This window comes from Streptomyces sp. CoH27 (assembly GCF_020181035.1).
Classification (GTDB): domain Bacteria; phylum Actinomycetota; class Actinomycetes; order Streptomycetales; family Streptomycetaceae; genus Streptomyces; species Streptomyces camelliae.
In genome coordinates, this window is sequence record NZ_JAIQYY010000017.1 from 55562 (window position 1) to 111977 (window position 56416).

The window sequence follows — 56416 nt, forward strand, 5'->3', positions numbered from 1 at the left end:
AGGCCCTCGACCGCATCCTCGAAGCCATCCGATCACGATTGACAAACGATCCGGAGGAGGAACGGGTAGTGGCGGCGGAGGAACTCCGGCGCCTTGCCGGAGGGAGACTCGCAGCCTGCTTGCGGAACCCCGGCCGTAACCCATCCGGTGCCAGTTTGATCACACAGGTAGGCCCCCCGTAAGCGCCGCCGCGCCGCATGGATACCATGCAGAGGGCCGGTGGACCGTACCCGGCCGGGCCCGACCGACACCGAAGCCGGCGCGGCCCTAGTCCCCGCTCCCGGAGGGTTCTTCCGTGCCGGCTGGAACGCTGTACCGCGGCCGGGAAGGAATGTGGTCCTGGGTGGCTCACCGAGTCACCGGCGTCCTCATCTTCTTCTTCCTGTTCGTTCACGTGCTGGACACCGCTCTCGTGCGTGTCTCCCCCGAGGACTACGACAAGGTCGTAGCCACGTACAAGACGCCGATCGTCGCGCTGCTGGAGTACGGCCTCGTCGCCGCCATCCTCTTCCACGCGCTCAACGGCCTGCGCGTCATCGCCGTCGACTTCTGGTCGAAGGGCCCGCGCTACCAGAAGCAGATGTTCTGGACCGTGATGGGCGTGTGGATCGTCCTGATGGTCGGGGCCATCTACCCCGTCCTCGGTCACGCCGCTCGTGTTCTGTTCGGGAGCTGACGCCCATGTCCGCCACTGAAACCACCGCGTCCGGTATCGGCCCCGTCGAGGGCGGCGCCGTCTACACCGTCGACAACCCGGCCCCGCTGATCGAGGCCCCGCGCAAGCGCACGAAGAAGACCCCGAAGTCGACCCGGGGCAACTTCGAGCTGGCCGCCTGGCTGTTCATGCGCCTGTCCGGCATCGTGCTGGTCGTCCTGGTCCTCGGCCACCTGCTGATCCAGCTCGTGCTGGACGGCGGTGTCTCCAAGATCGGCTTCGCCTTCGTGGCCGGCCGCTGGGCGAGCCCCTTCTGGCAGGTCTGGGACCTCCTCATGCTCTGGCTCGCGATGCTGCACGGCGCCAACGGCCTGCGCACGGTCATCAACGACTACGCGGAGCGTGCCGCCTCCCGCATGTGGCTGAAGGCTCTGCTCTACACCGCCACGGTGTTCACCATCCTGCTGGGCACGCTGGTGATCTTCACCTTCGACCCGAACATCCGCTAGGCACGGGGCTGCGAGAATCATGAAGATCCACAAGTACGACACCGTCATCGTCGGCGCCGGTGGCGCGGGCATGCGCGCCGCCATCGAGGCGACGAAGCGCAGCCGCACCGCCGTGCTGACCAAGCTCTACCCCACCCGCTCCCACACGGGCGCCGCGCAGGGCGGTATGGCCGCCGCGCTCGCCAACGTGGAGGAGGACAACTGGGAGTGGCACACCTTCGACACGGTCAAGGGCGGTGACTACCTGGTCGACCAGGACGCCGCCGAGATCCTGGCGAAGGAGGCCATCGACGCCGTCCTCGACCTGGAGAAGATGGGCCTGCCGTTCAACCGCACCAAGGACGGCACGATCGACCAGCGCCGGTTCGGCGGTCACAGCCGTAACCACGGCGAGGCCCCGGTCCGCCGGTCCTGCTACGCCGCGGACCGCACCGGCCACATGATCCTCCAGACGCTGTACCAGAACTGCGTCAAGGAAGGCGTGGAGTTCTTCAACGAGTTCTACGTCCTGGACCAGCTGATCACCGAGGAGGACGGCGTCCGGAAGTCCGCCGGTGTGGTGGCCTACGAGCTGGCGACCGGTGAGATCCACATCTTCCAGGCGAAGGCCGTCATCTACGCCTCCGGCGGCACCGGCAAGTTCTTCAAGGTGACCTCCAACGCGCACACCCTCACCGGTGACGGCCAGGCGGCCGTCTACCGTCGGGGTCTGCCGCTGGAGGACATGGAGTTCTTCCAGTTCCACCCGACCGGCATCTGGCGCATGGGCATCCTGCTGACGGAGGGCGCCCGTGGTGAGGGCGGCATCCTCCGCAACAAGGACGGCGAGCGCTTCATGGAGAAGTACGCGCCGGTCATGAAGGACCTCGCGTCCCGTGACGTCGTCTCCCGCTCCATCTACACGGAGATCCGCGAGGGCCGCGGCTGCGGTCCCGAGGGCGACCACGTCTACCTGGACCTCACCCACCTCCCGCCGGAGCAGCTGGACGCCAAGCTGCCCGACATCACCGAGTTCGCGCGGACGTACCTGGGCATCGAGCCGTACACGGACCCGATCCCGATCCAGCCGACCGCGCACTACGCGATGGGCGGCATCCCGACGAACGTCGAGGGTGAGGTCCTGGCGGACAACACCACCGTCGTCCCGGGCCTGTACGCGGCCGGCGAGGTCGCCTGTGTGTCCGTGCACGGCGCCAACCGCCTCGGCACCAACTCGCTGCTGGACATCAACGTCTTCGGCCGCCGCGCGGGCATCGCCGCCGCCGAGTACGCCCACAAGGCGGACTTCGTCGAGCTGCCGGAGAACCCGGAGGCGTTCGTCGTCGAGCAGATCGAGCGGCTGCGCAACTCCACCGGCAACGAGCGGGTGGCCACGATCCGTCGCGAGCTGCAGGAGACCATGGACGCCAACGTCATGGTGTTCCGCACCGAGCAGACGATCAAGACGGCCGTCGAGAAGATCGCCGAGCTGCGCGAGCGCTACAAGAACGTGGCGATCCAGGACAAGGGCAAGCGGTTCAACACGGACCTGCTGGAGGCCATCGAGCTGGGCAACCTGCTCGACCTGGCCGAGGTCATGGCCGTCTCCGCCCTGGCCCGCAAGGAGTCCCGCGGCGGTCACTACCGCGAGGACTACCCCAACCGCGACGACGTCAACTTCATGCGCCACACCATGGCGTACCGCGAGGTGGGCGACGACGGCGCCGAGTCCATCCGTCTCGACTACAAGCCGGTCGTCCAGACCCGCTACCAGCCGATGGAGCGTAAGTACTGATGGCTACCCCTGTCATGGACAAGGTGGAGGCGAACTCCGCCGCGTCCCCGTACATCACGGTCACCTTCCGGGTCCGGCGCTTCAACCCGGAGGTCTCGGGCGAGGCGACCTGGGAAGACTTCCAGCTGGAGATCGACCCGAAGGAGCGTGTCCTCGACGGCCTCCACAAGATCAAGTGGGACGTCGACGGCACCCTCACCTTCCGCCGCTCGTGCGCGCACGGCATCTGCGGCTCGGACGCGATGCGGATCAACGGCAAGAACCGCCTTGCCTGCAAGACGCTGATCAAGGACATCAACCCCGAGAAGCCGATCACGATCGAGCCCATCAAGGGCCTGACGGTCCTGAAGGACCTGGTCGTGGACATGGAGCCGTTCTTCCAGGCGTACCGGGACGTCATGCCGTTCCTGGTCACCAAGGACACGAACGAGCCGACGCGTGAGCGTCTGCAGTCGGCGGAGGACCGCGAGCGCTTCGACGACACGACGAAGTGCATCCTCTGCGCCGCCTGCACCAGCTCCTGCCCGGTGTTCTGGAACGACGGCCAGTACTTCGGCCCGGCCGCGATCGTGAACGCCCACCGCTTCATCTTCGACAGCCGTGACGAGGCGGGCGAGCAGCGCCTGGAGATCCTGAACGACCGTGACGGCGTGTGGCGTTGCCGTACGACCTTCAACTGCACGGACGCCTGCCCGCGCGGTATCGAGGTCACCAAGGCGATCCAGGAAGTCAAGCGCGCCCTGATCACGCGCCGCTACTGATCCTTGCCGATCCTTCCGGCCCTGGTGCCGGCGAGGGCCCCGTTTCCCACCCGGAAGCGGGGCCCTCGGGCGTTTTGGCCGGGATTCCCCGTCGGCCGGTTCTAATCTGACGACATGTCAGACGATGAGTCGTACGAGCTGCTCGGCTTCGACAACGTGCTGCTGCCCGTCGGGGATCTCGGGGCGGCCATCGGGTTCTACGAGCGGGCCGGGTTCGGGGTGGGGTTCCGGTTCGACGAGGGCGGAATCGCCTTGCTGCGGGTCGGCAAGGAGACGCCGGGGATTCTGCTGCGAGTCGAGGAGGAGCTGGGGCACCGGACGCCGCCGTGGCCCTCGGCCCGGGTGTGGGTGGAGGTGACGGACGCGCGGGTGGCGGCGCGAAGGCTGGCCGCCGCCGGGATCACGCTGCTGGACGAGGCGTTCCCGACCGCCACCGGCTGGACCGTGGAGATCGCCGACCCGTGGGGGAACGTCGTCGGCTTCACCGACTACACCAAGCGGCCGGAGCTGGGACGCAGGGGCTGACCGTGGGCTTACCGGCACTGGCTAGGCTTCTCTACCGTGCCCGCAACGAACAGCAGCAAGTCCGAGCAGACCCGCGCGCTGATCCTGGAGACCGCGATGCGGTTGTTCCAGGAGCGCGGGTACGACAAGACCACCATGCGGGCCATCGCCGAGGAGGCCGGCGTCTCCGTCGGCAACGCCTACTACTACTTCGCGGGCAAGGAGCACCTGATCCAGGGCTTCTACGACCGGATCGCCGCCGAGCAGCAGGCGGCCGTCCGGGAGGTCCTGGACCGGGAGACCGACCTGGAGGCACGGCTCGCGGGGGTGCTGACCGTGTGGCTCGACATCGCGCGGCCGTACCACGAGTTCGCCGTGCAGTTCTTCAAGAACGCCGCCGATCCCGACAGCCCGCTCAGCCCCTTCTCGCCGGAGAGCGCGCCCGCGCGGGAGCAGGCGATCGCCATCCACCGGGAGGTGCTGGCCGGCTCGAAGTCCAAGGTTCCGGCCGAACTCCGCGACGTACTCCCGGAGTTGATGTGGCTCGCCCAGATGGGGCTGGTCCTGTACTGGGTCTTCGACCGGACCGAGGGGCGCGAGCGCAGTTACCGGCTCGCGCGGCGCGGGGCCCGGCTGACCTCCCGCGGTGTCACGCTCGCCCGGTTCCGGGTGCTGCGGCCCCTGGTCCTGGAGATCCATGAGCTGTTCACGGACTTCCTGCCGGGCATGACGAGGGCGCTGCCGGATCCGGGGCGTAAGGGCCGGGAGGGCGAGTGATCACTTTCGGGTGAACGCGCGGGAACAGGACACCCGGGGTGTCGCCTGCCTACGATGATGCTCTCGACACCAGCCCACGGGAGGCACCTGATGTCCGCAGCAGCCGTCGAGCGGCCCCATGGCGAGCGTCCGCTGATCGCGCAGGCCAACCGGCTCATGGAGCGCAACCCGGGCTACCGCGTCGAGATCATCGGAGGCCAGATTCTCGTGAGCCCAGCACCGGACGGCCCCCACTCCGAGGCCCTGATGCTCTTCGCAGCTCCTTTCCTGCAACTGGGTCTCGTGAGAGCACTGCCGGGAATCGGTCTCTGGCTGCCCACCGGTCCAGAGGACTACGTCATCCCCGATCTGTCCGTGGTCGACGACGACTACCGTGACCACCTGGTGGAGAACAGCTGCTACGACCCGGCCTGTTTCCGCCTGGTCATGGAGGTCACCTCCAGCAACTGGAGGACGGACCTACGTGACAAGGTCACCTGTTACGCCAAGGCCAAGGTCCCGGTCTACGTCATCGTCGACCGCCGCCACCAGCGCCTCCATCTCCTCACCGGCCCGGTGGCCGACCGCTACAAGACCCACGGCATCCACCTTCCCGGCGAACTCGTGACCCTTCCCGAATCCGTCGGCGGCAAGGTCACCCTGGATGTGGCCCAGCTCCTCCAAGCCGGCCACAGCTGAGGCCTCCTGCCCATCAGATCCAGTTCAGCCGCCACAACCGGAACACGCCCGTGCCGTCGTCCAGGTACTGGCCGCCGCCCACGTCCTCGGTGCTGACGACGAACTCCTTGCGCTGCCACAGCGGGATCAGCGGGACGTCCTGGGCGACGTCGGACTGGATGTCCTTGAAGTCGTTCACGGCCCGGCTGCGGTCGGCGTACTGCTGGCTGTCCTGGATGAGATGGTCGACGACCTTGTTGCTGTAGCCGGTGCTCATCGTGGAGCCGGTGCCGACGAGCGCGGCGCCGAAGGTGTCCGGGTCGGGATAGTCGGCCACCCAGCCGACCGCCCAGGCGTCCATCTTCCCGGCGGCCCAGCGCTTCTGGAAGTCGGTCCACTCATAGCCCTGGACGTCCACCTGGAACAGGCCACCCGACTCCAGCTGCTGCTTCAGGGCAGCGGCCTCCTCCTTGCCCGCGCCCCGGCCGACGCCGTAGCCGAGGGTGAAGCGCACCGGCAGGCTGACGCCGGCCTGGGTGAGCAGGGCGCGGGCCTTGGAGACGGACTGCGTCGAGTAGACGTCGAAGAACGATGTGGTGTGGCCGGTGATGCCGGTCGGGATCAGCGAGTACAGCGGGTCGACCGTGCCCTGGTAGACCGTCGCGGCCAGCTGCTCGCGGTTGACCAGCCAGGCCATCGCGCGGCGCACCCGTACGTCGTGCAGCGGGGAGCTGGCGCGGGTGTTGAGGTACAGGTTGCGGGTCTCGGAGCTGTCGGACTCGGTGACGCGCTTGTTGGGGTCGCTCGGGTTCAGCTGCGCGAGCACGTTCGGCGACAGGTTCCGGGTGGCGACGTCGACCTGCCCGTCCTTCCAGGCGCTGTCCAGCTTCGCGGAGTCGGTGTAGTAGCGCAGCTCGACCGGGCGGCCGGTGCCGGTGATGTCGCCCTTGTAGGTCCCGTTCGGCGCGAGGACGGCCTTCTGGTCCTTGGTGTACGACGTCAGCCTGTACGGCCCGGTGCCGTCGACGTCGGTGCCCTTGCGCAGGGAGTCGGCCGGGTACTTGTCCTTGTCGACGATCGACCCGGCACCGGTGGCGACCTTCAGCGGCCAGGTGGCGTCCGCGGAGGACAGGTGGAAGGTGACGGTGGTGGCGCTGTCGGCGGTCACCGAGGCGAGCGTGGAGAACAGCGACGACGGGCCGACATCGGAGTTGATCTTCTTCATCCGGTCGAAGGAGTACTTCACGTCCTCGGCCGTCATCGCGCGCCCGCTCGGGAAGGTGATGCCGGAGCGCAGGGTGCACTGGTACGTCTTCAGGTCCGCGCCCTGGAAGGCGCAGCTCTGCGCGGCGTCCGGGACCGGGGTGACCCCGCCCGGCTCGAACGTCAGCAGCGACTGGAAGACATTGCTGAACAGGGCCCAGGAACCTGCGTCGTACGCGCCCGCCGGGTCCAGGTCAGTGACGGCGTCCGTCGTACCGACCGTGATCGTCTTGTTCTTGTTCTGCTGCGTCGGCAGCAGTTGCCAGCCGCCGATTCCCACGACCGCGAGCACGAGCAGCGTCACGAGAATGCGCATGCGAACAGATCGCATGTGGTGTGCCCTCCCCAGGCCCCCTACAGGCCCTACCCCTGACCAGCACTATTTCGCCACTCCCCCAAGTGATGCGGCTCACCTAATCACACGTGTTTGAGCTGGGGGAAGGGCTTTCTGACCTGTTGGGGCAAGAACTTACCGAGGCGTTGTTTTCTCCGTGTTTCACGGCGTCTTCACAGGCGGGGAAAGGGGTGGGGAAGCGGTTTCGGCCAGGGTCGCGGCTGCTCGGCCGGGGACGCGGCTATGACGTGCGGCGCAGTGCGCGCAGGCCGCGCAACCCGATGACCCCGATGACCGTCCCCAATACGAAGGAGACGACAGCCAGCAGCAGGTGCACCCAGAAGTACGCGGTCGGATGACCGTGGTGGAAGGCGAGCCCGCTGCCGTCCTTGACGAGGTTCTTGACAAAAGTGATCCAGATGAACCAGCTCCACACCCCGAAGGCGAGCAGGAACCAGGAGATGCGGCGGCTGAGCGTCATACGTCCAGTATCGCCGTGCCGTGTCCGGTTCCGTGTCGGGGGTGGGGTCACAGACGGGACTTCGGGGCTGCGTCCAGGTACGTTTCCGACCGTGCCCGCACCGAAGAAGACCGGCCGGCGATCTCTGCTGGTCACCTCCGCCACACTGTTGTCCCTTTCCGTCACCGCGCCCGCCGCGCTCGCCGCCCCCACCCCCAGAACCAGCCCTACGGCCACACCCCCGGCCCGGATGTCCACCGTCGGCGGCGCACGGCTCGGACAGCCCGGCACCCAGGTGAACCTCGCCCCGGGCGTACCCGTGCTGCCCAAGGACCTCACGGCCCGCTCCTGGATCGTCACCGACGCCGAGTCGGGCGATGTCCTCGCCGCGCACAACGCGCACTGGCGGCTGCCGCCGGCGAGCACGCTGAAGATGCTGTTCGCGGACACCGTGCTGCCCCGCTTCCCCAGCGGCACCACGCACAAGGTGACGCCGTCGGACCTCGCGGGCATGGGCGACGGGTCGAGCGTGGTCGGGATAAAGGAGGGCAGCACCTACAGCGTCCACGACCTGTGGCTCGGGGTGTTCCTGCGCTCGGGCAACGACGCCGTGCACGTGCTGGCCTCGATGAACGGCGGGGTCGAGCAGACCGTCCGGGACATGCAGGACCACGCCGACGAACTCCAGGCCCTGGACACGCACGTGGTGACCCCCGACGGCTACGACGAGGCGGGGCAGGTCTCCTCCGCGTACGACCTGACGCTGTTCGCCCGCTCCGGGCTGCAGAAGAAGGACTTCCGGGACTACTGCTCGACAGTGCAGGCCAAGTTCGGCTCCGGTCAGATCCGCAACACCAACCGGCTGCTCGCCGGCGACTTTGACGTGCCCGTCTACCAGGGCATCGCGGGCGTGAAGAACGGCAACACCACGCACGCGGGCGCCACCTTCACCGGGGTCGCCGAGCGGGGCGGCCGGGTGCTGCTCGTCACGGTGATGAACCCGGAGAAGCACGAGCACAACGAGGTCTACAAGGAGACGGCGAAGCTGTTCGACTGGGGCTTCCAGGCGGCCGGCAAGGTGCAGCCGGTGGGCGAGCTGGTGCCGCCGAAGAGCGCCGAGCCGAGCCCCGCCCCGAGTGCGTCCGGGGCCGGGAAGTCCGCCGGGAGCGGCGGCACCGGTGCCAGGCCGGTGGCGGGCGCGAGCAGCGGTTCCCACTCCGGGATCGGCATCGCCGCGGCCATCGCGGGCGGGGTGCTGGTGCTGCTCGCGGGCGCGGCCTTCCTGGTCAACCGCCGCTGGCCGCTGCCGGATCTGATGCGCCGCCGGAACCGCCCGTGACCCCGGCCGGCTCGTCCGCTCCGCCCTCTCCGCCTTCCGCGCTCTCCGTCGCCGTCCAGGAGGCGCAGAACAGGACGAGTCTCGCGGTGAAGTTGATCCACAGCAGCAGGGCCACGGGGACGCCGAACGCGCCGTACATGCTCTTCGCGGCGACGCCCTGGATATAGCCGCTGAGCAGCAGCTTCAGCAGTTCGAAGCCGACCGCGCCGAGCAGGGCGGCCACCAGCAGGCGGCGGCGCGGCGGTTCGACGCCGGGCAGCAGGGTCAGGACGTAGAGCAGGACGAGGAAGTCGGCGAGCACGGCGACGGCGAACGCGGCGATCCGCAGCAGCACGCTCCCCCAGCCGTACCCGGCGAGGCCGAGATGGCGCGAGACCAGGCCGACGGCGGCCGAGGCCAGCGTGGACGCGGCGAACGTGGCGAGCAGGGCGCCGCCGAGGCCGACGAGGATGCCGGTGTCCTTGGCCTTGGCGAGGAAGGGGTTCCCCTCGCGGTCCGGCAGCTCCCACACGGTGCGCAGGCAGTCCCGCACCTGGCCGACCCAGTTGACGCCCGTGAGCAGCAGCAAGGCGCCCGCGATGAGGCCGACGGTGCCGGCGTTGTGCACCAGCGAGGTGATGTCGAGCTGGGCCGAGATGACACCCGGGAACTGCTCGGCGACCTTGTGCTCGACGCTCTTCTGCCGGGACGGGCTGAGCGTGGCGGCCGTGATCGCGGCGGCCACGGTCAGCAGCGGGAACAGCGCGATGAAGCTGGTGAACGTCATGGCGGCGGCCAGCCGCGACCACTTCACCCGGTCGAGGCGCTCGTAGCAGTGCCACGCGTGGGTCGTCGTCAGCCAGGTGACGACCGGCCCGATGCCGGGAAGTCTCTTCAGCCAGTCCATGATCCGTTCCTGCCCCTGCCCGCCCGCTCGTATGACATCCCACTAATCACCCGTTGTGTGCAGCGTGCGGAATGTTCAGTAACTAACCTCCCATAGCAGGACGATACGGTCACCGACATGCCTGCTGACACGGTGTCCGTCATCCGTCCGCGGACGTACGAGGAGGCCGCGGTCGCGGTCCGCGCGTGCGGGGCGCGCGGCGCCGTCGCCCGGGGCGGTCCGGGCCGGACTCACGGGGACGCGGCATGCAACGCGGGCGGTGCCGTTCTCGACATGACCGGCCTCGACCGCGTCCATGTCGTCGACGCGGCCGAGGGCATCGTGCTGTGCGACGCGGGTGTCCCACTGCTCCGGCTGGCCGAGGTCCTGCTCCCGCTCGGCTGGTCGGTGCCTCTTCTCCCCGCCGCCCGGCACGTGACCGTCGGCGGGGCGATCGGCGCCGACCTGCACGGCGCCGAGCACCGGGTCGCCGGCTCCTTCGGCCGCCAGGTGCTCGCCCTGGAACTGCTCACCGCCGACGGCCAGGTCCGCGCGGTCACCCCGGGCACCGAGCTGTTCGAGGCGACCGCCGGCGGGCTGGGCCTGACCGGGGTGATCCTGACGGCCACGGTCCGGCTGCTGCCGGCGGAGACGGCGTACCTGACCGTCGACACCGAACGCGCCGGCAGCCTGGACGAGGTGCTGGCCCGCCTGACCGTGACCGCCGGCCACGACGACCGCCGTTACGCGGCCGCCCGCATCGACCTGACGGCCCGGGGCGCGGCCACCGGACGCGGGATCCTCACCCGCGCCCGCCACACCCCGCCGGGCGCCCTCCGCGCCACGGGCACGCGCGCGTGGCGGGGACCGCTCTTCCCGCGCCCCCGCCGCCTCCCGCCCCTCGGCTCTCTCCTCCCCTCGCTCCTCCCCTCCGGCCTCCACTACCGCGCCACGCCCCGCGCGCGCACCCGCGAACTCCGGCCGTCAGCCGCGTACGTGACCCCGCAGGACGTCTTCCCGTACGGGCGTGGCGGCCGGGTGCGCTACCAGTTCGCCGTGGGCCACGGCCAGGAGGAGGCCCTGCACCGGATCGTGCGGCGCCTCGCGGGACGGCGGCCCCCGTCCTGCCACGCCGTCCTGCATCCCCTCGGGGAGGCCGGGCCCGGCTGGCTCTCCCTCACCGCGCCCGGCTGGTCGCTCTCCCTGGACCTCCCCCTCGCGCTGCCGGGGCTCCCCGGCTTCCTCGACGGGCTGGACGAGGAGGTCGCCGCGGCCGGCGGCCGGGTCGGCCTCGCCCGGGACGCCCGGCTCCGCCCCGACCTGCTCACCGCGATGTACCCGCGCGCGGCCGACTTCCGCGCCCTGCGCGCCCGGTTCGACCCGCGCGGGGTGTTCACCTCCGACCTGGCCCGCCGGCTCGCCCTCTGACACCTAGGAACTGACGTGAAGGACGCCTTCGGTCTCCCCCAGTCGCTGCTCGTCCTCGGCGGCACGTCCGAGGTCGCGCTGGCCACCGCGCGCCGGCTGATCGCCCGCCGCACCCGCACGGTGTGGCTGGCCGGCCGCCCCTCCCCCGCGCTGGACGAGGCCGCCGAGAGCCTGCGCGCGCTCGGCGCGGACGTACGCACCGTCGGCTTCGACGCCCTCGACCCCGACTCCCACGAGGCCGTTCTCGGCAAGGTGTTCGCGGAGGGCGACATCGACCTGGTGCTGCTCGCCTTCGGCATCCTCGGCGACCAGGCCCAGGACGAGCGCGCGCCGGTCCGCGCGGTGCGGGTCGCCCAGACCAACTACACCGGCGCGGTCTGCGCCGGCCTGGTCGCCGCCCGCGCCCTCCAGACGCAGGGTCACGGCTCCCTCGTGGTCCTGTCCTCCGTCTCCGGGGAACGGGCCCGCCGCGCCGACTTCATCTACGGCTCCAGCAAGGCCGGCCTCGACGCCTTCGCCCAGGGCCTCGGCGACGCCCTGTACGGCACCGGCGTCCACGTCATGGTCGTACGCCCCGGCTCCGTCCACAGCCCGGAGTCCCCGTTCGCCACGACCCCCGAGGCGATCGCCACGGCCATCGAACTGGGCCTGCGCCGCCGCAGCGAGACGGTATGGGTGCCGGGCCTGCTCAGAGTGGTGATGTCGGCGCTACGGCACACACCGAGGGGGCTGTTCAGGAGGCTGCCGGTCCGGTGAGCCGGTCAGCGGCTGACGATCGTCCCACGCTCGACGTCGGCACTGCCCGCCTGCGGAGGTACGACAGACCTCCCGAACGTGAACTCCCGCAGCGTGCGCCAGACCTCGTCCGGCCCCTGTTCGTAGAGGGCGAAGCCGGTGCACGGCCACTCGGCCTCGAAGCCGGACAGTTCCTCGAAGGCGCGGTCCATGGCGGCCTCGTCGATGCCGTGCGCGACCGTGACATGCGGGTGGTACGGGAACTGCAGCTCGCGCGCCACCGGCCCGGAGGCGTCCCGCACCCGCTGCTGGAGCAGGGCGCAGTCCTCGGCGCCCTGGACGACGCGGACGTAGACGACCGGCGACAGCGGGCGGAACGTGCCCGTGCCGGACAGCCGCATCGGGAACGGGCGGCCGGCCGCGGCGACTCCGGTCAGATGCGCCTCGACGGCCGGCAGCACGGCCGCGTCGACCTCGGTCGGCGGCAGCAGCGTGACGTGCGTGGGGATGCTGAACGCCGCGGCGTCGCCGAAGCCCGCGCGCCGCTCCTGGAGCAGGCTGCCGTGAGGCTCCGGGACCGCGATCGACACGCCGATCGTTACGGTCCCCACGTCGTCTCCTGTCGTCTTCTCGGCCGAGTCGTCCGGGCCGTCGGCTATCGACTGTACGGCCACGAATGTCCTGTGGGCAGGCGCAGAGGAAGTGATGTGCAGCGCTCCGCCCGGTGCGGCAGCCGGCTCAGTGCTTCGCCGGCAGGAAACCCACGCGGTCGTACGCCTGCGCGAGGGTCTCCGCGGCGACGGCGCGCGCCTTCTCCGCGCCCTTGGCCAGGATCGAGTCGAGCGTCTCGGAGTCGTCCAGGTACTGCTGGGTGCGCTCCTTGAACGGCGTCACGAACTCGACCATCACCTCGGCGAGGTCGGTCTTCAGGGCGCCGTACATCTTGCCCTCGTACTCCCGCTCCAGGTCGGCGATCGACGTGCCGGTGAGGGTGGAGTAGATGGTGAGCAGGTTGCTGACGCCCGGCTTGTTCTCGGCGTCGTAGCGGATGACGGTGTCGGTGTCGGTGACGGCGCTCTTGACCTTCTTGGCGGTGGCCTTCGGCTCGTCGAGGAGGTTGATGAGGCCCTTCGGCGTGGACGCCGACTTGCTCATCTTGATCGACGGGTCCTGGAGGTCGTAGATCTTCGCCGTCTCCTTGAGGATGTACGGCGACGGGATCACGAAGGTCTCGCCGAAGCGGCCGTTGAAACGCTCGGCCAGGTCGCGGGTCAGCTCGATGTGCTGGCGCTGGTCCTCGCCGACCGGCACCTCGTTGGCCTGGTAGAGGAGGATGTCGGCGACCTGGAGGACCGGGTACGTGAACAGGCCGACGGAGGCCCGGTCGGCGCCCTGCTTGGCGGACTTGTCCTTGAACTGGGTCATGCGGCTGGCCTCGCCGAAGCCGGTGAGGCAGTTCATGACCCAGGCGAGCTGGGCGTGCTCGGGGACGTGGCTCTGCACGAAGAGCGTGCAGCGGTCCGGGTCCAGGCCGGCGGCCAGCAGCTGGGCGGCGGCGAGCCGGGTGTTGGCGCGCAGCTCGGCCGGGTCCTGCGGGACCGTGATCGCGTGCAGGTCGACGACCATGTAGAACGCGTCGTGGGTCTCCTGCAGAGCCACCCACTGGCGGACGGCGCCGAGGTAGTTGCCGAGGTGGAACGAGCCGGCGGTGGGCTGGATTCCGGAGAGCACACGGGGTCGATCTGCAGAGGCCATGGTGCCCATTCTCGCAGGTGCCGGCGACCGCTCCGGAACGGATCGGAAACAGCCGCGCACCGATCCCGTCCCGGGGTGGGGCAAGGGAGGCGGGAACGCCGGTGCGGGGCGGAGGGGGACGCGGGGCGGACCCGGGCGCCGCGCTCCGGCGAGCCGGATTTCACCCGTCCGCGTGAGCTGCCGCGACCGGACCTCACGGCCCCCGAGCGGGTGTCGCAGGCCTGGTCGGACGGGCGTTGTCCAGCGGTGCGGGTCACCGTGCCGTGGGGGTCGGCGGGTGGCCGCGGACGCATCGGGCGCCCCGGCGGTGACGTGGCCATGGAGCGGCAGGACCAGCTGTTCGTCGCGGCCGACGGCACGGCCTGGGCGCGGTGGGATCCGGCACCGGAGGTGGTGGACGACGGCATCCGGTGGCATCGGGCACCGGCGGGCGGCGTGCCGGGAGGCGGAGCGGACGGGGCTGCCCGGGGCGGGGGTGGCAGGCGAGCCGGGCGCCCCGGAACGGGTGCCGGCCGACGTGTGGTGGGCGGTGGCCGGGCTGGTCACCGGGGCGGGCGGCGGGCTTCTGGTCGCGCCGGGGGGGCGGCGGGCTTCTGGTCGGCCGTGGGGCGGCACGGCGAGGTGCCGGGCCGCCCCAGGGCGACCAGCCGCGTCGGGAGCTGATCGGCCTGTGACCGGGGTCAGCCGAGGTCGACCTCGGGGTACAGCGGGAAGCCGGCCACCAGGTCGGTCGCCCGCTGAGCGATCTCCTGGGCGACCTTCTCGTCCAGGACGTGGGCGGCCTTGGAGGGGGCGCCCGACTTCGTCGTACCCGGCTCGGTGGTGGTGAGGACGCGGTCGATCAGGCCCGCCACCTCGTCCATCTCCGCCGTGCCCAGGCCACGGGTGGTCAGGGCGGGGGTGCCGATACGGATGCCGGAGGTGTACCAGGCGCCGTTCGGGTCGGCCGGGATGGCGTTGCGGTTCGTCACGATGCCCGAGTCGAGGAGGGCGGCCTCGGCCTGGCGGCCGGTGAGGCCGTAGGACGTCGCCACGTCGATCAGGTTCAGGTGGTTGTCCGTGCCGCCGGTGACGAGGGTCGCGCCGCGGCGCAGCAGGCCCTCGGCGAGCGCGCGGGAGTTGTCGACGATGCGCTGGGCGTAGTCCTGGAAGGCGGGCCGGCGGGCCTCGGCCAGGGCGACCGCCTTGGCGGCCATGACGTGCGGGAGCGGGCCGCCGAGGACCATCGGGCAGCCGCGGTCGACCTGGTCCCTCAGGGAGTCGTCGCACAGGACCATGCCGCCACGCGGGCCGCGCAGCGACTTGTGCGTGGTGGTCGTCACGATCTGGGCGTGCGGGACCGGGTCGAAGTCGCCGGTCAGCACCTTGCCCGCCACCAGACCCGCGAAGTGCGCCATGTCGACCATCAGGGTCGCGCCGACCTCGTCGGCGATCTCGCGCATGATCCGGAAGTTCACCAGCCGGGGGTACGCCGAGTAGCCCGCGACGATGATCAGCGGCTTGAACTCGCGGGCCTGGGCCCGCAGCGCCTCGTAGTCGATGAGGCCGGTGGCCGGGTCGGTGCCGTAGGAGCGCTGGTCGAACATCTTGCCGGAGATGTTCGGGCGGAAGCCGTGGGTGAGGTGGCCGCCGGCGTCCAGGGACATGCCGAGCATGCGCTGGTTGCCGAACGCCTGGCGCAGCTCGGCCCAGTCGGCCTCGGACAGGTCGTTGACCTGGCGGGCGCCGGTCTTCTCCAGGAAGGGCACCTCGACGCGGTCGGCGAGGACGGCCCAGAAGGCGACGAGGTTGGCGTCGATGCCGGAGTGCGGCTGGACGTAGGCGTGCCGGGCGCCGAAGAGCTCCTTCGCGTGCTCGGCGGCCAGGGACTCGACCGTGTCGACGTTGCGGCAGCCGGCGTAGAAGCGGCGGCCGACCGTGCCCTCGGCGTACTTGTCGCTGAACCAGTTGCCCATCGCCAGCAGGGTCGCCGGGGAGGCGTAGTTCTCGGAAGCGATCAGCTTGAGCATCTCGCGCTGGTCGTGGACCTCCTGGCCGATGGCGTCGGCGACGCGCGGCTCCACGGCACGGATGACGTCGAGGGCGGCGCGGAAGGCGGTGGACTCGGTGGAGAGGGGCTGCTGCTCTGGCATGAGGACCTCCGGACGGTGTGCGTACAGCGTTCACGTTCGGCCCAGGCGCACGGCACTTTTCACGGCACTCTTCAACCGTTCGGACCGCTCCCCGATGGTCCGTCCCATCCCAAGCGCGCCAGTCACGGCCCGCCCGTCAGCCTACCGGGCACACCGGCCACGACAGGCCCCGCGTCCACCATGCGAGCGAGGATGGAGAGGGGGCACCGGGAGAGAAACGGGAGAGATCATGACCACCGCCGAGGATCTCATCGCCGCCGCCGACGCGCACTGCGCGCCCACCTACGATCCGCTGCCCGTCGTGGTCGCCACGGGCGAGGGGGCGTGGCTGACGGATGTGGCGGGCCGCCGGTATCTGGACTTGCTGGCCGGGTACTCGGCGCTCAATTTCGGCCATCGCAACCCGCGGCTGATCGAGGCGGCGAAGGCCCAGCTGGACCGGGTCACGCTGACCTCCCGCGCCGTCCTGCACGACCGGTTCGCCGCGTTCTGCGCCGAGCTGGCGGAGCTGTGCGGGATGGAGATGGTGCTGCCCGCGAACAGCGGCGCGGAGGCGGTGGAGAGCGCGATCAAGACGGCCCGGAAGTGGGGGTACCGGGTCAAGGGCGTGCCCGCGGAGATGGCGAAGATCGTGGTCGCGGGCGGCAACTTCCACGGCCGTACGACGACCGTGATCAGCTTCTCGACCGACCCGGAGGCCCGCGCGGACTTCGGTCCGTACACGCCGGGCTTCCAGATCGTGCCGTACGGCGACCTGACCGCGATGCGGGCGGCGCTGACCGAGAACACCGTCGCGGTGCTGCTGGAGCCGATCCAGGGCGAGTCCGGGGTGATCGTGCCGCCGGAGGGCTATCTGCCGGGGGTGCGGCGGCTGACCCGCGAGCGGAACGTGCTCTTCGTCGCCGACGAGATCCAGTCGGGGCTCGGCCGCACCGGGCGGACCTTCGCGTGCGAGCACGAGGGGGTCGTGCCGGACATGTACGTGCTGGGCAAGGCGCTGGGCGGCGGGATCGTGCCGGTGTCGGCGGTGGTGTCGAGCGCGGAGGTCCTCGGGGTGTTCCGGCCGGGCGAGCACGGCTCGACGTTCGGCGGGAACCCGCTGGCCTGTGCGGTGGCGCTGGAGGTGATCGCGATGCTGCGCACCGGCGAGTTCCAGGCGCGCGCGGCCGAGCTGGGCGAACGGATGCACCGGGCGCTGGCGGCGCTGCCGGCCACGGGCACCGTGACGGCGGTGCGGGGGCGCGGGCTGTGGGCGGGCCTCGACGTCGCACCGGGGCTCGGCACCGGCCGGCAGGTGGCGGAGCGGCTGAGGGAGCGCGGGGTCCTGGCGAAGGAGAGCCACGGCGCGACCATCCGGCTCTCCCCGCCGCTGGTCGTCTCCGAGCAGGACCTGGCCTGGGGGCTGGAGCAGCTGCGGGCGGTGCTGGGTGTCTGAGACGCGCCCCTGCCGGGTGCGCTACGGGGTGACGGTCACGGTGACCTCGTAGCGTTCCTGGCCCGGGGAGCAGCGCATCGCCTCGCCGCACGAGGTACGCCGGGCCGTGATGTGCGCGGTGCCGGGCCGGCGGGCGGTGAACCGGCCCGAGGAGACCCCGCAGCCTCGGCCGGGCGGGCAGGTGCCGGTGGGGGTGGTGCCGCCTCCGGACGGGGCGAGCACCCGCGGATCCGATCCGGCCGGGGTCGACCAGTAGGTGCTGTGCAGGTGTACTTCGACGAGCGTGCCGGTGGTCACCCGGACGGTGGTTCCCCGTGCCCGTTCGTCGAGGACGACGGGTCCGGAGGCGTGGCCGGCCGGAGCGGGAGAGGTGCGGGAGTCCGGCGGCGGGCCGGACGGCTGCGGTCCGGCGGCCCCGCCGGAACATGCGCTCAGCAGGCAGGCCGCGGCCGCCACGCAGACGAGCCCGGTGAGCGGCGGGCGTGGCCGGACCGGGAGCCGGCGGGCCGGCAGGTGTGGCATGGGCGCTCCAGGGGACGCCGCCCGGAGGGACGGTGGTCGGGGGCGGGGGGCGGGGCGGCGGCCCGCCCCCCGCGGTACGGGGTGCGGGTCAGGAGACCGTCACGTCGTCGTAGTACGTGTACGTCGGGTCACCCGCGTAGTTGTCGTCCTTGTTGGTGAGGGTGAGGGTGTAGTTGTGGCCCGGGGTGACCGTGCCGGAGACCTGCTTCCAGCCTGCGCCCTGGGTGCACGTCTTGCCCAGCAGCGTCGTGGTGGTGCCGGAGGTGGTGTCCTGGAGGGTGGCCGTCGCCCAGTCGTAGGTCACCGTGTCCGGGCAGGTGACGTCGTACCAGAAGGAGACCTTGCTGGTGCCGGACGGGGCGGTGAAGCTCTGTGAGACGGAGGACGTGTTGGTCGGGCTGGTCGAACCGACCAGCGCGCCGTAGCTGCCGCTGTGCGCCGCCGAGGCGGTTGCGGAGGTGCTGCCGCTGGTGGTCCAGCTGGACAGGTTGCCGGTCTCGAAGGTGCCGTTGGTGAGGGTGCCACCGCCGCCCGTGCCGCCGCCGCCCACGATCGGGTGCGAGATGGCGCAGGAGTTGGTGTCGTTGGACCAGCTCGCCTGCTCGGCGAAGGTGCCGGTGCCCATCGTGACGTTGGCCGCGCCGCCCGCGCTGCCGGGCGATATCCAGGCGCACTCGTCGGAGTTCTCCTGGCCGTCGTACGAGCTGCCGGTGTGGTTGGTCCAGCCGCCGGCCGGGTTCTGGTCGGACATCATCTCGTGCCACTCGTGGCCGAGCGTCATGGTCCAGCCGTCCAGCGTTCCGGGCGAGTTGACGAAGCCGACGCCGCAGCCCGCGCCGGAGTCCATGTTGTACGGCTGGTTACTGAACGCGATGTCGCCGTAGGAGGAGGACACCGGGCCGCCGGTCAGGGTGCTGTCGCCGTTGTAGTCGTGCCAGGCGCAGTACTGGCCCTGGTAGTTGTCGGGGTTCGTGCCGTGCGGCGACAGGACGATGTAGTACGCGTCGCGGTTCGAGGCGGCCGTGGTGTTGCCGAAGTGTCCGGCCGCCTTGACCGCCTCGGCGCCCAGCTGGTGCCCGGTCGCGGCACTCGGGGAGGCGGCCGAGTTGTCGTACCACACGCCGGCCAGCACGCCGCCGCTCTGGTACGGGATGAAGTTGGCGTTGGACGGACAACTCGTGGCTCCACTGGCCACGTTCGGCCCGTCACACCACTGGGTGAGGTCGGCGGACCACAGCTCGTTGCCGGTGCCGATGCCCTTGAACATCTCCTGGGTGACCGGAGCCGCGCCGTCCGGGTCGCCGGAGAACGTGGCGTCGCCGCTGCCGTTGGTGCTCTGCGTGCCCCACTGCGAGCCGTAGAAGACCAGGTAGACCTTGGAGTGACCGCTCTGGACGCCGATGCCGTCGATGCCGCCGCCGTAGGAGAGCGTCTCCGGCCCGGTCGCCGTGGTCGCGGCCGGGTGGTTGGCCGCCCAGGACTTCATCTTGGCGTTCTGCTGGATGGTCGGCAGGGCACCGTGCCGGTAGGGGTGCTGGTAGGCCGGGCTGTAGGGGTTGGATCTCGCTGTCTGCCCCGCGGTCTGGGGCGCGGCTGACGCCTGGGGCATGAAGGCGAGTGCCGCAGCGGTGAGCAGGGAGAGCGACGCGAGACCGGTCAGGGTCGCCCGGCCCACGCCACGAATGTGGGGATTACCCATGGATGATGGGTTCCTTTCTGCGTACAGGCCTCCGCCGTGGGTGCGGTGGAGGCGAGCTGCGTGAGGCGTCGACGGAGCCGTGCCGCGTGACTGCACGGGGGGGGTGGGAATGTCCGTCCGGCAGCTGGGGAATCGCAACGGCATTGCACGGGAATGCAACTCTCCTGCCGCAACGTGGTTTTGCCCGTCACAGCAGATGAGGCCCCGTCAGACGGCGAGAAGCAAAGCAGAGTTGACGCGTCCGGGTCAATGAGAACGCACAGTGTTTACATGGGATAAGGGGCCCGCACAGCCCCTTTCCCTCGGTCAATGCGAAGGCGCCGAAAATTCAAGGAAATACTGAGTCAAGAAGACGGCGCCTAAAGGATCACGTGCGGCAGAAAGCGGGCGTACTCGTCGGTGATCAGCCCTGCGGACTCGCGGATGCCGAGGCCCGCCGGTGCGTCCTGGACGACCCAGGCGCCGAGGACGACGTGGTTGCCGTCGAAGACGGGGAGCGGGGCGAGCTGCTGGTAGCAGCAGGGTTCGGCACGCGGTACGGCCCCGGTTCCCGGCCGGTGCACGGTGACGCCCTCGCCCTCGCGGCCGAGCAGGGGCTTGGCGACGTAGCCCTCGGTCGTGGCCAGTTCGCGGGGGCCGTCCAGGTAGGCGGGGAGGAGGTTGGGGTGGCCGGGGAACAGCTCCCAGAGGATCGCCAGCAGGGCCTTGTTGCTCAGGAGCATCTTCCAGGCCGGTTCGATCCACAGGGTGCTGCCGGTGCCGCCGCCGTTGTCGAGGGTGTCCAGGACGTGCCCGGCGAAGGCGTCGGTGGTGAGCCACTCCCAGGGGTAGAGCTTGAAGATGCCGCGGATGAAGCGGAGCTGGTTGTCCACGAAGCGGCCGGAGAGGGTGTCCCAGCCGATCTCCTCCATGGCCAGCCAGTCGGTGTCGAGCCCGGCCTGCTCGGCAGTCTCCTTCAGGTAGGCGACCGTCATCAGGTCCTCGCCGAGTTCGTCGGCCGAGGAGTGCGCGAAGTGCAGCGGGCTGCCGGGCGGGAGCAGCCGGGCCTGGGACCGCCAGGCGTCGACCAGGCGCTCGTGCAGGGAGTTCCACTGGTCGGCGCCGGGGAAGCGGTCCTTCATCCAGAACCACTGCGGGGAGGCCGCCTCCACCAGTGAGGTCGGGGTGTCGGCGTTGTACTCCAGGAGCTTCGCCGGGCCGGTGCCGTCGTAGCGGAGGTCGAACCGGCCGTAGACGGACGGCAGTTCGGCCCTGCGCTGCCAGGCCTCGGTGACGGCGGCGGCGATGCGCGGGTCGGTGATGCCGAGGTCCGCGAGGCGGTCGTGCGCCACGATGTGCCCGGCGGCCGCGAGGCACATGCGGTGCAGTTCCCCGACGGTCTCCTCCAGCGCCTCGACCTCGTCCAGGGTGAAGACGAAGTGGGCGCTCTCGTCCCAGTAGGGGCGCAGGGAGCCGTCGGGGTGGCGGGTGAGCGGGTAGACGAGCCCCTGCTCCTCGACGATGCGCTGCCAGCCGGGGCGGGGGGTGAGGGTACGGCGTTCCATGCGACGGGCTCCCGCTCAGCCGCCGGAGCTGTGGTGGCCGCCGCCGAAGCCGCCGCGGTGGACTCCGTCGTGGTCGCCGGAGGAACCGCTGGATCCGGAGCCGGAGCCGCTGCGGGGCTTGGTGAAGGAGCCGCCGTTCACCCAGGAGCCCTTCTTCCTGCCGCCGTAGTACCAGGCGCCGTTCACGGACACCTTGGCCGTCCCGGTCGTCTTGCAGTTCCTGTCGGAGACGATCTTGTAGCCCTTGGCGAGGTTGTAGCTGCCGCGGTCGACGCAGCGCTTGTCCGGTTCGGACGAGCAGGCGGTGAGGGCGGCGGCCAGCAGGCCCACGCCGCCGAGGACGACCGTGCCGGACCGCAGCCGGCGGCGCGTGTTCTCCATCGTGGCGTCTCCCTCGTACTGTTCGCCATGCACATCGGACTGTCGGATCAGACTAGAGAACGGTAAGAGCGCAGACCGCGGTGGGTGGCCGGATCTGCCGTCTCCTAAAGTCCCTTTGTGCTCTTTGGAATGGTGTGCGCCCTTGGCGCGGCGGTCTGCTTCGGTACCGCGACGGTGTTGCAGGCGGTGGCCGCGCGGACGGCCGCCACGGGCAGAGGGGGCGAGGCCGCGCTGCTGCTGCGGGCGCTCCGGCAGTGGCGGTACATCGCCGGGCTGGCGCTGGATGGACTCGGCTTCCTGTTCCAGATCGTGGCGCTGCGGTCCCTTCCGATCTACGCCGTCAGCGCCGCCCTGGCGTCGAGCCTGGCGGTGACCGCGGTGGTCGCGGCCCGCCTGCTGTACGTGCGGCTGAGCGGCACGGAGTGGCGCGCGGTGGCCCTGGTGTGCGCCGGGCTCGCGATGCTGGCGCTGGCGTCCGGGCCGGAGGGCAAGCAGGACGGGACGGACACCCTGCGGTACGTGATGCTCGCGGTGGCGGTCGGCATGCTGCTGCTCGCGCTCGCGGGCGGACAGCTGTCGGGGAAGGGGCGGTCGCTGGTGCTCGGGCTCGGGGCCGGGCTCGGCTTCGGGGTGGTGGAGGTGTCGGTGCGGCTGATCGACACTCTGGCGCCGGCGAACCTGTTCACCAATCCGGCGGCCTACGCGCTGGTGATCGGGAGCAGCGCGGCCTTCATGCTGCTGACCTCCGCGCTGACCCGCGGCTCGGTGACCACGGCGACGGCCGGCATGGTGATCGGCGAGACCATCGGCCCGGCCGCGGTGGGCGTGGTGTGGCTGGGGGACCGTACACGGGAGGGCCTGACCTGGCTGGCCGTGCTGGGATTCGCCGTGGCGGTGGCGGGGGCGCTGCTGCTGGGGCGGTTCGGGGAGGCACCGGCGGTGGAGGAACAGGCCACCTGAGGTTCCGTTCGCCGGCGGCGGGCCGCGTGTGGCCGGTCGCGCGGTGCCTCGCGCCCCTGCGGGGGCGTCGCCCCCTACGGCAGCACCCTGCACAACGCCTCCAGCGCCCCCGCCCACGCGCTGTCCGGCGGTGTCGCGTACCCGACCACCAGGGCGTCCACCTGCTCGGCGACGGCCTCCGGGTGGCGGTAGAGGGAGAGGCCGTGGAGGGCCAGGGACTGCCAGGTCGCGGCCTGGATCACCGACTGTTCCAGGCCCGGGGGCAGGCGGAGCACGGCGTGCAGGCCCGCGGAGATGCCCGTGACCGTGACCTCGGGGGCGCTGGCGGTGACCGCCTCGGCCAGGGCGTCGCGGCGGCGCCGGTAGCGCAGGCGCGAGGAGCGGACGTGGCGGTCGTACGCGCCGGAGGTGAGGAACTCGGCGAGGGTGAGCTGCTCCAGGACCCCCACGGTGTCGGTGGTGCCCTTGCTCGCGGCCGCCTCCTCCGCAAGGGACGGGGGCAGGACCATCCAGCCGAGGCGCAGGCCCGGGGCCAGGGACTTGCTTGCCGTGCCGAAGTAGATCACGCGGTCGGGGTCGAGGCCCTGGAGGGCGCCGACGGGCTGGCGGTCGTAGCGGAACTCCCCGTCGTAGTCGTCCTCCAGGATCAGGCCGCCGGTGCGCCGCGCCCAGTCCACGACCGCCGCCCGCCGGTCGGGGTGCAGCGACGTGCCCATGGGGAACTGGTGGGCGGGGGTGAGCAGTACCGCGCCCGTGTCATCCAACTCCTTTGGGTCCGTGCCGAGTTCGTCGTACGACAGCGGGGGTGTGGCCAGGCCCGCCTGCTGGAGCAGGTTCCGGTAGACCCCCAGGCCGTACGACTCCACCGCCACCGTCCGCACCCCGCGCGCCGCGAGGACCGGGCCGATGATGCGCAGGGCGTGGGTGAAGCCGGAAGTGATCAGCACCCGCTCCGGGTCCGTGCGGACGCCTCGTACGCGCGCGAGGTAGCCGGCGAGGGCGGTGCGCAGTTCGGGGCGGCCGCGCGGGTCGCCGTAGCCGAGGGCGTCGTGCGGGGCGGTGGCCAGGGCGCGCCGGGCGGCCTTGAGCCATGCCGCGCGGGGGAAGGCCGCCAGGTCGGGGCTGCCGGGCAGCAGGCTGTACGCAGGGCGGGCGGGGGCGCCCGGGCGAGGGGCCGCTTCCGTGCTCCGTGCCGTACGGGAGGGCTGGACGGCCGCGCGCTCGGCCACGCGTGTGCCCGAGCCCTGGCGGGCGGTCAGCCAGCCCTCCGCCACCAGGTCGGCGTAGGCCTCGGCGACGGTGTTGCGGGCGATACCGAGGTCGGCGGCGAGGCTGCGGGAGGACGGCAGCCGGGTGCCGGGGGCCAGGCGGCCCGTGCGGACCGCGTCGCGCAGGGCGTCGGTCAGGCCCCGGCGCAGGCCGCCGGAGCCGGTCGGTTCGAGGTGCAGGTCGACGCCCAGAGTGGCCCAGGTTTCCGGCATGGAAATGGACCATACTCCTGGGCTGCCTCGCTCCTAGGGTCGAAGACATGAGCACTACAGAGGAAACCGTCGAGTACGCCACCGAACACGCACCGCGCCTGCACTGGGCCCAGGCCGCGCCCGAGGTCTACAAGGCGATGATCCGGCTCGACGCGGCGGCCAGGAAGGGCTTGGACCCCACGCTGCACGAGCTGGTGAAGATCCGCGCCTCGCAGCTCAACCACTGCGCGTTCTGCCTCGACATGCACACCAAGGACGCGCTGGCGGCCGGCGAGAGCGTCCAGCGGATCGTGCAGCTCAGCGCCTGGCAGGAGTCGAAGCACTTCTACACCGAGAAGGAGCTGGCGGCGATCGAGCTGACCGAGGCGATCACCGTGCTGACCGACGGATTCGTCCCGGACGAGGTGTACGACAAGGCCGCGAAGCACTTCGAGGAGGCCGAGCTGGCCCAGCTGATCGCCGCGATCACGGTGATCAACGCCTGGAACCGGTTCGGCGTGACCACCCGGATGACCCCGGGCCACTACCAGCCGGGACAGCACCAGTGAGCCGTACGCAGCTGCTCGACCCGGAGGTCGGGCGGGCGATGTCCGCGCTCAGCGCGACCGCGAAGAAGGGGCTCGGCGATCCCGCCCTGGCCGAGCTGGTCATGATCCGCGCCTCGCAGCTCAACCACTGCGCGTTCTGCCTCGACATGCATCTCCGGCTGGCCCGGAAGAACGGGGAGTCCGAGGAGCGGGTGCAGCTCCTCGACGCGTGGGAGGAGGCCGAGGACCTCTACAGCGAGCGGGAGCGGGCCGCGCTGGCGCTCACCGAGGCGGTCACGCTGCTCACCGGCGGCGTGTCGGACGAGGTGTACGAGCGGGCCGCGCGACACTTCACCGAGGCCCAACTCGCCCATCTGATCGGCCTGATCACCGTCATCAACGGCTGGAACCGTCTGATGGTCAGCCGTCGCGTCCCACCAGGGGGTTACCAGCCGTGAGCAGCAAGGTCGAGGTGTTCCGCGCACTGCATCTCGGGCGAGTCCCGGGCGATCCGCTGGTCCTGCCGGGCCCGTGGGACGCGGTCAGCGCCCGGGTGTTCGCGGAGGCCGGGTTCCCGGCGCTGGCCACGCCGAGCGCGGGGGTGGCCGCCTCGCTCGGCTACGAGGACGGGTCCACCCCGGCCGACGAGATGTTCGCCGCCGTCGCCCGGATCACCCGGGCCGTGGACGTGCCGGTGTCGGCGGACATCGAGGGCGGGTACGGGCTCGCCCCGAAGGAGCTCGTGGAGCGGCTGCTGGAGGCCGGGGCCGTCGGGTGCAACCTGGAGGACTCGGTGGGGGGTGTACTGAAGGACCCGCGGGAACAGGCCGAGTTCCTCGCCGAGTTCCGCGCGGCCGCCGGTGACCGGCTGTTCCTCAACGCCCGCGTCGACGTCTTCGTGCACGGCGACAAGGACCCCGAACGGGCCATCGAGCGGGCCGCGCTGTATGTGGCGGCGGGCGCGGACTGCGTCTATCCGATCCTCGCCCCGCCGGACGTGCTGCCGCTGCTGCGGGCCGGGATCCAGGGGCCGGTCAACATCAACGCCCGCCTGGACGGCAAGGGCCCCTCGCCCGCCGAACTCGGCGAACTCGGGGCCACTCGCATCACGTTCGGGCCGGGGTTGCAGCGCTGGGCAGCGCTGGCGTTGCAGGGAATGGCCGAACACCTGAGGAAGTAGGGGCTGTCAGGGCAGCCACTTCTTCCACACCTGGGGGTGGCTGTCCACCCACTTCTTCGCCGCGTCCTCGGGCGACAGCTTCTGGTCGGCGATCATCAGGGAGACCTCGTTCTGGTCCTCGGTGGTCCACCGGAACTTCTTCAGGAAGGCCGCCGCCTTGCCGCCGGACCTGGCGAAGCCGGCGTTGAGGTACTTCTGCAGCGGGGTGTGCGGATAGGAGCAGGCGACCTTCGCCGCGTCCGCGTCGCAGCCGTCCTTGTACGGCGGGAGCTTCACCTCCGTCATGGGGACCTTCTTGAACAGCCACTGGGGCGCGTACCAGTAGGTCAGGAACGGCTTCTTCCCCTTGGCGAACTGCTTCATCTGGGTGATCTGCGCGGCCTCGGAACCGGCGAAGACGACCTGGTAGTTCAGCTTCAGGTTGGCCACCAGGGCCTTGTCATTGGTGACGTACGACGGGGAGCCGTCCATCAGCTGGCCCTTGCCGCCGCTCTCCGCGGTGCGGAAGAGGGAGGCGTACTTGTTCAGGTTCCTCCAGTCGGTGATGTCGGGGTGCTGCTTGGCCAGGTACGTCGGCACGAACCAGCCGATGTGCCCGGTCACTCCGAGGTCGCCGGCGCGGGCGATGGTCTTCTTGTCCTCGACGTACCGCTTCTCCTGGTCCGGGTGACCCCAGTCCTCCAGGATGGCGTCGACGCGGCCCTGACTGAGGGCGTCCCACGCGGGCACCTCGTCGACCTGGACGGTGTCGACGCGGTAGCCGAGCTCGTGCTCCAGGAGGTACTGGGCGACGGCCACGTTGGACTGCGCGCCCACCCAGGACTGCACGGACAGGGTGACGGACTTCGCGCCCTGGGCGTTCGCGAACGGCGAGGCCTGCTTGGTCATGTCGGCGGCGCCGCAGCCGGTCGCCGTCAGCAGCACCAGCGAGCCCACCAGGGCGGTCGTCGTACGGCGTCGCATGTCAGGCTCCCTTCTTCGTACGGCGCTCGGTCGGCTGGGTCACCCGGTCGAGCATCAGGCCCAGGCAGACGATGGCGGCACCGGCGACCAGCCCGGTGGCGAGGTCGCCCTGGGCGAGGCCGAAGGCGACGTTGTAGCCGAGGGCGCCACCGCCGACCAGGCCGCCGATGATGACGACGGCCAGCACCAGGACCACGCCCTGGTTGAGGGCGAGCAGCAACGATCGCCGGGCGAGCGGGAGCTGGACCTGCCACAGCTGCTGGCGGCCGGTCGCGCCGAGCGAGCGCGCCGACTCCAGCGCGGCCGGGTCGACCTGGCGCAGGCCCTGCGCGGTGATCCGGACGACGGCCGGGAGGGCGTAGACGACGGCCGCGGCGACGGCGGGCGCGCGGCCCACGCCGAAGAGGGCGACGACCGGGATCAGGTACACGAACTGCGGCATCGTCTGGAAGACGTCCAGGACCGGCCGCAGGACCCGCTCCACGCGGTCGCTGCGGGCGGCGGCGATACCGGTGGCGAAGCCGAGGACGAGCGTGACGGCCACGGCGGCCAGCACCTGGGAGAGCGTGTCGAGGGCCGGGTCCCACACCCCGAGCACGCCGATCGCGGCCATGGCGAGGACGGCGGTCAGGGCGGTGGCCCAGGTGCCGATCAGCCAGGCCAGGGCGGCGACGACGAGCAGCACCGACCACCAGGGCAGCCACAGCAGGCCGCCGCGCAGCGGGTCCAGGATCCAGGTGGTGAAGTGGCCGGCCCAGTCGGCCGTGCCGCCGACGACCGGGACGCCGGAGTAGAGGTGGGCGGTCATCCAGTCGACGGCGCGGTTGACCGGGGCGGCGATGCCGAGGCTGAAGCCGGTGGGCCAGTTCAGGCCGTGCAGGAGGCGGGTGGCCAGGGCGACCGCGGCCGTGACGGCGAGGGCGTACGGCCAGCCGATCGTCCGTGAGCCGGTGCCGTCGGCGGCGCCCGCCGCTCCCGTCACCCGGTCCAGGACGACCGCCAGCAGCACGATCGGGATGCCGGCCGCGAGGGCCTGGCCGACGTCGACCGAGGCGAGTGCCTGGTAGACGCGGTCGCCGAGGCCGCCGGCGCCGATGACCGAGGCGATGACGGCCATGGACAGCGCCATCATGATCGTCTGGTTGAGGCCGAGGAGGAGTTCTCCCCGGGCCAGCGGGATGCGGGCGGTCAGCAGCCGCTGGCGGCGGGTGGCGCCGAGCGACTCCACGGCCTCCAGGACTTCGGGGTCGGCGCCGCGCAGGCCGAGCGCGGTGAGGCGGGCCATCGGCGGGGCGGCGTAGACGACGGTGGCGAGGACGGCCGCGGGGACGCCGATGCCGAAGACCAGGACGACGGGGAGGAGATAGGCGAAGGCGGGAAGCACCTGCATGGTGTCCAGGACCGGGCGCAGGGCGCGGTCCAGGCGGCCGGAGAGGCCGGCCGCGAGACCGAGCAGCGCGCCGGTGAGCACCGAGGCGAGGACGGCTACGACCATCAGGGCGAGGGTCTGCATGGTCGGCACCCACATGCCGAGGGCCCCGCAGGCCAGGAACGCGAGAGCCGTCCCGGCGGCCAGGCGGACACCGGCGACCCGCCAGGCGACCAGGGCGGCGAAGACCGTGACGCCGGTCCAGCCCGCGGCGAGGAGGGTGAGGTAGACGGCGCGGACGGAGAGGACGACGGCGTTGCTGATGTAGCCGAAGAAGTACAGGAACAGGGGGTGGCTGTCCCGGTTGTCGATGACCCAGTTGCTGGCGCTGGTGAGGGGTTTGTCCAGGCTGACGGTCAGGTGGTGAGGCCATGATCCGCCGTGGAGCAGGGGCAGCAGTACGGCGGTGACGAGGGCGAGCAGGAGCAGTTTGCCCGCGGCTCGGCTCTTCAGGAGGCGGGGGGTGTGCGGGCGGGAGGCCGGGACACTGAGCGTTGTCATCAGACGGCCTCCGGGGTGGTGCGGGGGCCGGGTACGCGGACGTCCACGCCTGCTACGACGTCCAGCAGCAGCTCGTGGTCCACGGTTCCGATGCAGTTGCCGTCCTCCACCACGCACGCCGGTGTGCCGGTCTCGGCCACCGTCCTGATCGCGTCCGCGACCACCGCGTCCGGAGTGAGGGCGCCCGGGTGCTCCGGGCCGCCGCAGTCGCCCGGCTTCATCGCCGTACGGACCGTCATCACCTGTTCGCGCGGGACGTCCCGGACGAACTCGCGGACATAGTCGTCCGCCGGGGAGCCGACGATCTGCTCCGGTGTGCCCAGCTGGACGACCTTGCCGTCGCGCATCAGGGCGATGCGGTCGCCGAGCCGGAGGGCCTCGGCGAGGTCGTGGGTGATGAAGACCATCGTGCGGCCCTCCTCACGGTGCAGGCGGGCCACCTCGTCCTGCATGTCACGGCGGATGAGGGGGTCCAGGGCGCTGAACGGCTCGTCGAACAGCAGGACCTCCGGGTCCACCGCCAACGCCCGCGCCAGACCCACCCGTTGGCGCTGGCCGCCGGACAGCTGGCTGGGCTTGCGCTGCTCCATGCCCTCCAGGCCGACCTTGGCGACGAACTCGGCGGCCCGCTCACGCCGTTCGGCCTTGCCGACGCCCTGGATCTCCAGGCCGTAGGCGACGTTGTCGAGGACCGTGCGGTGCGGGAGCAGGCCGAAGTGCTGGAAGACCATGGCGGCACGGTGCCGGCGCAGTTCGCGCAGGCGGGCCTTGTCCATCGCGCGGACGTCCTCGCCGTCGATGGAGATCGTGCCCGCTGTCGGTTCGATCAGGCGGGTGAGGCAGCGGACCAGGGTGGACTTGCCGGAGCCCGACAGGCCCATGACCACGAAGACCTCGCCCTTGCGGACGTCGAAGGAGACGTCCCGGACGGCGGCCGTGCAGCCGGTGCGGGCGCGCAGGCCGGCGGGGTCCAGCGTGGCCAGTTCGGCGTCGGCGGGGATCCGGTCCGCCTTCGGGCCGAAGACCTTCCACAGGCCGTTCACCGAGAACACGGGGGTACTCATCGGGCACCACCTCCGATCAGGTCGACGGCCTTCTCCCCGACCATCAGCACCCCGATCATCGGGTTCACCGCGGTCATCGTCGGGAAGACGGACGCGTCGGCGATCCGGATGCCCTCCAGGCCCCGGATCCGCAACTCGGGGTCCACGACCGCGAGTTCGTCGTCCACCGCGCCCATCTTGCAGGTGCCGGCGGGGTGGTAGACGGTGTGCGCGACCTTGCGGGCGTACTCGCTCAGTTCCTCGTCGCCGGTGATCTCCGGGCCGGGGCAGACCTCGCGCCCCAGCCAGCCGGCGAGCGGCTCGGCCTCGGCGATCTCGCGGGCGATCCGGATGCCGTCGACGAGGGTCCGGGCGTCGTAGTCGTCCTCGTCGGTGAAGTACCGGAAGTCCAGCGCGGGCTTCACCTCCGGGTCGGCGCTGGTCAGGTACAGGCGGCCGCGGGACTTCGGCTTGGGGATGTTCGGGGTCATCGAGACGCCGTGGCGCGGGCGTTCGTAGCCGAGGCGCTCCGGGTTGTCGGTGAACGGGATCTGGTAGAAGTGGAACATCAGGTCCGGGCCCGGGTTCTCGGGGTCGCGGCGGACGAACAGGCCCGCGTCGGAGTCCATCGCGGAGTTCTCCGGGATCGGCCCGTGGGTCTCCCAGACGATGACCGACTCGGGGTGGTCGAGCAGGTTCTCGCCGACACCCGGCAGATCGTGGACGACGGGGATGCCCAGCTCTTCGAGGTCCGCGCGGGGGCCGACGCCCGAGTGGAGCAGCAGGCGGGGCGAGTCGACGGCGCCGGCGCACAGCACGACCTCGCTCCGGGCCCGTATCAGCAGTTCCTCGCCGTCCTTGGTGCGCACGTGGACGCCCTCGGCCCGGCCCTCGGTGATCTCCAGCCGGTACGCCCACGTCTCCAGCAGGATCGTGAGGTTGGGGCGCTCGTCCAGCACCGGGTGCAGGTACGCCACGGATGCCGAGGACCGCTTGTTGGTCTCGGGGTGGTAGGCGAGGTCGAAGAAGCCGGCGCCCTCGGTGAACGGCTTCTTGTTGAAGCCCTCGACGCGGGGCACCCCGAGGGCGGCCTGGGCGGCGTCGACGAAGTCGCGGGCGATGGCGTTCCGGTCCTTCTCGTCGACGGAGACGATGTTGTTCTTCAGGCGGGCGAAGTACGCCTCCATCGGCACCGCGCCCCAGCCCTTGGCGCCGGCCTGCTCCCACTCGTCCCAGTCGGACGGGAGCGGCTTGAAGGAGATGAGGGTGTTGTGGGAGGAGCAGCCGCCGAGGACGCGGGCGCGGCTGTGCCGGATGTGGGAGTTGCCCCGGGGCTGTTCCACGGTCGGGTAGTCGTAGTCGAGGTCGCCGCCGAGCAGGCCCATCCAGCGGCGCAGGGTGAGGACGTCGTCCCGGCCGACGTCGCTGGGGCCGCCCTCGATGACGGCGACGGTGACGTCCGGGTTCTCGGTGAGGCGGGAGGCGATGACGGAGCCGGCCGTGCCGCCGCCGATGACGACGTAGTCGTAGATGTGGGGGGTGTGGGACATGGAGGTACTCCGAGAGGACTTGCTGCGTACGGGAGTCGGTGGGGGGATCAGCCGGCGAACCAGCGCACGGGCCGGGGGGCGAGGTTCTGGTAGACGTGCTTGGTCTCGCGGTACTCGGCGAGTCCGGCGGGCCCCAGTTCGCGGCCGGTGCCGCTCCTGCCGAAGCCGCCCCACTCCGCCTGCGGGAGGTAGGGGTGGAAGTCGTTGATCCAGACCGTGCCGTGGCGCAGGCGGGCCGCGACCCGGCGGGCCCGTCCGGCGTCGGCGGTCCATACGGCGCCGGCGAGGCCGTACTCGGTGTCGTTGGCGAGGAAGACGGCCTCGTCCTCGGTGCGGAAGGTCTCGACGGTGAGGACCGGGCCGAAGACCTCCTCGCGGACGACCTTCATCTCGCGGTGGCAGGCGTCGAGGACGGTCGGCTCGTAGAACCAGCCGGTGGCGGGCCGGTCGGCGGACGGCTGCGGCCGCTTGCCGCCGCAGCGCAGCACCGCGCCCTCCGCCAGCGCCGACGCCACATACGCCTCGACCTTGGCGCGCGCTTGCGCGGAGACGAGCGGCCCGCACTCGACGCCGTCCGCCGTGCCCCGGCCGAGGCGGATGCGGGCGGCCCGCCGGGCGAGCTCGGTGACGAACCGCTCCCGCACCGGCTCCTCGACGATGAGCCGGGCGCCGGCCGAGCAGACCTGGCCGCTGTGGATGAAGGCCGCATTGAGGGCCTGGTCGACGGCGGTGTCGAAGCCCTCCTCGGTGGCGCAGGCGTCGGCGAAGACGATGTTGGGGTTCTTGCCGCCGAGTTCGAGGGCGACCTTCTTCACCGTCGGGGCGGCGGCCTGGGCGACCTTGACGCCGCTGACCAGACCGCCGGTGAAGGAGACCAGGTCGACGTCGGGGTGCTCGGCGAGCCGGGCGCCGACGGTGTGGCCGGGTCCGGTGACGAGGTTCGCGACCCCGGCGGGGAGCCCGGCCTCGGCGAGCAGGTCGATCAGCGCGATGGTGGTCATCGGGGTGATCTCGCTGGGCTTGACGACGAAGGTGTTGCCGGCCGCGAGGGCCGGGGCGATCTTCCAACTGGCCTGGAGGAGGGGGTAGTTCCACGGGGTGATGAGCGCGCAGACGCCGACCGGCTCGTGTACGACCACGCTGTGGACGTCGGCCGAGCCCGCGTCCACGACCCGGCCGGGCGCCTCGGCGGCGACCAGGTCGGCGAAGTAGCGGAAGGCGTCGGCGACACAGTCGATGTCGACCCGCCCCTCTTCCACGGTCTTGCCCGCGTCCCGGCTCTCCAGCAGTCCGAGTTCCTCGCGGTCGCGCAGGAGGAGGCCGGCGACGCGGCGCAGCAGGGCGGCGCGTTCGGCGACGGGCGTCGAAGGCCAGGGCCCCTGGTCGAAGGCCTGCCGGGCCGCGGCGACGGCCCGCTCGGCGTCCTTCTCGTCACCCTCGGCGACCACGGCGAACGGCAGCGCGTCCGCGGGGTCCAGGATCTCGCGTGTCGCGCCGGAGACCGCGTCCAGCCACACGCCTCCCGCGTGGATGGTCGCCCCGGGCTGTCGTTCCGTACTGTCCGCCATGATCGCCTGTTGCCTTCCGTTCCTGATCCGTGCCCCTGTGTCACGCACGTGCCACACTCGGGGACCGCGACCGCCTGCCCCGGGCCCCTCACTCACATGCGGAATCGGCGGCGGAAAGTGCGAGGCGTCACTGAAATGACGGTCCAAAACGGCTAAAAATCGGCAATTCGGTCAGCTGCGCTCGGTTCATGCATGTCTCACAGTCCGTATCGGGCGGACAGAACCTCCAGCGGCCGGTCGACCTGGCCGACTCGGGTCGCCCGCTCACCCCCTTTCCTTGCGTCCCCGCTTCGCGCGCAGTGCCTGCCTCCGCTCCCACTCCTCGTCCCAGAGCCGTTTGAGCTCCTGCGCCCGTTCGTCGAGTTCGGCCGGCTCGTCGTCGTCCTCGTCCGTCCACAGGCCCTGCTCCTTGAGCCGGCGCGTGTGGACCTCGACGGGCGGCTGGGGGTCGTAGTCGGAGGGGCGGGGGCCCTCGGGCCCGTCGGGGCCGACCCGGATGAGGCGTTCGACGCGGGTGACGCGGTAGCGGACCCCGGCGACCGTGATGACGTTGGAGCGGGTCTCGTCGAGGCGGTCGGCCAGCCGGGCGTACTCCGCGCGCTGCTCCTCGTCGAGACGGAGGGTGAAGGGGGCCATCACGCGCAGCCAGGAGGCGAGGGAGTCGCGGGCCGCCTGGGGAGTGGTGTGGCCGGCGCCGGGGTTGAAGGCACGCCATCGTCCCTCCACCCGCTCCGAGATCATGAAGACCGCCGGGAGCAGCACCCCGCCCGGACACTCCCGCCGGGCCCGGCGCGCGTCCGCCACGGCCTCCGGCCCGGCGTCCGGCGAGACCCCGAGGGAATGGAACAGCTCCAGCTTCAGGATGCCGTTCGACAGGCCCGTACCGGTGAACGGGTCGACCACGAAGCCCTCCACGCTCGGCCCCGCCCGGTAGGCCTCGCCCACCTCCGCCGTGTCGGGGTCGGACGGGCGGGGCGGCTCGGGACCGTTCGGGCCCATCCGGATGAAGCGGCTCGCCCGGACGATCCGGAAGCGTTCCCCGCGCACCCGGACCTCGTTCACGACCTCCCGGTCCATCCGCCGCGCCGCCGCCATCCATGTGCGCCGCGCGGCCTCGTCCCCGGCGTCCCGGGCCTCCTTCGCCCGCATCCGGAAGTGCGAGCCGAGCCCGTCCCGGGCGTCCTGCGGAGTGTCGGCACCGGCCGCCAGCAGCTCCCAGCCGCCCGCCTCGCACTCGCGGGCACGGAAGTATTCCGCGATCATCACGCCCATCAGCTGCGGATACCGCTGCGTCGCCTGCCACGCCTCCTGCTCGGCGAACGCGGCGAGCGGCCCGTCCTGCTGCGTGACACGGATCGTCAGATACGCCGGTACCCCGTCTCGGTAGTCACTCATGCACCGAGCGTGCACGCTGGGCGCCTCGCTGCGGGTGTTTTCACGAATTCGCCCGCCTGGGAGCGATGTTCGCGTGCGGCCCTGGACGGCACAGAGACATCTGACTACGGTCGGAGAATGCAGACCTTTGACTCAAGTCAAGGAACAGGGCAGGGCAGAGGGCGGGGAGCGGGTGCGCCGGTCGCCGCCGCGGACATCGCCGCCTTCCGGCACTTCAACCGGTACTTCACGCGCCGTATCGGTGTCCTGGACGAGCACTACCTCGGGCAGGACCGCCCGCTCGGCGAGGCCCGGCTGCTGTTCGAGATCGGCGACGGGGTGTCCCTGCGGGAGCTGCGGGGGCGGCTCGGCCTGGACGCCGGATACCTCAGCCGGATGGTGAAGGCCCTGGAGGCGCAGGGCATGGTCCGGGTGGCGGTGCCCGCGCACGACAACCGGCTGCGGACGGTCGAGCCGACCCCGGCCGGGCGCGTCGAGGTGGCCGAGCAGCACCGCCGGTCCGACGCCCTCGTGGCCGGTCTGCTGGACGGCCTCACCCCCGCCCAGCGGGCCGAACTGACCGGCGCCATGGCGGTCACGCAGCGGCTGCTGCGGCTGGCGGGGATCACCGTCGAGACCGTCGACGGCGCCTCGGCGGACGCGCGGGCCTGCCTGGAGGCGTACGCGGCGGACATCGACGCCCGCTTCCCCGAGGGCTTCGACCAGGCGGACCTGGTCGGCCCGGAGGAGGTCACCGGGGACGCCGGCGCGTTCCTGGTCGCGTACGAGGAGGGGCGGCCGGTGGGCTGCGGGGCGCTGCGGCGCCTGGGGCCGGGAGTGGGCGAGATCAAGCATGTGTGGGTCGCTCCCGAGGCCCGGCGGCTGGGCCTCGCACGGCGGCTGCTCGACGGTCTGGAGCATCAGGCGCGGGCACGCGGCCTGGACGTCGTACGCCTGGACACGCACGCCGTGCTCACCGAGGCGCAGGCGATGTACCGGGCGTGCGGGTACGCCGAGATCCCGCGCTACGACGACAACGTCCACGCCGCCCACTGGTTCGAGAAGCGGCTGGCCGGTGGTGCGAAGAGCGGCTACTGAGGTTTTCAGTGGAGGGCATGCCAGGGCTGCCTTGCGCGGATGACTCGGCGGCCTCGAACCGTACGTGCTCCCGCTGAACCCGCCTCAGCAGCCGGCTGACTCCTCGCGCATCAGCCGGCGTACGCAGTCGCGCAGCCAGGCGTGGGCGGGGTCGGCGTCATGGCGCGGATGCCAGGCGAAACCGATCCTCACCACCGGGAGCCGGAGCGGGATCTCGAAGGTGGCGAGCCCGAGGGCGTGGGCCAGCGTGCTGCCGTAGGAGGTGATCAGCCCGATCAGATCGGTCTCACGCAGCACGAACAGCGAGGCCGGGTAGGTGCCGACGCTGCCCACCACCTGGCGTTCCAGGCCGAGTTCCGCCAGCGCGTCGTCGATCGGGCCGTACTGCCGGCCCCGCCGGGAGACGATCAGATGCCCCGCTTCACCGGCGAACCGCTCGGGCGTCAACTCCCCGGTGAGCAGCGGGTGTCCGGCCCGTACGACCCCGAGCATGCGCTCCTTGTAGACCGTCTCCACATGCACCTCGGGCGCGGTCGTGTCGATCACCCCGACCTCCAGATCGGCGGTGCCCTGGCGCAGGAACGGGGCGTCGACATGGCTCTCGGACAGAAAGCGCAGCCGGATCCCGGGGGCCTCGCGGGCGGCGCGGGCGAACAGGGTCGCGCCGTGGGTGGCGGCGATCGCGTCGTGGCCGAGGATCGTGAACGTCCGGGACACGGTGCGCAGATCGGCGTCCCGGCCCGGCGCGAACAGGGCACGGGCCCGCTCCACCACCGCGCTCACCTCGGCACGCACGGCCAGCGCGTGCGGGGTGGGCACCATCCGGCGCCCGGCCCGCACCAGCACCGGGTCGCCGAGCGCCTTGCGGATCCGGCCGAGGGTACGGCTCATGGCGGGCTCGGACAGATGCAGCCGGCGCGCGGCGCCCTGCACGCTCTGCTCCTCCAGCAGCACGTCCAGCGCGACCAGCAGATTCAGGTCCAGCCCCGTGGATTGCGTCATGTGCAGGTGTCCCTTGCAAAGGTTGCACTAGAGTGCAGGTCAGTGCCGAGCCTACGGTGAGGGCACACGAGAGTGCATCCCCCACCACCCCACCGAAGCTCCCGGGAGGAGCCGTGCCCGCGCACGCCCTGAAACGCCCCGTCCTGCTCGCGCTGTGCGCCTGCGTCCTGGTCGCGCAGAGCATGGTCGCCGCCGTCAACCTGCTGATCCCCGAACTGAGTTCGTCCTCCCTGCACCCCTCGCACACCGAGATCCTGTGGACGGTCGACGCCTACGTCATCGTCTTCGCGGGGCTGCTGATCCCGGCCGGCGCGCTCGGCGACAGGTACGGCCGCAAGGGCGCCCTGCTCGCCGGGCTCGCCCTGTTCGCGGCGGGCGCCGCCACCAGTGCCCTCGCCACCGGCCCGGCGGTGCTGATCGCGGGCCGGGGCCTGTCCGGCGCCGGAGCCGCCCTGATCACCCCTTCCACCCTCTCGATCCTCATGCAGTTGTCCGCGCCGGAGCAGCGGGCCCGCACCATGGGCGCCTGGACCCTGGCGATCGGCGTGGGCGGCGCGGCGGGGAACCTGGGCGGCGGACTGGCCGGACAGTTCCTCGGCTGGCGTGCCCTGTTCGCGGCGATGGTCCCGCTGACGGCCGTCCTGGCCACCTCCGTCGCGCTCACGACCCCGCGCACCGAACGCTCGGCCCGCAGCAACCCCGACCCCCTCGGCACCCTGCTGCTCACCGCGGGCCTGGTCGCCGTCCTGTTCGGCATCATCGAGAGCCCGGCCTACGGCTGGACCTCCGCCCGCATCCTCGGCGCCTTCACGGCGGGCGCGCTGCTGATCAGCGCCTTCACCCTGCACGCCCTGCGCTCGCCGGCCCCGCTCTTCGACCCCCGGGTCTTCGGCTCCCCCCGGCTGCGAGCGGCCTCCCTCGGCACGGCCACCGCGTTCTTCGGCCTGTTCGCCCTGTTCTTCGTCAACTCCCAGTATCTGCAAGGCGTGAAGGGCTACGGCGCCGCCGTCACCGGGGTGGCGATCATGCCGCTGGTGGTCGGCATGGCGGGCGCGCAGAAGCTGGCGACGCGCTGGGCGGGCCGGCCGCGCGCGGTCACAGGGTCCGGTCTGGCATTGATCGGCCTGGGTCTGCTGGGCGCGTCCACGGCCGACGCGACGACACCGTACGCGGTGTTCGTGGTCTGGCTGCTGGTCATCTCATCGGGCGCCGGCCTGTGCATGCCCGCCCTGACCTACGGCGTGGTCACCTCACTTCCGGCCCACCAGGCGGGCCTGGGCTCCGGCCTGGGCACCACCGCCCGGGAGACGGGGGCCGCGCTGGGTGTCGCCGTCACCGGCACGATCCTGTCCGCTCACACTGACCTCCTGCACGGGATGGGGCCGGCGCTGCGGACGGTGGGGGTGGTGGTGCTGGTGGCGACAGTGCTGGTGATCGCCGGGTACGGGGAAGACGCACGTGGGCCCCGCTTCGCAGAAAACCGAAGCAGGGCCCACGCAGGTCTTGGATGAGGCGTCTTAGATGAGGCCGAGCGCGCGCACCGCGTCGCGCTCCTCCTCCAGCTCCTTGACCGAGGCGTCGATACGCGCACGCGAGAACTCGTTGATGTCCAGGCCCTGGACGATCTCGTACGCGCCGTCCTTGGTGGTGACCGGGAAGGAGGAGATCAGACCCTCCGGAACACCGTAGGAACCGTCCGACGGGATGCCCATGGAGGTCCAGTCACCCTCGGCCGTGCCGTTGACCCAGGTGTACACGTGGTCGATCGCGGCGTTGGCGGCGGAGGCGGCCGACGAGGCACCGCGGGCCTCGATGATCGCGGCACCGCGCTTGGCGACGGTCGGGATGAACTCGTCGGCCAGCCACTTCTCGTCGTTCACGACCTCGGCCGCGTTCTTGCCGGCGACGGTGGCGTGGAAGATGTCCGGGTACTGGGTGGCGGAGTGGTTGCCCCAGATGGTCAGGCGCTTGATGTCGGCGACCGTGGAGCCCGTCTTCTTCGCGAGCTGGGTGAGCGCGCGGTTGTGGTCCAGACGGGTCATCGCGGTGAAGCGCTCGGCCGGGACGTCCGGCGCGGCGGCCTGCGCGATGAGCGCGTTGGTGTTCGCCGGGTTGCCGACGACGAGGACCTTGATGTCGTCCGCGGCGTGGTCGTTGATGGCCTTGCCCTGCGGCTTGAAGATGCCGCCGTTGGCCTCCAGCAGGTCGCCGCGCTCCATGCCCTTGGTGCGGGGGCGGGCGCCGACCAGGAGAGCCACGTTGGTGCCGTCGAAGGCGACGTTCGGGTCGTCGGTGATGTCGATGCCCTGGAGCAGCGGGAAGGCGCAGTCGTCCAGCTCCATGGCCGTGCCCTCGGCGGCCTTCAGCGCCGGGGTGATCTCCAGGAGGCGCAGCTTGACCGGTACGTCCGCGCCGAGCAGCTGGCCGGAGGCGATGCGGAAGAGCAGGGCGTAACCGATCTGGCCGGCCGCGCCGGTGACGGTGACGTTCACGGGAGTGCGGGTCATGGCGTTCTCCGTAGGACAACTGGCGGTAGGGCTTCCCGGCCCCGGGCGGATGATCGATCTCTTGGCGTCAAGAGATCGATCCAGCGGTCAGGCTATCGCGCATCCGGCATGCGAGACGTCCCGGGCCGTGTGGCTCACCCCACAAGGCGGACACATGGCCGACATACGGCGGACGCAGGCGGACGCAGGCGGACGCAGGGCGAACGAAGCGGCGGCCGCCGGTCCGGGAGAGGGGGACGGAGGCGGCCGCCGGTGGGGGGAAGTACCGGCATGCCGGACTCCCGTGGGGGGTACGGTTCGCGTGCCCCGGATCCGACGGACCATGCGTCCCGTCCCGGAATTTCACCCGCACGATTTCGCGCGGGCGCGATTTCTCCTGTTTCATCCGCTACGTCGACCGCTTCATCCGCTACGTCGACCGCCTCATCCGCTACGTCGGCCACCCGGTCACTTCGTGCACCCCGTCCGCCCGGAGGCGAGGGTCGCGCAGGCCTTGGCGTCGGTCGCGTTCTTCACGGCGACCATCGGGGTGTAGGCGATGGCGTCGCCGGTCGCGGTGATCTCACCCGTCTGGCGGACCGGGCCCGCGGAGATCTCCACCTTGTCGCCCCGGGTGGCCCCGGTGATCCGGCCCCAGGCGGTGCCGCAGGCCTTGCTGTAGCGGACCTCCAGGGTGGTGGTGCCCACGGTGGCGGTCTTGGCGGTGCTCACCAGGTCGCCGCTGCATCCCATCGCCTCGGCGTCCTTGCCGGTGCAGGCGGAGCCGGCGCACTTGCCTCCCGCCGGCGGGCTCGCGTGCCGGGTGGCGGTCGGCGACGGCGGCGGGGCGGCGTCCTGGTGCTTGCCGCCGCTGCGGTCGGTGAAGAAGAAGACGGCGGCGATGACGACGAGCACACCGACGAGCCCCGCGAGGAACATCGTCAGCCGCTGACGGCCCCCGCTCCCCGGTTCCGGCGCACCTTCGGCCGGCCGGGGCGCCTGCGGGTCGCCCGGATCCGAGCCGGGCCGGGCGTTCGCCCGGGGCGGCCCCTGATACCCGGCCGCCCCCCACGAATCGGCCCTGCGCCCGGCGCTCTTGTCCCCGATCCCCTCGGCGTCCCTGGCGTCGGCGTCGGCGCCCGTCGGCTGGGGTGGGATCGTCGGTGAGACACCCGCCGGACCGGCGATGCCCGGAGTCACCGTCGCGCTGCCGTTCTTGCGCCCCGAAGGCCGCTCCGACGACCGCCCCGAAGACCCTCCCGACACCCGCCCCGACGGCCCCCCGGTCGCCTCCGCCGCGCCGAACTCCCCCAGCGCGGCGCGGGCCTGGGAGATCCGGATCGCCTCCATGGTGCCGTCGTGCCGCATCTCCGACCGGCTCCAGGCGCGCTCGGCCAGCTCCCACATCGTGGTCAGATGGACGGGACTGGTGCCGGTGACCTCGGCGAGCGCGACGACCGCGCCCTTGGGTGCGAGGAGCCGGCCGCCGAGGTACCGCTCCCAGGAGGTCTTGCTGTAACCGGTGCGGTCCGCGAGAGCCGCGACACTCAGCCCGCTGCGGTCCACGAGGCGCCGTATCTGAGTGGTGAACTCCTTGATCTGCGGATCCAGATCGTCCGGCAGATCCTTCCAACGAGGCATCGCTTCCCCCCTACGTTCCCCCGCCCGTTCCCCGTCCTGGCTACCCACAAGGATGCCCTGCCTACGGATCCCAGTTCCCGGCATGGGGGCGCGCGGGAGCATGGACGGCGCGCGCGGACACCGTAGCGGAACGGTCACTTCCGTGCCACAGCGCAAGGACAGGCGTTGAACAGGCAGTTCACGGGAGGAAGGCTGAATCGCGACGGCGGTTCGCCCCTCTTCGGGGGGGCGAACCGTCGCGAACGAGCGGCGCTACTTGTTGCTGAGCGTCACGTGCAGGAGATCTTTCAGGAACGGGATCTGCAGCCATGGATTCGGCTGGGCCATCATCGCGAGCAGGACGATCGCCAGGCCGAGGACGCCGTAGGTGCTGATGTCCGTGAACCGGGAGCGGACGGCCAGCATGCCGACGCCGGGCAGCAGCCAGCGCATGACCGCGCCGGCCAGCAGGGCGACGCCGATCAGCAGCGTGCCCGGACGGAACTGGTCCAGCGAGGTCAGCAGCAGGCCGAGCGCGACCGTGCCCAGCACGACCAGCAGCGGCCACTGCCGGGCGGGGGCCGGCGCGGCACCGGACGCGGCACGGCCGCCGCCCTCGGGCCGCGCGGTGTCCCTCGTGATCCGCGGGAAGCGACGAGTGGGCCGCTCGGGACCCCCCTCGGCCGGCTGCGTGCCGCGGGTGGCCGCCCCCGCGCGGGCGCCCTCAGCCGGCACTGCGCTCCGCCGCCTCGACCACGTTGACCAGCAGCTGCGCCCGGGTCATCGGGCCCACACCGCCGGGGTTCGGAGAGATCCAGCCGGCCACCTCGGTCACGTCCGGGTGGACGTCGCCGAGGATCTTGCCCTCGGCGTTGCGGGAGACACCGACGTCGAGGACGGCGGCGCCGGGCTTGACGTCCTCGGCGCGGATCAGGTGCGGGGAGCCGGCGGCCGCGATGATGATGTCGGCCCGCTTGAGGTGGGCGGACAGATCGCGGCTGCCGGTGTGGCACTGGGTCACGGTGGCGTTCTCGCTGCGCCGGGTGAGCAGCAGCGGCATCGGACGCCCGATGGTCACGCCCCGCCCGACGACGACGACCTCGGCGCCCTTGATCTCGACGCCATGGGCGCGCAGCAGGGACAGGATGCCGTTGGGGGTGCAGGGCAGCGGGGCCGGCTCGTTCAGGACGAGGCGCCCGAGGTTCATCGGGTGGAGCCCGTCGGCGTCCTTGGCCGGGTCCATCAGCTCCAGGATGCGGTTCTCGTCGATGCCCTTGGGCAGCGGCAGCTGGACGATGTAACCGGTGCAGGCCGGGTCCTCGTTCAGCTCGCGGACGACCGCCTCGATCTCCTCCTGGGTGGCGGTGCCGGGCAGTTCACGCTGGATGGAGGCGATGCCCACCTGGGCGCAGTCGCGGTGCTTGCCGGCGACGTACTTCTGGCTGCCGGGGTCGTCCCCGACCAGGATCGTGCCGAGGCCGGGCGTGACGCCCTTCTCCTTCAGCGCCGCCACGCGGGCGGTCAGATCGGACTTGATCGCGGCTGCGGTGGCCTTGCCATCGAGAATCTGGGCGGTCATACCCCCATCCTCGCGGATGACCGGGCCTCGGTTCCAATCCGGAGGCCCAGGGTTCCCATCCGGATACCACTCCACCCATGCATTGATCAACTGTGTTGCACTTGCACAACACCTCCACTCTTCGGCTGGACAAGCCCATATCCGGTCAAGAACGATGAGCACACAGTGCAGCGGGCAGCTCATCGGGGGGACGAACCGCATCTGTAGAAACGATTCCTCCGTGCGGTGCCGCGCCTCGTCCCCGCACTCGACCACGGAGGAACACCACCATGAGCTTCGGCGACCCGAACAACCCCTACGGGCCCCCGCAGGGCCAGCAGCAGGGCTACGGCTACCCGCAGCAGCCGCAGCAGCCCGGTTACGGCTACCCGGCCGCGCCGCCCGTCCAGCAGCCCTACGGCATGGGCGCCCCGATGACGGCCATGCCGGGCAACGTCAGCGCGGCCCGCGTGCTGCTGTGGGTGATCGTCGGCCTCCAGGTGATCGGCGTGGCGATCTTCGCCTTCGCCGGTGTGGCCATCAAGAAGGCCAAGGACGACAGCTCCGTCTCCCTCCCGTCCACCCTCCGGGACTACCCGGTCGGCGTGATCTGGGCCTTCACGGCGCTGGCGCTCGCGTGGCTGGTGTGGGCGGCCGTCCTGGCCTCGAAGTTCAACACCGGTGGCAACGGCCTGCGCGTCACGGCCCTGGTCTTCGGCATCCTCACCGCCGTCCTCGCGGTCTACCCGTTCACGGTCCTGGGCATCATCCACCTGGTGCTCGGCATCCTGATCGCCTGCTTCGTGGGCGGCTCCAACGGCAAGGCCTGGTTCAACCGCCCGCGCTACTGAACCGGTGCGCGGGACAGACCAATTCGCGCCAATCAGCATCCGGGGCCGTGTCTCACCCATCAGGGGGGAGGCACGGCCCTGGTGTGTCCCCCTAGGCTGGCCTGGGTAGCCGTACCGACCCGGCTAACCGTCAGGCACGGGGAGACACACCGTGTACAGCATCATCGTCGTACCTCCGCCGACCACGGAGGACGACCGCCAGCAGATCCACCTCGCCCCCGGCGAACGCCTCACCTTCGGGCGGGCGCCGGAGAGCGGCCTGCCGATCCCGCACGACGGGGTCTCGCGTCGGGCCGGCGAGCTCACCGCCCAGGGCACGTTCTGGATACTGAGCAACCTGTCGGCGCGGCAGACGTACGTCGTGGAGAACCCCGAGGGCGCCGGCGAGCACATCAAGGTCGGGCCGGGCCGGCTGGACGCACCCGTCCCCTTCGAGTTCTCCCGGATCGTCCTGCCCGCCGCCGGTGACCTGCTGCCCATCGAGGTCTGGGCCCCGCGCCACGACTATCGATGCGGCGAGGGCGGACCGGACGGCGACACCACCGCCGCCGCCTTCTCCGTCGACCGCACCAAGCGCTACTTCGCCGTCCTGGCCGCCCTGTGCGAACCCCGCCTGCGCGGCGACCCGCACGCCCCGCTGCCCACGGTCGACCAGGTGGTGGACCGGCTGCGCCCCAACTGGCCCTCCGCGACCCGCACTTCCGTGCAGTGGAACATCGACTACCTCGCCGTGAAGCTGCGGCTCAAACCCGGTCCGGAGAGCGCCGATCCGGGACCCCGGCTCAACGGCAAGAAGGAGTCCCTGGTCTCCCTGGCGCTCCGCTTCGACGTCGTACGCGAGGACGACCTGGTCGTGCTGACCACGTCGGTCAGCCGGGCGGCCCGGTGACCGAGCCGTACGCCGTACCGGTGCCCAGGGGCTACCGGGCCGGCGTCTGGGAGGTGCGCGAGCCGATCGCGACGGGCGCCTTCGGCAGCGTGTACGCGGCCCGGCGCGCCGAGGACTCCGTAAGCTCCCCGGACTCGCCGGACTCCCCGGACTCGCCGGACTCCCCGGACCTGCCCGCCACCGCCGCCCTCAAGTTCCTGCCCACCGGCACCAACACCCCACGCCAGCTCGCCCACCTGCGCGAACTCATCGACCGCGAGGTCGAGTTGCACCGCCGGCTGCGCCGCCCCCGGCTGATCCGGATGTACGAGACCCTCGTCCTGGACGACCCCGCCCGGCCCGCCCTCGACGGCGCCACCGTCCTCGTCCTGGAGCGCGGCGAAGGGTCCGTGTCCGCCCTGCTCGCCACCGACCCCCGCCCGGCGGCCGGTCCGGCCCTGCTCGCCCAGATCTGCGAGGGCCTGGCCCAGCTGCACCGCGCCGGCTGGGTGCACGGGGATCTCAAACCGGCCAACGTGCTGCTGATGGCCGACGGTTCGGCCAAGCTCACCGACTTCAACATGGCCGCCGAACTGGAGGGCACCCACGCCTACACCCCCGCCTTCTCCACCCCCGACTACACCTCGCCCGAGCTGCTGTGGGCGGAGATCGGCGAACGCGGCCGGCGGATCCGCCCCTCCGCCGACGTCTGGGCCTTCGGCGTCCTCGCCCACCTGGTCCTCACCGGCTCCTTCCCGCTCCCCGGCGCCACCCCGTCGGCCCGCCGTGACGCGGCGGCCGCCTACGCGCGCGGCACCGAAGAGCTGCGCCTGTCCCCCGAACTGCCGGACGCCTGGCGGGAGATCGTCCGTGACTGCCTGTCCCGCACACATGCGGACCGCGTCACGACGGAGGCACTGCTACGCCGGGTGGAGGCGGCGGCAGGCACGCCCCGCTCACCACGCCCGCGCCTGCGCCTGCGCCTGCGCCTGCGCCGCAAACGCCTCCCGGCACTGATCGCCGCCGCCACGGTCGCCCTCGCGGCCCTCGGCTACGGCATCGGCACCTGGACAGGGGACGGCACCGACACGGCCGCCCTGGCGCGTTACGGCGCCTCGGAGCTGCGTACCGACAAGGGGGTCCCGGTGCAGTACCGCCGCCTCATCGTGGACGCCGCCCACTTCTGCACCCGCCCCGACGTCACTCCCGCACTCATCGCGGCGATGCTCAAGGCGGAGAGCAACTTCGACCCGAGCCTCTCCGACCCCGGCAACATGGAGTACGGCATCGCCCGCTGGACCCCCGACGTGCTGCGCTGGTGGATGCAGGACAACGGCATCCCCGCGTCCGCGACCCCGACTCCACCCCTCACCCCCTCCGTCTCCATCCCGGCCATGGGCCGCTACCTGTGCTACATGGACCCCCACCTGAAGCCCGGCCTGCCCGGCGACAAACGGGTGCTGCTCGCCGCCTCCTACCGGACGTCGTACGAGAAGGTGAACGACACGGGCGGAGTTCCCCCGAAGTACCGCGACTACTGCGCCCGCGTCGCTCACTACCTCCAGGAGTACGCGCCCCCGGGGAAGAAGTGACCCTGAGACTTCACAGGTACCGGCGGGCGGGCGCCGCTGGGACGGTATGACCACTCCGCCACGGCGCCACGGCAGCACGGCATCGCGGCGGAGCGACCACAACAGTTCCTGCACCACCGTTCACATGGGGGAACACGTGAACATCGCCAAGCCCGCCGCACTGCTCATCGCGGCCACCGCTCTCGTCGCCGGCTCCACGGTCGCGGCCACGGCCGCCGCCCCGGACGGCACCCGGGTCACCAGCGTCCAGCAGGTCGCCGACCACGTCCTCGCCGGCCACCCGAAGGCCCTCTCGTCCTCCGCCGACCAGGTCCGCTACGACGGCCTGACCCTCACCAAGGCCGCGAAGGGCGTCAGCGCCAAGGACCTGGACTGCGCCTACGGCCACCTGTGCATGCTCGTCAACGGCACCAAGTTCGACTTCTACAAGTGCCAGACGTGGACCGTCCAGAACTGGACCGGCGACGGCCCGTTCACCAACAACCAGACCCCGGGCACGGTCGCCCGCTTCTACAACCAGGACGGCAGCCTCCGCTGGACCTCGACGGCCTACGAGGCCGGCACGGCCAACTGGGACCCGGTCTACTCCCTGCGCCCCTGCTGACCTCGGTGGCCCAGCAGACCAGACGGCCTCCGGCTCCCTCGGGGGAGGGCCGGAGGCCGTCTGGGACCCAGGCGAGGGCGGGGATGAGGAGGACGGGGCCGTGAAGTCACCGACCCCGACGCCCACGCCTGGCTCGTACGACGAAGCCCCGGCGCGGACGAGGAGTCCGGCCGGGGCCTGTTACTGGTCGACGCGGTGGCCGAGCGCTGGGGGGTGGAGCACTGCCCCAGCGGCACAACGGTGTGGTGCGAACTCAGTGGAAGAAGTGACGCGTGCCCGTGAAGTACATGGTCACGCCCGCCTTCTGCGCGGCCTCGACCACCTGCTCGTCACGGATCGAACCGCCCGGCTGGACGATCGCCCGGACACCGGCGTTGATGAGGATCTCGGGGCCGTCCGGGAAGGGGAAGAAGGCGTCGGACGCGGCGTAGGAACCCCGCGCGCGCTCCTCACCGGCCCGCTCGACGGCGAGCTTGCAGGAGTCGACGCGGTTGACCTGGCCCATGCCGACGCCGACCGAGGCACCGTCCTTGGCGAGGAGGATCGCGTTGGACTTGACCGCGCGGCAGGCCTTCCAGGCGAAGGCCAGCTCCGCCAGTTCGGCCTCGCTCAGCGCCTCGCCGGACGCCAGGGTCCAGTTGGCCGGGTCGTCGCCGTCGGCCTGGAGGCGGTCGGTGACCTGGAGCAGGAGGCCGCCGTCGATCTGCTTGCCCTCGACGCGGTTGCAGGGCGCGCTCGGGGCCTTCAGGACGCGGATGTTCTTCTTCTTGGTGAGGGCTTCGAGGGCCCCCTCCTCGTAGTCCGGCGCGACGATGACCTCGGTGAAGATCTCCGCGACCTGCTCGGCCATCTCCTTGCTGACCGGGCGGTTCACGGCGATCACACCGCCGTACGCGGAGACCGGGTCGCACGCGTGCGCCTTGCGGTGCGCCTCGGCGACGTCCGAACCGACCGCGATACCACAGGGGTTGGCGTGCTTGATGATCGCGACGCAGGGCTCGTCGTGGTCGTACGCGGCACGGCGCGCGGCGTCCGTGTCCGTGTAGTTGTTGTACGACATCTCCTTGCCGTGCAGCTGCTCGGCGGCCGCGAGACCACCGCTGCCGTCGACGTAGAGGGCGGCGGGCTGGTGCGGGTTCTCGCCGTAGCGCAGGGTGTTCTCGCGCTCGAAGGTGGCGCCGAGGAAGTCGGGGAACTGCGACTCGTCAACGGGGGCGTAGGACGAGGCGAACCAGGAGGCGACGGCGACGTCGTAGGAGGCGGTGTGCTGGAAGGCCTCGGCGGCGAGCCGCTTGCGGGCGGTGAGGTCGAAACCGCCGGCCTTCACGGCCGCGAGGACGTCGGCGTACCGCTCGGGGCTGGTGACGACGGCGACGGAGGGGTGGTTCTTGGCGGCGGCACGGACCATCGACGGGCCGCCGATGTCGATCTGCTCGACGCACTCGTCGTCGGAGGCGCCCGAGGCGACGGTCTCGCGGAAGGGGTAGAGGTTGACGACGACGAGGTCGAACGGCTCGACGCCCAGCTCGGCGAGCTGCTCGCGGTGGCTGTCCAGCCGCAGGTCGGCGAGGATGCCCGCGTGGACCTTGGGGTGCAGGGTCTTGACCCGGCCGTCCAGGCACTCGGGGAAGCCGGTCAGCTCCTCGACCTTGGTGACGGGGACGCCGGCGGCGGCGATCCGGGAGGCAGTGGAGCCGGTGGAGACGAGCTGGACACCGGCCTCGTGCAGCCCCTGCGCCAGCTCTTCCAGCCCGGTCTTGTCGTAGACGCTGACGAGCGCGCGCCGGATGGCCCGCTTGCTGCTGCTGTCGTTGGTCTGGGCGGTCACTGGATAACTACCTTTCGTCCCTCAATGCGATAGCCGTTGCGGGCGAGCCGCCCCACGACCTCGACGAGCAGCCTTCGCTCGACTTCCTTGATGCGCTCGTGCAGCGCGCTCTCGTCGTCCTCGTCCCGGATCTCGACCACGCCCTGGGAGATGATCGGGCCGGTGTCGACGCCGTCGTCGACGAAGTGGACGGTGCAGCCGGTGACCCGGACGCCGTACGCGAGCGCGTCGCGGACGCCGTGGGCCCCGGGGAAACTGGGGAGGAGGGCGGGATGCGTGTTGACGATCCGCCCGCCGAACCGGGCGAGGAATTCCTTCCCGAGGATCTTCATGAACCCGGCGGAGACGACGAGGTCCGGCTCGTAGGCGGACACGGCCTCGGTGAGGGCTGCGTCCCACTCCTCCCGGCCGCCGAAGTCCTTGACCTTGCAGACGAAGGTGGGCAGCCCGGCCCGTTCGGCGCGGGCGAGCCCCTCGATGCCGTCACGGTCGGCCCCTACGGCGACGATCTCGGCGCCGTACTGCTCGGCTCCGGTGCGCGCGATCTCGTCGAGCAGCGCCTGGAAGTTGGTGCCGGATCCGGAGACCAGCACGACGAGACGCTTGACCGCGGGGGCAGCGTGGGTGGCGGCCACGGAGGAGGCCCTTTCTCGGGATCTCGGATACGACCTGGGTCTTGTACATTCGTACGAATGCTTCGCGCCCCTGGATACGGGGAACCCTACGAAGCAGCCGACCGCCAGCAACGATACCGGCACACCGGACAGCCCCCAGGGGACGGGGGTCTGGCCGGAAGGTAGCGTTCGGGAGGAACCGGCTCGGGAACGCGCACGCGGTGCGGTGCGTTTCCGGGGTGGAAGCTCACATCGGACAGCCGTATCCAGCCGGATCCAGCCGTATCCACCTAGGGGAAGACGCTCTCTTGATGCCCGATCGCAGCCTGCGACTCCTCACGTTTCCCTCGCGTCCCGACCAGGGGGGAGAGCGTGGCGCCGTCCTGCTGCGGGAGCGCCCGACCTCCCCGCCGGAGGCGCCGGGGGACGGCGACGGGCACGGCACAGGGCACCAGTCGGACAACCCCTTCGCCCCGCCCCCGGAGGGCACCCCGGACCGGCCGTGGCAGCCCCGACGCCCTGAGGGCGGCTCGGGTGACTCCGGCTCGGGCAACGGGGGCAACGGGGGCGGCGACCCCTGGGGAGGCAGTGGCCCCGGCGGCGGCTCCCTGTGGGGCGGCCAGTGGAGCGACCGCCAGCCCGGCCGCTCCCCCGGCGGCTTCGGCGAGCGCCCCGGTTCCGGCGGCCCGCAGGGCCCCGGCGGCGGATCGAGCTCGGGCCGCGGCCTGCGCTGGGACCCCACGGACCCGGCCCAGCGCCGCGCGCGCTACGCGCTCCTGTCCGGCATGTGGTCGGTCTTCTTCGTCCTGTTCGGCTGGCCGTACGTGGCCCTGCTGCTGGGCGCCCTGGCCCTGTACTGGGGCGTGAGCGCCCTGCGCGCCAAGCCCCGCACCCCCGACCCGAACACCCCGCCGGCCCCCGGCACCGGCCGCCCCCAAGTGACGGCGGCGGTGGGCGGCCTGGTCACCGCCTCCCTGGCCCTGGTCCTGGTGGCCTCGACCTTCACCGTCCAGTTCGTCTACCGCGACTACTACACGTGCGTGAACGACGCCCTGACCCACGAGGCCAAGCAGTCCTGCGACCAGTTGCTGCCGCAGCAGCTGCGGGGGGTGCTGGGGGCAGGGAACAGCTGAGGCGGGGTGTGAGGGCGGTGTGAGCGGGACATCCGCTCGCCTTCGACTACTGCCGTCAGACAGCTCAGAGGCCCCGCAAGCAATCGAAGCAGGCGGGGCCTCTGATTTTGGCAACAATCACCCTCGGGCGGCCCTGGAAATCCACCCCTCAAGCCCCAGGACGAATCCCTCTAGGCGCATCTCGAAATCCGTGCCAGAGATATCTCCACCATCGAACGACCGCCATGAATCAGCAAGTGCGTCGACCAGATCCCCCTGCTCGATGAGGAGATCAGTCAACTTTTCCCCGTCCAGCGAGAGTTTCCCTGCCGACATCACCCAGATGACACCTGCCGCGTCCGCCGCGATTCCGCGGCCCGCGAGTTCGACGGCACGCCATGAGACTCGCGAATCAGCGGCCACCTGAAGGAACACTTCGAGCGCCTCAGAGTTTCTTACAGCCATTCGCTTTCCTTGTGCATCGGGACCAGAACCCGGAGACGCCGGCCGTCACTCCGCCAACGAGGAGTCTACTCACCACCAGAAAGGAACTTCCTCGCCCATGGAATGGCCGCCTTCCCTTCCGGCACCTCAGCCCCTCCCTCTCTGAGGACACTCGCACAGTATGTCAGGCAGCTATTCCCCAGCGGATGATATGGACCCCAGCTCCCCTGGGTTTCCTCCTGGAACTTCAGAGCGGCCTCTGCGTTCGGGAGGTCGAGGTCCCGGCTCATGATGCTCGGCGGGCCGTCATATGGAGAGACGACGGCTTCTCCATCGTGAGGCATGAGATGGGTGTGCGTCACAGTCTCGCCGTCCGTGACCTCAATGCTGAAGTGGTTCCCCTCGCCGTGATAATGCAGCGTCGCAACACCCTCTTTGCAGTTGTGAACCAGGACTGGCGTGGCCCCTGCCAGAACATAATAGGTGTGGAGCTGCTGGACGGTCAGGTTCCACCGATTTGCCGCGCCCGGGGTGGTGCGGATGGCGACGACATGGACGTGGCCGTTGGTGGCGGTGTTGAGGGCGTCGCCGCGGTGGAGCTTTCCGGCGAGGACCCAACCGTGCGTGGTGTCGTCCCAGAAGGGGTGCTTGGCCGTGGTGTGGACGGTGGCGGTGTGGCCGTTCTCGGTGCGGATGGTGACGTCGAGCAGGTCGTGGTCGTGATTGATCCAGACGTGCTGAACTGTGCGGGGGCCTTGGTGTTTGCCGGTCTTCGGGTTGCCGGCTTCCACCTTGTCGCCTGGTTTGATCTTGGCAATAGCCTCGGTCTTGCCATGGGCCATCAGTACCCGGGTCGACGGGCTGAAGCTGAGCTTGCAGGCGACGCCCATGAGCTCGTCGCCTGAGGTGGCCAGGTCGGCGGCGCCGTCTTCGAGGGCGTCGGCGCCCATCATGACGACTTCGTCCTCGCCGCCCGTACCGACCGTGAGCACCACCATGAAGGCGGCCTTGGTACAGCCTCCCCAGCTGGGGTCCTTCAGACAGCCGACGACGTCGGCAGCTCCGGATGCGTGGTAGATGAACTTGCCGGCGTCCCCGAGGAGGTCCAAGCCGCTCTTCCACCACGACGTGCCCTTGTCGTGCGGGGCTACGGGGACATGGACAACGATGGGGTCGGAGAGGTGATCGTTCTCGTAGGTGGGGGGAGGCGTGCCGTGCCAGGTGTCGGTTTCGGCACTGCCGTACTCGGAAGGCGTGAAGCCGTAGCAATTCCAGGGCAGGCTGTCACCTTCGCCGGAGCACCCGTTGTCCCCGCTCATATCGACACCGCTCGTATCGACGCTGCCCGGTCCGCACTCGTTCCAGCCGCCGCTGCACTCCGAGCCGTCCGAGTTACGCAGGATCATTCCGGTCGGGTCCGAGTTCGTGACCGGGTTGGCGCCCGCGTAGGCGTAACCGGCCATCTGCTGCGGGTCGGTGGCCTCGAAGAGGGGGTCGAGGCTGATGAAGCGGCCGGTGGTGGGGTCGTACTGGCGTGCGCCGATGATGGTCAGGGCGGTGTTGGTGTCCGTGGGGGCGTTGAGGAAGCCGCGGTTGTCGCTCCAGGTGACGGTGGTGCCGCGCGGAGCGCCGTACGGGGTGAACTCGCGCCAGGTCGGGGTCTGTGCCGTGGAGTCCAGGGACAGGCCCGCCGTGCCGTGCTGGTCGGGGATCTGGAAGGTGTAGGTGCTGGTGCTGCCGCTTGCCGTGGATCCCGTGCGGACGGCGCGGCCACCGCCGGGGAGGGTGTAGTAGCGGTTGCTGTTGACCGTGCCGCTGGTCGTGTCGAGGGTGAGCTGCTCGCCGGGCAGGTAGAGAGTGGTGCTGGACGGGCCCTTCTGGAGCAGGAGGTTGCCCTCGGGGTCGTAGAGGTAGTGGCTGTCGCCCTTGGTGCCGCCGGTGATGCCGGTCAGGCGGCCGGCGTCGTCCCAGGCGAAGGTCTGGGTGCCGTTGGCGGCGGTGGTACGGGTCTGGGTGTTGCCGGCGCTGTCGTAGGTGGCCGTGGTGGAGGCGGTGGCTCCGCCGGTGGTGTCGGTCGAGGTCAGGGTGTGGGGCTGGTTGGTGCTGTTGCCGTTGTAGCCGTAGCTGGTGGTGGTGTCCGTGCCGCCGGTGGTGGAGTGCTGGACCTCACCGGTGCGGTTGCCCAGCGCGTCCAGACTCCAGCTCGTCCAGTACGCGCCCTTCGTGTCCAGGGCGTCGCCGACCGTGGAGGAGTTCGTGCTGGTGGGAGTCGCCGCGCAGGAGTCGGTCGCGGTCCAGGCCTGGGTCAGACGGTCCAGGTTGTCGTACTGGTAGCACTGCGTTTCGGTGGACGTGGTGGAGCCGAGCCGGGTGGAGGTCTGCTTGGTGATGTTGCCGGCCGGGTCGTACGTGTACGCCTGCTCGTCCACGTTCGTGGGCGTCGCCGTGGAGCGCGTCACCAGCTGGTCGGTCAGCTTGCTGGTGTGCGGGTCGTACGTGTTGGTGATCCAGGCCTCGTTGGAGCCCATGCCGATGGTCTCCTGCTGGACCCGGCCGAAGGCGTCGTAGGCCGTCGCCTGGGCGTAACCGGAGGTGCTGCCCAGCCCGGAGGGCAGGTCCAGGGCGCCGGAGTAGGTGTGGCCGACGGTCTCGGCGGGCAGGCCGCCGGCCGCGGGGTAGATGTCGCGGAACGGCAGACCGGTGGTCGTGGTGTAGGTGTGCTGGAAGGTGTAGCTGGTGCCGAGCGTGCTGCCTTCGGTGGAGGAGGGGATGGTGACGGTCTCGCCGAGGGACTCGCCGAAGACGTTGAAGCCCTTGGACTGGGTGACGTAGGCGGCACCGCCCGAGTAGGCCGTCTCCGTGGTCACGTGGCCGATGGCGTACTTCATGCCCGTGACGGCGTTGTCTGAGTTGTCGTACACCCACGAGGCCAGCTGGTTCGACGTCGACTGGCCGGTGGTGGGGGCGTCGTACTCGCCGGTCTTACGGCCCAGCGCGTCGTAGGTGAAGCTGATGGTCTTGGTGCGGGAGTCGGTGCTCTGCAGCAGATTTCCGGCGTTGTCGTAACTCAGGCTGCTGTGGCCCGCGTCGGGATCGTCCTTGGCGGTGACGCGGCCCAGGAGGTCGTAGGTGCTGGTCCAGGTGCTGCCGGCCGCGGTGACGCTGTTCTGGTTGCCGTGGTCGTCGTAGCCGTAGGTGGTGGCCTGGCTGGTGCCGCCGGTGACGGACCAGGTGCCGGTGAAGGTGTCCGACGGGGTGTTCAGCGTGGGCGTGCTGGTGTATTCGTCGAGCTCCGTCGTGCGGCCCAGGGGGTCGGTGACGGTCGCCTTGGTCACGCCGCCGGACGGAGGGATGACGGTGGTGCGGTCGCCGTTGTAGACGGTGGTGGTCCGGGAAACCTCCACGTTGTCCTTCTCCGACAGGTCGATCAGCGTCCGGCCCAGGCCGTCGTAGGTGAAGTAGTCCTGGTTGGGCACCTCGTCCTTGAGGTTGGCCGCGGAGACCAGGGTGGTGTTCGGTGTGGTGGCGGAGTCCCACCAGCCGTTGTACGTGGCGGACTTCCAGCCCCGGGTGTCGTAGAAGGTGTCGGTGACCATGCGCCCGCCCTGCGGCGTGGGGGCCTGGGTCTGCCGGGGACGCATCAGTGCGTCGTAGAGGGTGGTCGACGTCTGGTAGCCGGACGAGTCGTTGAGCTTGTTCGTCGTGGTGGCGCTGATGCCGCTGTTGGAGATGGTGTAGCTGTAGGTGTAGTTCGCCGGGCTGGTGGTGGCACGGGAGTCCAGCCACGCGCTGGTCGTGCGGCCCAGGGTGTCGAACTGCACGGTCGTGACCACGCCGTTGGCGTCCGTCGTGGTGAGGGGCAGGCCGCGGGTGGGGTCCAGCGTGGTGGTGGTGCTCTGGTTCAGGGGGTTGGTCGTGGTCGTGCCGGTCACCGAGCCGTAGGCGTCGTCGGTGAAGGCGGTGGCGGTCTTCTTGCCGTTGGCGTCGTACGCGGCGGTGACCCGGCCGCGGGAGTCGTACACCTGTGATTTGGTGGTCTGCCAGGTGAAGGCGCCGCCGCTGTAACCGGAGGCTTTCTGTGTGACGGATGCGTCGCCCTTGGTGGGCGCGGAGGTCTGCGGGAAGGTCGGGGACGCCGGCTGTGGCCAGGTGGTGGCCATGGTCTGGTCGTCGTAGAAGGTGCGGCTGGCGGAGACGACCTGGTCCGGGCGGTTGACGCTCACCGGGGCGGTCAGGGTGTTGACCGAGCCCGGGACGCTCGCCGCGCTGCCCTCGGTGAATCCGCCGCAGGGGACGGAGTCGGTCTCCGTGCTCGCGACCAGGCCGACCAGGTTCTCGCCGGAATTGGGGGCCGCGTACGTGGTGGTGGTGCAGCGCTCGTACGCCGCATTGGCCGGGACCGTGTGGCTGTACTGCGTGGTCTGCAGGCCGAAGTCGGCGTCCGTGGTGGTGGCGTCGTAAGCGGTGTCGGTCTCGTTGATGCGCCAGGTGGTGGTGCCGCCGTCGGTCACCGCCTGCCGGGTCCAGGCCTCCACCGGCTCCACGGTGTTCGCCGTCAGATCGGGCAGGCCGGAGCGGGAGCGGGTGGCGGTGGCGGGAGAGACCCAATACGAGGAGATGGCGGAGTGGTCCACCGGGCCGCCGTTGCCCAGGTAGGAGGTGGACTCCAGCGTCTGCCCGGCCAGTTGGTTCAAGTCCTCGTGGCTGCCGCCCTGGGAATCGGTCAGCGACACCTGGGTGGTGTTGTTGTCGTCCGACATGCCCTGGTAGTACGTCGTCTCCGCCAGGGTCTGCTTGTCGTTGACACCGTCACCGGTGAGGGTCTTGACGTCCCCATAGCCGCGCCACTGCCCGTAGGTGCGGTACTTCTTCTTGACGACCTCGTTGTCGTCGAAGTGCCAGGCGGGCTTGGCGTACTGGTAGGAGGTGGCCATCGTGGGCGCACCGCCGGTGGGGTCGGTCTGAGTGACCTTGTTCGCGACGTACTTGTTGAACCAGTCCAGGAACGGTGCGCTGTAGCCCTGCGGGGTCCAGTAGACCGGGTAGCAGGATGAGGTGTTCGACGCCGGGGTCACCGTCACCGGAGCCGAGCAGGCGGCGGTCTGGGCGTACTGCACGCCGATCACCGAGCCGGTCTCGGTGGTGATTGCGGAGATGCGGAAGCGGTCCAGCGGGGGCAGGCCGTCGGTGACCGTGTCCACCCGGTTCTGCAGGTCCACCGCGGTGAACGACACGCTGGGCAGCGTGATGGGCGAGGTGCTGCCACCGCCGGCCGTGTCCTGACCGGTGTGGGCGATCCCGGACAGCCACAGGGTCGCGTTGCCGTCACCGGAGGTCGGCATGGTCTGGGTCAGCGCCCAGGAATCCACCTTCGCGTACGCCGAGGAAGCGGCCGCGTACTGCTCGGTGGTGACGGTGGTCAGGCGGACGGTGGAGAAGAACGACGGGCTGTGCGCCGCGCAGGTCGCTCCGGAGGCGCAGACCAGGTCGTAGGGCACGTCCGGCCAGTTCGCCTTGGTCGTGGAGTTCAGCGGGTCGCAGGTCCCCGACACGCACCGGTCGCCGGTGGTGAACAGCACCTTGTCCGGGACGGTGCCGTAGGCGCCCCCGTCGGTGAAGCCGTAGTCGATGTGGTCCAGGTGCGAGTCACGGACGTAGGAGACGTTGTGGGCTCCGTTGTCCTCGCCGTAGTAGTTCGTGTCCTGCTTGTAGTAGTAGGACATTGCGTCGCCGTGGAGGTCGGTGACGTAGTCCAGGTTCCAGCGGTAGGCCATGGTGCACACCGAGGAGGTGAACCCGGACGAGTTGTAGCAGGGGTCGCCGGAGTGCGCCGAGTAGACCGGCTCCGTGTCGACCGAGTTCGTCGTCGCCTTCCCCGAGGCCCAGCCCGGAAGTTCGTTGCGGCCGAAGGAGTAGACCTTGCCGTCGCGTTCCGTCACCGTCCAGTAGTCGGTGTTGTACGTGCCGGTGCCGTTGTTCGAGTTGGTGACGTGCTTGACGACCGCGCCGTTGTCGTTCTGCGGCTTCCACACGCTCTTCGACGAGTCCCACACCAGGGAGGTCGTCGACCCGTTGAGGGAGAGCGTGAGGATCGGGCCGTCGTAGCACTCGTCCGAGGTCGAGACCGGCGACGCGGTCCCTTCGGGGCTGTCGCTGCAGGAGACGAACGACTGCTCGATGAACGACTGCGGGGTGCTCCAGCCGTCACCCACCCAGGAGGACTGGGCCTCCGTCGCCGCCGTCTGCCCGTCCACCGAACCCGAGTCATAGTCGAGAGACGGCTTGGGAGTGAGCGCGGACGCCGACGACGGCACGGCCATCGGGTAGGAGTACGTGAACGAGCCCGACGAGCCGCCCGCCGACCAGGAGCCGGAGGGCTTCAGCGTGGTCGCGGCGTAGGACCCCGACGGGCCGCCCCCGTCCCCGCCACCCGATCCGGACACAGCGGCCATCACCATCATCGACGAGCCGCTGGACGTGCCGATGGACGTGCCGCCCAGGGGCAGCGATGTGGACACCGACTTGCTCCGCGCGTCGTTCTTCGACCGCAGGGGCGTCTGGGTACGGCAGGCCGCGCGCTGCGGGGTGGTCAGGGCGCAGGCGGGCAGTCGTACCAGGTGCAGCCGGGAGCCGA

At 70.9% G+C, this 56416-nt stretch carries 49 protein-coding genes (2 of these 49 cut by a window edge); 23 read left to right on the forward strand and 26 right to left on the reverse strand.

The features are described from left to right. From LE548_RS27500 to LE548_RS27535, 8 genes are all read left to right on the forward strand, one after another. Nucleotides 1-182, forward strand: the 3' end of a protein-coding gene (locus tag LE548_RS27500) for a 2-oxo-4-hydroxy-4-carboxy-5-ureidoimidazoline decarboxylase (RefSeq protein WP_225099778.1). 373 nt of this gene lie to the left of the window's left edge; only the last 182 of its 555 coding nucleotides appear in the window; the start codon falls outside the window, past its left edge; it ends in the stop codon at nucleotides 180-182. 113 nt (nucleotides 183-295) lie between these two features. Beyond that, entirely contained in the window at nucleotides 296-676 is a 381-nt protein-coding gene (gene sdhC, locus LE548_RS27505) for a succinate dehydrogenase, cytochrome b556 subunit (RefSeq protein ID WP_225099649.1), read from the forward strand. A gap of 5 nt (nucleotides 677-681) precedes the next feature. Continuing rightward, a complete protein-coding gene (locus tag LE548_RS27510; protein ID WP_225099650.1) occupies nucleotides 682-1164 on the forward strand; it encodes a succinate dehydrogenase hydrophobic membrane anchor subunit in 483 nt (160 codons plus the stop codon). A gap of 19 nt (nucleotides 1165-1183) precedes the next feature. Next, the gene (gene sdhA / locus LE548_RS27515) at nucleotides 1184-2938 is read left to right on the forward strand and encodes a succinate dehydrogenase flavoprotein subunit (protein ID WP_225099651.1); all 1755 of its coding nucleotides are present in this window, start codon (nucleotides 1184-1186) and stop codon (nucleotides 2936-2938) included. Continuing rightward, nucleotides 2938-3699 (forward strand): succinate dehydrogenase iron-sulfur subunit, encoded by a 762-nt coding sequence (locus LE548_RS27520; protein ID WP_225099652.1) that lies wholly within the window; start codon nucleotides 2938-2940, stop codon nucleotides 3697-3699. The genes sdhA and LE548_RS27520 overlap by 1 nt, the downstream gene beginning before the upstream one ends. A 114-nt stretch (nucleotides 3700-3813) precedes the next feature. Then, a complete protein-coding gene (locus tag LE548_RS27525; RefSeq protein WP_225099653.1) occupies nucleotides 3814-4224 on the forward strand; it encodes a VOC family protein in 411 nt (136 codons plus the stop codon). Between the two features lie 36 nt (nucleotides 4225-4260). Continuing rightward, nucleotides 4261-4980 (forward strand): TetR family transcriptional regulator, encoded by a 720-nt coding sequence (locus LE548_RS27530; RefSeq protein WP_308030672.1) that lies wholly within the window; start codon nucleotides 4261-4263, stop codon nucleotides 4978-4980. A gap of 90 nt (nucleotides 4981-5070) precedes the next feature. After that, on the forward strand, nucleotides 5071-5658 hold the full coding sequence (locus LE548_RS27535) for a Uma2 family endonuclease (RefSeq protein WP_225099654.1): 588 nt from the start codon (nucleotides 5071-5073) through the stop codon (nucleotides 5656-5658). 13 nt (nucleotides 5659-5671) lie between these two features. Here LE548_RS27535 and LE548_RS27540 read toward each other — a convergent pair whose 3' ends face one another. Both LE548_RS27540 and LE548_RS27545 read right to left on the reverse strand, forming a co-directional pair. Beyond that, entirely contained in the window at nucleotides 5672-7216 is a 1545-nt protein-coding gene (locus tag LE548_RS27540; protein ID WP_225099655.1) for an ABC transporter substrate-binding protein, read from the reverse strand. 259 nt (nucleotides 7217-7475) lie between these two features. Beyond that, nucleotides 7476-7715, reverse strand: coding sequence for an SCO4848 family membrane protein (locus LE548_RS27545; RefSeq protein WP_225099656.1), 240 nt, complete (start codon nucleotides 7713-7715; stop codon nucleotides 7476-7478). Between the two features lie 91 nt (nucleotides 7716-7806). Here LE548_RS27545 and LE548_RS27550 point away from each other — a divergent pair, with 91 nt between their 5' ends. Beyond that, nucleotides 7807-9033 (forward strand): D-alanyl-D-alanine carboxypeptidase family protein, encoded by a 1227-nt coding sequence (locus LE548_RS27550; RefSeq protein ID WP_225099657.1) that lies wholly within the window; start codon nucleotides 7807-7809, stop codon nucleotides 9031-9033. Here the strand turns inward: LE548_RS27550 and LE548_RS27555 are convergent. Further along, nucleotides 8981-9919 carry a YihY/virulence factor BrkB family protein gene (locus tag LE548_RS27555; RefSeq protein WP_225099658.1) on the reverse strand — a complete coding sequence of 313 codons (939 nt, stop codon included), beginning with the start codon at nucleotides 9917-9919 and terminating at the stop codon, nucleotides 8981-8983. The two genes, LE548_RS27550 and LE548_RS27555, sit on opposite strands and share 53 nt — an antisense overlap. A 117-nt stretch (nucleotides 9920-10036) precedes the next feature. Here LE548_RS27555 and LE548_RS27560 point away from each other — a divergent pair, with 117 nt between their 5' ends. Together LE548_RS27560 and LE548_RS27565 are read left to right on the forward strand one after the other, a co-directional pair. Further along, nucleotides 10037-11326, forward strand: coding sequence for an FAD-binding oxidoreductase (locus tag LE548_RS27560; protein WP_225099659.1), 1290 nt, complete (start codon nucleotides 10037-10039; stop codon nucleotides 11324-11326). A gap of 15 nt (nucleotides 11327-11341) precedes the next feature. Continuing rightward, on the forward strand, nucleotides 11342-12082 hold the full coding sequence (locus LE548_RS27565; RefSeq protein ID WP_225099660.1) for a decaprenylphospho-beta-D-erythro-pentofuranosid-2-ulose 2-reductase: 741 nt from the start codon (nucleotides 11342-11344) through the stop codon (nucleotides 12080-12082). 5 nt (nucleotides 12083-12087) lie between these two features. On the opposite strand, the gene LE548_RS27570 is transcribed toward LE548_RS27565, so the two are convergent. The 3 genes from LE548_RS27570 to LE548_RS27580 all read right to left on the reverse strand — a co-directional run bounded on the left by LE548_RS27570 (nucleotide 12088) and on the right by LE548_RS27580 (nucleotide 15948). Beyond that, nucleotides 12088-12672, reverse strand: coding sequence for a 2'-5' RNA ligase family protein (locus tag LE548_RS27570; RefSeq protein WP_225099661.1), 585 nt, complete (start codon nucleotides 12670-12672; stop codon nucleotides 12088-12090). A gap of 127 nt (nucleotides 12673-12799) precedes the next feature. After that, nucleotides 12800-13825: a tryptophan--tRNA ligase gene (gene trpS / locus LE548_RS27575; RefSeq protein ID WP_374116182.1), complete on the reverse strand. Its 1026-nt coding sequence runs from the start codon at nucleotides 13823-13825 to the stop codon at nucleotides 12800-12802. 671 nt (nucleotides 13826-14496) lie between these two features. Then, nucleotides 14497-15948: a glycine hydroxymethyltransferase gene (locus tag LE548_RS27580; protein ID WP_225099663.1), complete on the reverse strand. Its 1452-nt coding sequence runs from the start codon at nucleotides 15946-15948 to the stop codon at nucleotides 14497-14499. 229 nt (nucleotides 15949-16177) lie between these two features. Between LE548_RS27580 and rocD the strand changes: the two genes are divergently transcribed. Next, nucleotides 16178-17383 carry an ornithine--oxo-acid transaminase gene (gene rocD / locus LE548_RS27585; protein WP_225099664.1) on the forward strand — a complete coding sequence of 402 codons (1206 nt, stop codon included), beginning with the start codon at nucleotides 16178-16180 and terminating at the stop codon, nucleotides 17381-17383. 21 nt (nucleotides 17384-17404) lie between these two features. Here the strand turns inward: rocD and LE548_RS27590 are convergent, their stop codons facing one another. From LE548_RS27590 to LE548_RS27605, 4 genes are all read right to left on the reverse strand, one after another. Further along, on the reverse strand, nucleotides 17405-17905 hold the full coding sequence (locus LE548_RS27590) for a hypothetical protein (RefSeq protein ID WP_225099665.1): 501 nt from the start codon (nucleotides 17903-17905) through the stop codon (nucleotides 17405-17407). Nucleotides 17906-17993: 88 nt separating this feature from the next. Continuing rightward, a complete protein-coding gene (locus tag LE548_RS27595) occupies nucleotides 17994-19604 on the reverse strand; it encodes a hypothetical protein (RefSeq protein WP_225099666.1) in 1611 nt (536 codons plus the stop codon). Between the two features lie 359 nt (nucleotides 19605-19963). Then, nucleotides 19964-21148 carry a glutathionylspermidine synthase family protein gene (locus tag LE548_RS27600; RefSeq protein WP_225099667.1) on the reverse strand — a complete coding sequence of 395 codons (1185 nt, stop codon included), beginning with the start codon at nucleotides 21146-21148 and terminating at the stop codon, nucleotides 19964-19966. 15 nt (nucleotides 21149-21163) lie between these two features. Beyond that, nucleotides 21164-21529, reverse strand: a complete 366-nt coding sequence (locus tag LE548_RS27605) for a hypothetical protein (protein WP_225099668.1) — start codon at nucleotides 21527-21529, stop codon at nucleotides 21164-21166. A gap of 129 nt (nucleotides 21530-21658) precedes the next feature. On the opposite strand from LE548_RS27605, the gene LE548_RS27610 reads away from it, so the two are divergent. Beyond that, nucleotides 21659-22489, forward strand: a complete 831-nt coding sequence (locus LE548_RS27610) for a hypothetical protein (protein ID WP_225099780.1) — start codon at nucleotides 21659-21661, stop codon at nucleotides 22487-22489. 74 nt (nucleotides 22490-22563) lie between these two features. On the opposite strand, the gene LE548_RS27615 is transcribed toward LE548_RS27610, so the two are convergent. After that, entirely contained in the window at nucleotides 22564-23970 is a 1407-nt protein-coding gene (locus LE548_RS27615; protein ID WP_225099669.1) for a PLP-dependent aminotransferase family protein, read from the reverse strand. A gap of 47 nt (nucleotides 23971-24017) precedes the next feature. Here LE548_RS27615 and LE548_RS27620 point away from each other — a divergent pair, with 47 nt between their 5' ends. Genes LE548_RS27620 through LE548_RS27630 form a run of 3 tightly spaced genes read left to right on the forward strand, consistent with a single transcriptional unit; the run spans nucleotide 24018 to nucleotide 25677 of the window. Next, nucleotides 24018-24518, forward strand: coding sequence for a carboxymuconolactone decarboxylase family protein (locus LE548_RS27620; RefSeq protein ID WP_225099670.1), 501 nt, complete (start codon nucleotides 24018-24020; stop codon nucleotides 24516-24518). Next, on the forward strand, nucleotides 24515-24955 hold the full coding sequence (locus tag LE548_RS27625; protein WP_225099671.1) for a carboxymuconolactone decarboxylase family protein: 441 nt from the start codon (nucleotides 24515-24517) through the stop codon (nucleotides 24953-24955). Before LE548_RS27620 ends, LE548_RS27625 begins: the two co-directional genes overlap by 4 nt. Further along, nucleotides 24952-25677 (forward strand): isocitrate lyase/phosphoenolpyruvate mutase family protein, encoded by a 726-nt coding sequence (locus LE548_RS27630; RefSeq protein ID WP_225099672.1) that lies wholly within the window; start codon nucleotides 24952-24954, stop codon nucleotides 25675-25677. Before LE548_RS27625 ends, LE548_RS27630 begins: the two co-directional genes overlap by 4 nt. Before the next feature lie 6 nt (nucleotides 25678-25683). Here LE548_RS27630 and LE548_RS27635 read toward each other — a convergent pair whose 3' ends face one another. The 6 genes from LE548_RS27635 to LE548_RS27660 form a co-directional block, all read right to left on the reverse strand. Beyond that, nucleotides 25684-26640 carry an ABC transporter substrate-binding protein gene (locus LE548_RS27635; RefSeq protein ID WP_225099673.1) on the reverse strand — a complete coding sequence of 319 codons (957 nt, stop codon included), beginning with the start codon at nucleotides 26638-26640 and terminating at the stop codon, nucleotides 25684-25686. A gap of 1 nt (nucleotide 26641) precedes the next feature. Then, complete coding sequence (locus tag LE548_RS27640; protein ID WP_225099674.1) at nucleotides 26642-28570, reverse strand: proline/glycine betaine ABC transporter permease; 1929 nt, start codon at nucleotides 28568-28570, stop codon at nucleotides 26642-26644. After that, on the reverse strand, nucleotides 28570-29634 hold the full coding sequence (locus tag LE548_RS27645) for a glycine betaine/L-proline ABC transporter ATP-binding protein (protein ID WP_225099675.1): 1065 nt from the start codon (nucleotides 29632-29634) through the stop codon (nucleotides 28570-28572). Before LE548_RS27645 ends, LE548_RS27640 begins: the two co-directional genes overlap by 1 nt. After that, nucleotides 29631-31163 (reverse strand): GMC family oxidoreductase, encoded by a 1533-nt coding sequence (locus LE548_RS27650; protein WP_225099676.1) that lies wholly within the window; start codon nucleotides 31161-31163, stop codon nucleotides 29631-29633. The genes LE548_RS27645 and LE548_RS27650 overlap by 4 nt, the downstream gene beginning before the upstream one ends. A 47-nt stretch (nucleotides 31164-31210) precedes the next feature. Next, a complete protein-coding gene (locus LE548_RS27655; RefSeq protein ID WP_225099677.1) occupies nucleotides 31211-32731 on the reverse strand; it encodes an aldehyde dehydrogenase family protein in 1521 nt (506 codons plus the stop codon). Between the two features lie 264 nt (nucleotides 32732-32995). Continuing rightward, the gene (locus LE548_RS27660) at nucleotides 32996-34126 is read right to left on the reverse strand and encodes a DUF5954 family protein (RefSeq protein WP_225099678.1); all 1131 of its coding nucleotides are present in this window, start codon (nucleotides 34124-34126) and stop codon (nucleotides 32996-32998) included. Between the two features lie 117 nt (nucleotides 34127-34243). On the opposite strand from LE548_RS27660, the gene LE548_RS27665 reads away from it, so the two are divergent. Continuing rightward, nucleotides 34244-35203: a helix-turn-helix domain-containing GNAT family N-acetyltransferase gene (locus LE548_RS27665; RefSeq protein ID WP_225099679.1), complete on the forward strand. Its 960-nt coding sequence runs from the start codon at nucleotides 34244-34246 to the stop codon at nucleotides 35201-35203. 84 nt (nucleotides 35204-35287) lie between these two features. Here LE548_RS27665 and LE548_RS27670 read toward each other — a convergent pair whose 3' ends face one another. Continuing rightward, entirely contained in the window at nucleotides 35288-36205 is a 918-nt protein-coding gene (locus LE548_RS27670) for a LysR family transcriptional regulator (protein WP_225099680.1), read from the reverse strand. 113 nt (nucleotides 36206-36318) lie between these two features. On the opposite strand from LE548_RS27670, the gene LE548_RS27675 reads away from it, so the two are divergent. Next, nucleotides 36319-37716: an MFS transporter gene (locus LE548_RS27675; protein ID WP_225099681.1), complete on the forward strand. Its 1398-nt coding sequence runs from the start codon at nucleotides 36319-36321 to the stop codon at nucleotides 37714-37716. A 6-nt stretch (nucleotides 37717-37722) separates the two neighbouring features. Here the strand turns inward: LE548_RS27675 and LE548_RS27680 are convergent, their stop codons facing one another. The 4 genes from LE548_RS27680 to LE548_RS27695 all read right to left on the reverse strand — a co-directional run bounded on the left by LE548_RS27680 (nucleotide 37723) and on the right by LE548_RS27695 (nucleotide 41890). Continuing rightward, on the reverse strand, nucleotides 37723-38712 hold the full coding sequence (locus LE548_RS27680) for a malate dehydrogenase (protein ID WP_225099682.1): 990 nt from the start codon (nucleotides 38710-38712) through the stop codon (nucleotides 37723-37725). A 447-nt stretch (nucleotides 38713-39159) separates the two neighbouring features. Further along, a complete protein-coding gene (locus LE548_RS27685; RefSeq protein WP_225099683.1) occupies nucleotides 39160-40332 on the reverse strand; it encodes a DUF2690 domain-containing protein in 1173 nt (390 codons plus the stop codon). 252 nt (nucleotides 40333-40584) lie between these two features. Beyond that, a complete protein-coding gene (locus tag LE548_RS27690; protein WP_225099684.1) occupies nucleotides 40585-41046 on the reverse strand; it encodes a DUF3017 domain-containing protein in 462 nt (153 codons plus the stop codon). Next, nucleotides 41036-41890: a bifunctional methylenetetrahydrofolate dehydrogenase/methenyltetrahydrofolate cyclohydrolase gene (locus tag LE548_RS27695; protein WP_225099685.1), complete on the reverse strand. Its 855-nt coding sequence runs from the start codon at nucleotides 41888-41890 to the stop codon at nucleotides 41036-41038. The genes LE548_RS27690 and LE548_RS27695 overlap by 11 nt, the downstream gene beginning before the upstream one ends. A 269-nt stretch (nucleotides 41891-42159) precedes the next feature. Between LE548_RS27695 and LE548_RS27700 the strand changes: the two genes are divergently transcribed. From LE548_RS27700 to LE548_RS27715, 4 genes are all read left to right on the forward strand, one after another. Next, nucleotides 42160-42720, forward strand: a complete 561-nt coding sequence (locus LE548_RS27700; RefSeq protein WP_225099686.1) for a hypothetical protein — start codon at nucleotides 42160-42162, stop codon at nucleotides 42718-42720. Nucleotides 42721-42871: 151 nt separating this feature from the next. Further along, nucleotides 42872-43609: an FHA domain-containing protein gene (locus tag LE548_RS27705; protein ID WP_225099687.1), complete on the forward strand. Its 738-nt coding sequence runs from the start codon at nucleotides 42872-42874 to the stop codon at nucleotides 43607-43609. Next, on the forward strand, nucleotides 43606-45180 hold the full coding sequence (locus LE548_RS27710) for a protein kinase (RefSeq protein ID WP_225099688.1): 1575 nt from the start codon (nucleotides 43606-43608) through the stop codon (nucleotides 45178-45180). The genes LE548_RS27705 and LE548_RS27710 overlap by 4 nt, the downstream gene beginning before the upstream one ends. 124 nt (nucleotides 45181-45304) lie before the next feature. Then, complete coding sequence (locus LE548_RS27715; RefSeq protein ID WP_225099689.1) at nucleotides 45305-45784, forward strand: hypothetical protein; 480 nt, start codon at nucleotides 45305-45307, stop codon at nucleotides 45782-45784. Between the two features lie 253 nt (nucleotides 45785-46037). Here the strand turns inward: LE548_RS27715 and purH are convergent, their stop codons facing one another. Continuing rightward, the gene (gene purH, locus LE548_RS27725; protein WP_225099690.1) at nucleotides 46038-47612 is read right to left on the reverse strand and encodes a bifunctional phosphoribosylaminoimidazolecarboxamide formyltransferase/IMP cyclohydrolase; all 1575 of its coding nucleotides are present in this window, start codon (nucleotides 47610-47612) and stop codon (nucleotides 46038-46040) included. Beyond that, complete coding sequence (gene purN, locus LE548_RS27730) at nucleotides 47609-48247, reverse strand: phosphoribosylglycinamide formyltransferase (RefSeq protein ID WP_225099691.1); 639 nt, start codon at nucleotides 48245-48247, stop codon at nucleotides 47609-47611. Before purN ends, purH begins: the two co-directional genes overlap by 4 nt. Before the next feature lie 290 nt (nucleotides 48248-48537). On the opposite strand from purN, the gene LE548_RS27735 reads away from it, so the two are divergent. Then, nucleotides 48538-49359: a hypothetical protein gene (locus tag LE548_RS27735; RefSeq protein WP_225099692.1), complete on the forward strand. Its 822-nt coding sequence runs from the start codon at nucleotides 48538-48540 to the stop codon at nucleotides 49357-49359. Between the two features lie 117 nt (nucleotides 49360-49476). Here LE548_RS27735 and LE548_RS27740 read toward each other — a convergent pair whose 3' ends face one another. Further along, entirely contained in the window at nucleotides 49477-49803 is a 327-nt protein-coding gene (locus LE548_RS27740; RefSeq protein WP_225099693.1) for a hypothetical protein, read from the reverse strand. Between the two features lie 65 nt (nucleotides 49804-49868). Then, nucleotides 49869-56416: the 3' portion of a polymorphic toxin-type HINT domain-containing protein gene (locus LE548_RS46125; protein ID WP_225099694.1), read on the reverse strand. The gene runs 472 nt beyond the window's last position; the window shows 6548 of its 7020 coding nt (coding positions 473-7020); the start codon falls outside the window, past its right edge — the gene reads right to left on this strand; its stop codon occupies nucleotides 49869-49871.

What these genes read in the sequence shown, in the direction of transcription:
- LE548_RS27510 (WP_225099650.1), top strand. Translation starts at nt 682, where the DNA reads ATGTCCGCCACTGAAACCACCGCGTCCGGTATCGGCCCCGTCGAGGGC.
- sdhA (WP_225099651.1), top strand. Translation starts at nt 1,184, where the DNA reads ATGAAGATCCACAAGTACGACACCGTCATCGTCGGCGCCGGTGGCGCG.
- LE548_RS27520 (WP_225099652.1), top strand. Translation starts at nt 2,938, where the DNA reads ATGGCTACCCCTGTCATGGACAAGGTGGAGGCGAACTCCGCCGCGTCC.
- LE548_RS27525 (WP_225099653.1), top strand. Translation starts at nt 3,814, where the DNA reads ATGTCAGACGATGAGTCGTACGAGCTGCTCGGCTTCGACAACGTGCTG.
- LE548_RS27535 (WP_225099654.1), top strand. Translation starts at nt 5,071, where the DNA reads ATGTCCGCAGCAGCCGTCGAGCGGCCCCATGGCGAGCGTCCGCTGATC.
- LE548_RS27540 (WP_225099655.1), bottom strand. Translation starts at nt 7,216, where the DNA reads ATGCGCATTCTCGTGACGCTGCTCGTGCTCGCGGTCGTGGGAATCGGC.
- LE548_RS27545 (WP_225099656.1), bottom strand. Translation starts at nt 7,715, where the DNA reads ATGACGCTCAGCCGCCGCATCTCCTGGTTCCTGCTCGCCTTCGGGGTG.
- LE548_RS27555 (WP_225099658.1), bottom strand. Translation starts at nt 9,919, where the DNA reads ATGGACTGGCTGAAGAGACTTCCCGGCATCGGGCCGGTCGTCACCTGG.
- LE548_RS27560 (WP_225099659.1), top strand. Translation starts at nt 10,037, where the DNA reads ATGCCTGCTGACACGGTGTCCGTCATCCGTCCGCGGACGTACGAGGAG.
- trpS (WP_374116182.1), bottom strand. Translation starts at nt 13,825, where the DNA reads ATGGGCACCATGGCCTCTGCAGATCGACCCCGTGTGCTCTCCGGAATC.
- LE548_RS27580 (WP_225099663.1), bottom strand. Translation starts at nt 15,948, where the DNA reads ATGCCAGAGCAGCAGCCCCTCTCCACCGAGTCCACCGCCTTCCGCGCC.
- rocD (WP_225099664.1), top strand. Translation starts at nt 16,178, where the DNA reads ATGACCACCGCCGAGGATCTCATCGCCGCCGCCGACGCGCACTGCGCG.
- LE548_RS27590 (WP_225099665.1), bottom strand. Translation starts at nt 17,905, where the DNA reads ATGCCACACCTGCCGGCCCGCCGGCTCCCGGTCCGGCCACGCCCGCCG.
- LE548_RS27595 (WP_225099666.1), bottom strand. Translation starts at nt 19,604, where the DNA reads ATGGGTAATCCCCACATTCGTGGCGTGGGCCGGGCGACCCTGACCGGT.
- LE548_RS27600 (WP_225099667.1), bottom strand. Translation starts at nt 21,148, where the DNA reads ATGGAACGCCGTACCCTCACCCCCCGCCCCGGCTGGCAGCGCATCGTC.
- LE548_RS27605 (WP_225099668.1), bottom strand. Translation starts at nt 21,529, where the DNA reads ATGGAGAACACGCGCCGCCGGCTGCGGTCCGGCACGGTCGTCCTCGGC.
- LE548_RS27610 (WP_225099780.1), top strand. Translation starts at nt 21,659, where the DNA reads ATGGTGTGCGCCCTTGGCGCGGCGGTCTGCTTCGGTACCGCGACGGTG.
- LE548_RS27615 (WP_225099669.1), bottom strand. Translation starts at nt 23,970, where the DNA reads ATGCCGGAAACCTGGGCCACTCTGGGCGTCGACCTGCACCTCGAACCG.
- LE548_RS27620 (WP_225099670.1), top strand. Translation starts at nt 24,018, where the DNA reads ATGAGCACTACAGAGGAAACCGTCGAGTACGCCACCGAACACGCACCG.
- LE548_RS27635 (WP_225099673.1), bottom strand. Translation starts at nt 26,640, where the DNA reads ATGCGACGCCGTACGACGACCGCCCTGGTGGGCTCGCTGGTGCTGCTG.
- LE548_RS27640 (WP_225099674.1), bottom strand. Translation starts at nt 28,570, where the DNA reads ATGACAACGCTCAGTGTCCCGGCCTCCCGCCCGCACACCCCCCGCCTC.
- LE548_RS27645 (WP_225099675.1), bottom strand. Translation starts at nt 29,634, where the DNA reads ATGAGTACCCCCGTGTTCTCGGTGAACGGCCTGTGGAAGGTCTTCGGC.
- LE548_RS27650 (WP_225099676.1), bottom strand. Translation starts at nt 31,163, where the DNA reads ATGTCCCACACCCCCCACATCTACGACTACGTCGTCATCGGCGGCGGC.
- LE548_RS27655 (WP_225099677.1), bottom strand. Translation starts at nt 32,731, where the DNA reads ATGGCGGACAGTACGGAACGACAGCCCGGGGCGACCATCCACGCGGGA.
- LE548_RS27660 (WP_225099678.1), bottom strand. Translation starts at nt 34,126, where the DNA reads ATGAGTGACTACCGAGACGGGGTACCGGCGTATCTGACGATCCGTGTC.
- LE548_RS27665 (WP_225099679.1), top strand. Translation starts at nt 34,244, where the DNA reads ATGCAGACCTTTGACTCAAGTCAAGGAACAGGGCAGGGCAGAGGGCGG.
- LE548_RS27670 (WP_225099680.1), bottom strand. Translation starts at nt 36,205, where the DNA reads ATGACGCAATCCACGGGGCTGGACCTGAATCTGCTGGTCGCGCTGGAC.
- LE548_RS27680 (WP_225099682.1), bottom strand. Translation starts at nt 38,712, where the DNA reads ATGACCCGCACTCCCGTGAACGTCACCGTCACCGGCGCGGCCGGCCAG.
- LE548_RS27685 (WP_225099683.1), bottom strand. Translation starts at nt 40,332, where the DNA reads ATGCCTCGTTGGAAGGATCTGCCGGACGATCTGGATCCGCAGATCAAG.
- LE548_RS27695 (WP_225099685.1), bottom strand. Translation starts at nt 41,890, where the DNA reads ATGACCGCCCAGATTCTCGATGGCAAGGCCACCGCAGCCGCGATCAAG.
- LE548_RS27700 (WP_225099686.1), top strand. Translation starts at nt 42,160, where the DNA reads ATGAGCTTCGGCGACCCGAACAACCCCTACGGGCCCCCGCAGGGCCAG.
- LE548_RS27715 (WP_225099689.1), top strand. Translation starts at nt 45,305, where the DNA reads ATGGGGGAACACGTGAACATCGCCAAGCCCGCCGCACTGCTCATCGCG.
- LE548_RS27735 (WP_225099692.1), top strand. Translation starts at nt 48,538, where the DNA reads ATGCCCGATCGCAGCCTGCGACTCCTCACGTTTCCCTCGCGTCCCGAC.
- LE548_RS27740 (WP_225099693.1), bottom strand. Translation starts at nt 49,803, where the DNA reads ATGGCTGTAAGAAACTCTGAGGCGCTCGAAGTGTTCCTTCAGGTGGCC.